Genomic DNA, 56,521 nt, shown 5'->3' with positions numbered 1-56,521 from the left:
CCGCACCATCGGCGACCAGGTTGCCGAGGCCGTCACCGCCCACCGTCGGCTCCCGCGCGCCTCGGCTCGCGCCCGTGCGGCCGAACTGCTGGAGCAGGCCGGCATCGACCGTCCACCACTGCGGCTGCGCCAGTACCCGCACGAACTCTCCGGGGGCATGCGCCAACGGGTGTTGATCGCCATCGCCCTGGCCGGCGACCCCGACCTGATCATCGCCGACGAACCCACCTCCGCCCTTGACGCCACCGTGCAGAAACGCATTCTCGATCACCTCGAGGAGCTCACCCGAGCCCAGGGCATCTCGGTGCTGCTGGTCACGCACGACCTCGGGGTGGCCGCCGAGCGCGCCGACCGGATCGTGGTGATGAACCAGGGACGCGTGGTCGAGACCGGCACCCCCGCCGAGGTGTTGGAGAACCCCACCGACGCCTACACCCGCCGCCTGGTGGCCGCCGCCCCTGGGCTGACCTGGAACGAGGACTACCGCGAGCCGGTGAGTCCGGAGTCCCCGGTGCTGCTGCGCGCCACCGACCTGACCCGGACCTTCCGGATGCCCGGCACCACCGGCAAGAACACCGAGCTGACCGCCGTGGACCGGGTGAGCTTCGAGATCCGCCGCGGCGAAACCCTCGCCCTGGTGGGAGAATCGGGCTCCGGAAAGTCGACGACGGCGAAGCTGGTGCTCGGTTTGGAGAGTCCCAGCTCCGGGCGCGTCGAGTTCGACGGTGTCGACGTCGGCTCCCTGGGGCGGGAACAGTGGCGGCAGCTGCGGCGTCGGGCCCAGCTGATCTATCAGAACCCCTACGCCTCCCTGGATCCGCGCTTCACCCTCGAACAGCTCATCACCGAACCGTTGGACGCGTTCCGAGTGGGCACTCGCGCCGAGCGCCGGGCCACCGCTGCCCGGCTCCTCGAACGCGTGGCCCTGCCTGCTGACTATGCGCAGCGCTCCCCGGCCGAGCTCTCCGGCGGCCAGCGCCAGCGAGTGGCGATTGCCCGCGCCCTGGCGCTGAACCCAGACCTGGTGGTGTGCGACGAACCGGTCTCCGCCCTCGACGTCTCCGTTCAAGCCCAGGTGCTCGAACTGCTCTCCGAGCTACAGCGCGATGAGGGGCTGACCTACCTGTTCATCACCCACGATCTCGCCGTCGTACGTCAGCTCGCCCACCGGGTGGCGGTGATGCGCTCCGGGCAGATCGTGGAGTTGGCACCCACCCGGCGCATCTTCACCGCCCCGGAGCACGACTACACCCGAGAGCTGCTGGGTTCCATCGCCGGCACTGCCGCCGGCGCCGTGACAGAAGGAGTCACCCCATGAGAATCCTGCTGCTCACCCTCATCACCCACCTGCCCGACCCGGTCACCGGCACCGTCGAGCCCAGGCACGATCGGCTGCGCCGGGTGATCGAGACCGGGGTGGCCGCCGAGGAGCTCGGCTACGACGGGTTCGCCGTCGGCGAGCGCCACGAGCGCCCCTTCATCTCCTCCGCTCCGCCGGTGGTGCTCAGTCATCTGGCGGCGCGGACCTCCCGGATCCGGCTGTTCACCGGGGTCACTACGCTGAGCCTGCTCGATCCGGTGCGCGCCTACGAGGACTACGCCACCTTGGATCAGCTTTCGTCCGGACGGTTGGAGCTGATGATCGGCAAGGGCAACGGCACCGCCCAGCGCGAGCTGTTCAGCATCACCGAGGAAGACCAGTGGGAGCGCAACCGTGAATCCTACGAGCTGTTCCGCACCCTGTGGCAACGCGCCAGTGAACCGACCGGCCAGCAGAACGTGACCTGGTCCGGGCGCTTCCGCCCTCCCCTCGACGACGCCGAAGTGTGGCCGTTGCCCTACCAGCCGCAGCTGCGTGTCTGGCACGGTTCCGCTACCAGCCGCGCCTCTGTGGATCTGGCCGTGGAGTACGGCGAGCCGCTGTTCTCTGCGAACGTCACCTATGGGATCGAGCCCTACCGCGAACTCATCGACTACTACCGCCGGTCCTGGGCCGAGGCCGGACGCAACCCCGCCGATGCCCTGGTGGGCGCCGGCACCGCCGGGTTCCTGGTGCAGCCCACCAGCCAAGCCGCACTGAACCTGTTCCGTCCGGTGTTCGACGCCCGTTCGGCAGCTGCCCGCGCCGCCGGGCTGCCCTCCCCCTGGCGCGACTACACCGATTTCCTCGAGAACAGCTCGGCACTGGTGGGTTCTCCAAGCCAGGTGATCGAGAAGGTACACCGCTACCACGAGGCCTTTGGCCACGACGTGATGCACCTGTCCGCCGACGGCGAGGGGCTCACACCCGGACAGCACCGCACCATGCTCGAGCTGTTCCAGAACGACGTCGCACCCGAACTGCGTCGGCTCTTCCCGTCGCGCCCACTCAAGCCTTGGGGAACGACCTCGACTACCCCGACTACCCCTTCGGAGGCCCACCATGTGTCCGCAGTCTGACTCCACCGCCACCACACAGATTCACGGCGGCAACCCGGCCGCAGTGTTCCACGCCGCCCCGGTCGCACCCCCGGTGCACCTCTCGGCGGCGTACTCCTTCTCGCGGCTCGCCGATGCCCGAGAGGCTTTCGCCCAGCGGGTCCCGGCGTTCACCTACGCCCGCACCGGCAGCCCGACCGTGGCCCTGCTCGAACGGCGCATGGCAGAACTTGAGGGCGGCACCGGCGCGGTGGCCACCGCTTCTGGGCAGGCTGCGCTGACGGTCTTGTTGCTGACGCTAGCCGGCCACGGTGGGCACATCGTCGCTTCCGAGCGCATCTATGGAGGCACCGCAGACCTGCTCAATGACACGCTGGCTGATGCCGGTCTCACCGTCACCTGGGTGGACCCGCACTCCCCGACGGCCTGGGAGCACGCCATCACCGCCGATACCCGGGCGCTGTTAGTGGAGGCCATCGGCAATCCGCACGCTGACCTCGCGGATCTGCCCGCCCTGGCCCGGATCGGCCGCGAGCACGACGTTCCGCTCGTCGTCGATTCCACCCTGGCCACCCCCTACCTGGTGCGCCCGGGCGCCTTGGGTGCGGACTTTGTGGTGCACTCAGCCACCAAGTACCTCACCGGAAATGGCTCCGCGCTCGCCGGAGTCGTCATCAACACCGGCAATTTCTCGCCGCTGCGCCGCCCCGAGCGCTGGCCGCAGTTCACCGAGCCCACCGCCCGCTTCGGCTACGAGTCCCTCACCGATCGGTTCGGGGCCGACGGCGCGGTGCTGCACTTGGCGCGCGCCAAGTACCTGCACGATCTCGGACCAACGCTGGCGCCCTGGAACGCCCAGCAGGTGCTGGACGGCATCCAGACCCTGGACGTGCGCATGCAGCGCCACTGCGTCACCGCCGAAGACATCGCCCGGCGGCTGAACCAGCACCCGCTGGTGTCTCGGGTCCGTCACCCCAGCGTGCCGGGTTCTCGTGATGCCGCCGTGGCTCGCCGTGATTACCCGCGCGGCACCGGAGCGGTGCTCTCCTTCGAACTCGAGGGCGATGAGGCCACCGTGGAGCGGTTCATCGACGCGCTCGAGCTGATCATCCTGGCCGCCAATATTGGCGATGCCCGCACCATGGTCTCCCACCCGATCTCCATGACCCACTGTCGCCTCTGTCCCGAATTACTGGAGCACGGAGAGATCACGCCCTCCACCGTGCGCCTGGCCGTGGGCCGCGAAGACCCGGATGATCTCTGGGCCGATCTGGAACGCGGCTTCGCCGCCGCCCTTGCCGAGGCCCCCGCCATTCCGACCGCAACCACCGCGAGGTAACCCCATGTGTCCAAAGCCGTTCCCACATTTCGCCACCGCCGCTATCCATGCCGGCCAAGAACCGGACCCACTCACCGGCGCCGTCATTCCGCCCATCTATCAGACATCCACCTTCACCCAGCACGGGGTGGAAACGCTGAAGGCCGGCTACGAGTATTCACGCGGCGCCAACCCCACCCGCACCGCGCTCGAGCAACAGCTCGCCGCGCTCGAACACGGCGACGCCGGCTTCGCCTTCGCCTCCGGCATGGCCGCTGAGGACGCGTTGCTGCGCGCCACACTGCGCCCCGGGGACACGGTCATCGCGGCCGCCGAAAGCTACGGCGGCACCCACCGGTTACTCACCCAGATCTACGCGCGCTGGGGTGTGAACACCGTGTTCGTCTCACCGCAGGACACCGCCGCTCTCGAGCAGGCTCTGGACTCCCACCGGGCCCGCGTCGTGTGGCTCGAGACCCCGACCAACCCGCTGCTGAGCATTATCGACATCAGAGCTTGGTCAGAAATTTCGCACGCCCACGGCGCCCTGGTGGTCGTCGACAACACCTTCGCCTCGCCCGCCCTGCAGACTCCGCTCGATCTCGGTGCCGACGCCGTGGTGCATTCCACCACCAAGTACATCGGCGGGCATTCGGATGTGCTGGGTGGGGCCGTCATCACTTCCACCGCCTTCTGGGAGGACCAGCCGCTCACCGAGCTGATTCGATTCCAGCAGTTTGCCGGTGGCGCGGTGGCCGGACCCCAGGACTGCTTCCTCACCTCCCGTGGGCTGAAAACCCTCGCCGTACGGATGCGCCAGCACAGCGACAACGCCGCAGTGGTCGCCGGCTGGCTCACGGAACAGCCGCAGGTGGCCGAGGTCTACTATCCGGGGTTGGAACAGCACCCTGGTCACAGCATCGCCGCGCAGCAGATGCGGGGCTACGGCGGCATGATCACCTTCCGCGTACGCGGGGGCGAACAGGCAGCCCGCACCGTCGCCGAATCCACCGCACTATTCGGACTCTCGGTGTCTCTGGGCGGGGTGGAATCGCTGATCAGTCACCCGGCCACCATGACCCACGGGTCCACCGCGGGCACCGCGCAAGCACCGGATCGTGACCTGGTGCGGTTATCGGTCGGGATCGAAGCAGTCGAGGATCTCGTGGATGATCTACAGCAGACACTGGCCGCGGTGCCACTGCACCACGCTGGCCACGTTTCGTCCCGCGCGTAGATTTGGCGCGCGTCCTCCGCTTCGAGTTTCTCATCACCCCCTGGAGTAAGCCGTGACTTTGGGGTACCCAGAGTGCCGGGAAACTTGTACTGTGTAAGGTGTTTTGTCACCCTCCGGAGGATCTCATCCATGAAGCTGACTCGCGCGTGCGCCAGTCTTGCCGGTATCGCCATCGGCGCAGCTCTTCTGGTCTCCTGCTCGAATGGTGAAAATCTCGAAGCCAGCTGCCAGCGGCTCGATACCCTGGCCGCGGAGCAGGAGGAGATCTCCTTCGACGACCCCGACACCGAACAGACCACCCAGCATGTGCAAGCCGTCGTCGACGACTGGCAGCGTATTCGCGCCGATGCCGGCGATGACGAATTGGCCGGAGCCATGGAAACGGTGGAGCCACTGTTCGACGTGTTGCTCGCTATGGCCTCCGGTGAACTGAGCCAGGCCGACGGCTTCCAGCAGCTGCGCGATGCTGCGGATGAGCCCGACATTTCTGAAGCTGCCGATGTTCTCGTCGAAAAATGCGAGTTCACCCTCTAAGTCCGTTCATTTCCAGACCAGTCCAACTCACCTAACTCACCCATCACACCGAAACGAAAAGGATCGTGCAGTGACCATCATGACCTCTGCCCCGGCCCGTATCTCCCGCGTCTCCATCGTCGGCGCGGCCAGTGTGGCCCTGCTGGCACTCACCGGCTGCGGATCCTCAGACACCACCGAAGAGACCTGCGAGCGCCTCGACGTCTACGTCGACGAGATGGAAGACCTGGTTCCCGAAGACCAGGAAAACAATGAGGACATGGCCAACTCCCTGCGCGAGATGACCGACGGGATGAAGGAGATTCGCGACGACGCCGGCGACGAGGAGCTGGTTGCCTCGCTGGACTCGTTGATCGAGTCCTACGAAACCATCTACACGGCGTTCGAGGACGCCGATGACGACCAAGCCAGCGAAGAAATTCTCTGGGGCGCGCTGGAAGGCATCGACATGGATGCTCTCGGCGAGGCCGGGGTCCAGCTAGAAGAGACCTGCCAGCTCAATTCATGACATCCGCGCGAAACATCTCTGATCTAGGCTGACGATATGCGCAAATTTCAGAAGCAGATCATCCAGGAGATGGGCGTGGCCCCCGAGATCGACCCCGCCGCCGAGGTGGAGCGCCGGGTGCAGTTCCTCGCCGAATACCTGGTCTCCACCGGGGCCCAGGGGCTGGTGCTGGGAATCTCCGGCGGCGTCGACTCCACCACGGCGGGCCGGCTCTGCCAGCTCGCCGTCGAGCAAATTCGCGCCAACGATCCAGATTCCTCAGTTGCGTTCACTGCGCTGCGGTTGCCCTACCGCACTCAGCACGATGAGGACGACGCCCAACGCTCGCTGCGCTTCATCCGCGCAGATGAGGAAGCCGCTCTGCAGATCGGCCCCGCCGTAGACGCCCTGGCTGAGGACGTTGATGCTGCGCTCGGCGCCCCGCTGAGCGACTACCACCGCGGCAACGTCAAGGCGCGGATGCGGATGATCGCCCAGTACGCGGTGGCCGGCGAGCGCGGAGCCCTGGTGGTCGGCACCGATCACGCCGCCGAATCGGTCACCGGCTTCTTCACCAAATTCGGCGACGGCGGAGCGGACGTGCTGCCGCTGTTCGGGCTGAACAAGCGCCAGGTACGGGGGGTGGCCCGGCATCTGGGCGCTGAAGAGTCGCTGTGGGCGAAGGTTCCGACTGCGGATCTGCTCACCGAGAACCCGGGCCGCGCCGATGAGGATGAGTTAGGGCTGCGCTATGACGACATCGACGACTACCTCGAGGGTCGGGACATCGACGCGGCATCGGCCGAGAGGCTGGAGACGATCTATCTGCGCACCCGGCACAAGCGCACCACCCCGACCACGATCCTCGACACCTGGTGGCGCTGAGCAGTTTCCGCGCGGTGCAGTTTCGATAGGGTGGGAACCATGAAGATCGCCACCTGGAACGTGAACTCCCTGCGCGCCCGCGCAGACCGTGTTGAAGACTGGATCGAGCGCAGCGACGCTGACGTGCTGGCCATCCAGGAGACCAAGTGCAAGGACGACAACTTCCCCTGGGAGCTGTTCGAGCGCGCCGGTTACGATGTGGCGCACTTCGGTTTCTCCCAGTGGAACGGGGTGGCCATCGCATCCCGGGTGGGTCTCGACGACGTGCAGCGCACCTTCCCGGAACAGCCGGCGTTCGGCAAAAACGGCGTGGACCCGGTGCAGGAGGCGCGCGCCATCTCCGCCGTCGTCGGCACGAAGAACTCCAGCTCAGGCGAGAAGCCGCTGCGGATCTGGTCACTGTACGTGCCCAACGGCCGGGCGCTGGATGATGAGCACATGCCCTACAAGCTGGAGTGGTTGGAGCGGCTACGCGCCCACGCCGTCGCCGAAGTGGATGCGGACCCCGCGGCACGGCTGGCACTGACCGGAGACTGGAATATCGCCCCGCAGGACGAGGACGTCTGGGACATGCAGTACTTCCTCGACGAAGGGCTCACCCACGTCTCACCGCCGGAGCGGGAGGCTTTTCACGCGTTCGAAGCGTCTGGGTTCGTTGACGTGGTGCGCCCGCGGCATCCAGGCCCTGGCGTGTACACCTACTGGGACTACCAGAAGCTGCGCTTCCCGAAGAAGGAAGGCATGCGTATCGACTTCGTGCTCGCCTCCCCCGCGCTGGCCTCCTCGGTGACCGACGCCTGGATCGACCGCGAGGAGCGCAAGGGCAAGGGCGCCTCCGACCACGCTCCCGTTGTGGTGGAGCTGGACTAGGGGCAGAACGGCGCGCATGGAGTTCCAGGCAGAGCTGCGGGTCTACGAGCCCCTGAGCCGGTTCGACGACCGGGTGGCCACGCACATCGCCCGGGCGACCCCGCGCGATCGCGACGCCGTGGAAGCGGCGTCGGCCCAGCGCGCCGAGGCCCGCAACTACGCCCGCGAGCTCAACCCATTCCCGCGGCCAGAGCTACCCGAGCTGGTGCGGGTGCTGCGGTTCAGGGTGCCGGCCAAAGACCGCCCGAATAACAGCCCCACCCAGGTGGGCGGTCCGCACGACGGCGCGGTGGCCGGGCACTCCGAATTCTTCTGCCCCGAAGAACTGGCACTGCGCTCGGAAATGGCCGCCACCCGGCTGGAGCGGGACTTACAGAACGACCATCTGTACTGGATGATGGTGCCGGAACGCACCCGCGAGAAGAACGTGGCGCGGCTGATTACCGGGGACGGCCCGGTGCGGCTGCCCCAGGACCACCATGAGCGCCCGGTGCACACTCGCGCTGCCGTCTGGGGTATTCCGTTGGCCTGGTTCACGCTCTTTGGCGACGACGCGCGTTCCCGCACCGAAACCCAGCTGAGCACCGAGTTTCCCGACCAGGTGGTGACCGGCACCCACCCGCACACCGGGGCGTTCACCGCCCGGCGCATCACCCGGCTCACCCTGGCCCAAGAGCGTGCCAGACGTGCCGCTGCCACGGTGTCCCTGCACGCACCCGACTGGGAGGTACTGGAGGACCTCACTGGGTTGGTGACCTGGCTGGAAAGTTTCCACCCGGATGCCTATCTGGAGCTCGACTACGGCGGTCTCGCCCGATTCGTCTGGCCCGATGACTCGGTGTTTGACGTCGCCACCGCTCTCGAAGCCCTCGAACAAGGTGATGCTCCCACCGCGATGATTGCCAACCAGCGCCTGGTGCGCCGGTGGATCACGGTGCGCCAGCGCGGCCGCGCCAGCTGACGTGAGCCCGATCTGACGCCGACGGGGTGGAACTATTAGGCTGGACCCCATGACTCCTGCACCGCATCATGCGCCGTCGTCCGTCCCTTCATCCGCCGCGCATACGGGGCAGCCGGCGCCGCTGAGCACCCCTCCCTCGGAGGCCCGCAACCGTCCCTCGAACCCGTGGTGGGTGGACGCGGTGATCTACCAGGTCTACCCGCGCTCCTTCGCCGATGGCAACGGCGACGGCATGGGGGATCTGCCCGGTGTGATCGCCCAGGTGCCCTACCTGCAGCGCCTCGGCGTCGACGCCCTGTGGCTCTCCCCGTTCTACGTGTCCCCGCAGCACGACGCCGGCTACGACGTGGCCGACTACCGCAACGTTGATCCGCGCTTCGGCACCCTCGCCGACGCCGATGAGCTGATCAGCACCGCCCATGATGCGGGGCTGCGCATCATTGTGGACCTGGTGCCCAACCACACCTCCTGGGACCATGAATGGTTCGTGGAGGCTCTGGCCGCCGAGCCAGGATCGCCCGCCCGCAACCGCTACGTTTTCCGCCCCGGCACGGGCGACAACGGCGAACTGCCCCCGAACGACTGGTCCTCCATTTTCGGCGGCCCCGCCTGGACTCGCACCGAAAACCCCGACGGCACACCCGGCGAGTGGTACCTGCACCTCTTCGACACCTCGCAGCCTGATCTGAACTGGGAAAACCCAGAAGTCCACGCCGAGTTTGAGTCCATTCTGCGCTTCTGGCTGGACCGCGGCGTCGATGGTTTCCGCGTCGACGTGGCTCACGGCATGATCAAGGCCGAGGGCCTGCCCCCCTACGCCGGCTTCGCCAACATGGTCAAGGACGCCGGTGACCTGCCCGAGTTCATCGACCGCGAGAACTTCGTGCCGCCCACCCCCTACTTCGATCAAGATGGCGTGCACGAGATCTACCGGGAGTGGAACCGGGTGCTGGCCGAATATGACCACGAGCCCTGCCTGGTGGCCGAGGCGTGGGTGGCACCGGTGTTCCGCCTGTTCCGCTACGTGCGCCCGGGCGAGATGCACCAGGCGTTCAACTTCGCGTTCCTGGTGTCGGGCTTCGACGCGCAGCGAGTCACCGACGCCATCCAGGAATCGCTCGACGAGGCGGCTGTGGTTGGCGCCACGAACACCTGGGTGCTCTCCAACCACGACACGGTGCGTCACGTCTCGCGCTTCGGGCTCGCCGATCCAACCTCCTATCCCGAAGGCATCGCCGCCGAGGACGAGCAGCCCGACCACGTGCTGGGCCGTCGTCGTGCCCGCGCCGCCGCCATGGTGGAGCTGGGCCTGCCCGGCTCCGCCTACCTGTACCAGGGCGATGAGCTGGGTCTGCCCGACCACACCACCCTGGCCGATGAACACCGCGAGGACCCCACCTTCCACCGCACCCGCAACACCGAGGCTCCCGAGACTGGCCGCGACGGTTGCCGGGTGCCGATGCCGTGGCGCGCCGAGGCCCCCGGCTACGGATTCGCCGTCGGCGCCGCCGAGGCGAGCGCCACCCCCGCCGACCCATGGCTACCCCAGCCGGAGGAGTACCGGGCGCTGGCCGCGGACCAGCAGGTCGATGTGGCCGGCTCCACCTTCGAGCTCTACCGCGAGCTGCTCACCATCCGCGGCGAGCTGGATCTGGGCACCGGGGCCTTCGAGTGGTCCCGCTTCCATGATCCGGCCCAGGGCATCGTTTCCTTCACCGTGACCACCGGCGGCGGCAAGCACCTGGGCTCCGGGGAGCCGATCCCCACCCAGACCGTACTGGTGCTGGCCAACATGGGCGCGTCCCCCACCGCGATCCCGGAGGAGTACACCGCGGCGGTGTTCTCCGACGACGACGCCCTGGTTAACCAGCAGCTGGCCCCCGACTCGGCCGCCTGGTTCATGAAGCAGTCAGCACCGGAGGCCTGATCCATGGGCGCCAGCGACCGACTCCGTGACCAACTGCACGAGCAGTCCCGCATTCTCATCGTGTGCACCGGCAATATTTGCCGCTCGCCGATGGCCGAAGTAGTGCTAGATCAGCGTCTGCTCCACGCGGACGCCCGAGACGACGACGACATGCTGGCCAACCTTCCCGTGGATCGGGTGTGGAGTGCCGGGGTCTCCGATGAGGAGCACGGCAACCCGATCTATCCGCCGGCCGCTCAGGTGCTCGGTGAGCAGGGTTACTCGGTGCCGGTTAATCACAGCGCACACCAGGTTACCCGCGACGAGATGGAACGCTCGGGGCTGATTCTGGCGATGACGGCCGCGCATGCCCGCGCCCTGGGTAAGCTCGCCCAGGGGTGGGACATCCCGCTGGAGCGGATCCACTTGTGGCGAGAGTTCGACGGCACCGGGCTGAGCGTCGCGCCTTCCGGGTGCCTGCGCCCCGGCGGTGCCCTGGCGCCCGGGAGTACGGTGCCCATTTCGGCCACCGACGTCCCGGACCCCTGGTACGGGCCTGATTCTGGGTTCTACGCCACCCTCGAAACCATCGAAGCCGGCGCCGATGGTCTCCTGGCGGTTCTGAGCGGAGATATTCTCGGTCAGCCCTGAATCAGCGTCGCGTCAGTTCCCGACGTAGCGCCTCAATCTCCTGGCGGGTGCCCGCGGTGTTCTGTGCGGTACGGATCATCGCGATGTAGAACTCGAGGCCCACGCGAGCCAGCACCAGCATCACCGCGCCGGGAATCCAGCCAAGCAGCAGCAAGCCAATACCGATCACCGGCTCCTGGCTCATTATGCTGATGGAGGCGATGAGCCAGCCGAAGACCAACCACAGGGCGATGAACAACAGCAACAGGATGTAGATCAGCTTGGCGAACTTCACCGTGACGTAGCTCTGGAAGCTGAAGTCGAAGAGCGCCCCGAAGAAGCCCTTGGCTTCGGCGGAGGTCGGGGTGAAGCCCTGGCTGCCGAAACCGGATGCCTTCGACTGCTGGGAGTACGGGTTGTGTTCTGAGCCTTCGCCGGAACCGCCGTTGTTGCCCGGTTCGTAGGGAGGCTGTGGAGGCTGAGTCATGACATGTCCTTCATTCGAGCGGTGAGTGACACTTCGACATTTATCACCACGCCCGGCCAGAAGCCAGGGTTGGAGCGTCTATTTCTGAGTGTTTACCTGCGCCCAGGCAGCATCGAGGTCACGATCAAACGCAGGAGTCAGCAGTCCGTCGAGGTAGTCCTCGTACCAGTCACGTACCTCGTCCGAGTGATATGCCCGCTGCAGCGCCTCGAACTTCTCCGGTTCGTTTTCGACGAAGTCGGGCTGGGCGGCCAAGGTGAGGGCGAAAGGCAACGCCTCCTCCTGTGACTCCATGATCAGCACCTCGTCGGGCATCACATCGATCTCAGCAAGCAAGCGTGCGAACCCGAACACCGCATCCACGTCGGGATAGATGCTGCCCACCGATTGCTGGTCAACTTCCACAAACTCCAGATTCCGCGGGTTGCTGGTGATGTCTTCGACGCTGAGCTTCGCCACCGGAACGGACTCGTCGATTTCGATGAGCCCACCCCGGGCCAGTAGTCGAATGCCGCGACCATTATTTGCGGTATCCACCGGCAGCGCGATCTGCGCGCCCTCGGGAAGCTCATCGAGAGAGTCGTAGCGGCTCGAATACACCCCGGAGGGCTGCTCGAACATGAACAGGATCGGTTCGATGTCGAGGTTGTTGTCCTCATTGAACTGGTGCAGGTAACTGATGTTCTGGAAGAAATTGACGTCGTATTCGCCGTTGCTCACCGCGTGATTGGGCTGAATGATGTCGGTGACGTAGGTGGCGTCGAGCTCCCATCCCTCTTCCGCCAAGAGCTTTTCGGCGATTTTCGTCGGCTCCTGGAACGGCGCGTTTTCGGTCACCACGATGCTGATGGTGTCCTCGGAGCCGATGACGTTCGCCAGCCCACAGCCGCTCAGAGACAAGGTAGCCAGTGCAGCGACCGCTACGAGTGGTCTGATCCGAGTGTGGTTGCGATCGGTGCGGTGACGATGAGGTGGCAAGGAGTTCTCCCAGGTTCACGGTGAGTAAGAACGAGCAAGCGTTGCCGCGTGCCCGGGACCACCGTAGAGGTCGGCGAATTCTGTGAGCCACCGCGGTGCGCGCTCCGCGTCACGCAGGGTCATCCCCGAGGGTTCGCCTGCCGACAAGGACAGAGTGCGCGCCCCGAGCCCGACCAGCACCTCCGACCGTCGGCGCGCAGTCGTCCTCGCCGGTGTTGTCCTCATAGCGATACTCGCCTCCAGCTCATCACGGTCATGACGAGCGCGTGTGCTCTGCCGCCAAACTTTCAGCTAGAGTTGCCCATCTTTCGTCTCTGATGCGCTATCGAGTGCAGAGAGGGGAACAGCGCCCCGGTACGACCGAAGGGAAGGCCGACCGAGACGCTGTTGAGTTCTGCAAGGGGTGGCGCTCAGTCGCCGACAGAACTAGTTGGGGTCACACTGAAATTCTCTCCCGTCTCACGGGACGGACGGAATAGGTATTCCTACCTAAAAATTGAATCAGCGTCGACGCAGTAGGGCCACGATGCCCATCCGGGAGGAGACCTGCAGCTTCCGCATGATGTTGGCGGTGTGGTTCTCCACGGTACGCGGGCTGAGGGTGAAGTGGTCGGCGATCTCGCGGCTGGTGAACCCCGCACCGATCTCTTCGACGATCTCGCGTTCGCGCCGGGTGAGCACGTTCAGCGGGTCATGTTCTTGTGATTCGGCGGCGTCGAGTCGAGCCAAACTGCCGTGCACCCGGCCGAGTTGCAGGGCCATGCCGCGTTCTTCGAAGACGGCGCGCGCCTGGTGCAGGAGTTCGCGGGCGCGCACGAACTGTTTCTGCCGGGTGAGCATTTCGGCGCGGGCGATCTGGATCATCCCGATCTGGCCCCGGGAGCCATGCTGTTCAGCCAATGCTTCACCCTCGTCCAGTAATTGGACGGCCAACTCCACATTGCCCTGCACGGCGGCGGCCAGGGCGGCGTCGGCATAGCGCAGCGGGGCCATCGCGTCGCGCGGCTCTCCCAGCAGTTCGCTGCGCAGATCCGGTTCACCCAGCAGCGCGGACACCCGGGTGAGTGCGGTGAGTACGGCGCGGCGCCACCAGCCAAAGCGCGGAATGGCCGAGCGCCGCAGCTCGTCGTAGCGCTGCCGCAGCAGCTCCGGCCGGATGGTCGCCTGCGCTTGGGCGGACGTCAGCAGTGCGGCGCGGGCCATGGCCTCGATCTCGTCGGAGGCGAAGTGCTCGGCGTCTTGAATGGCTTGCAGCGCGGTGGCGTCGACGTCGGGAATCCGGGCGAGCTGCACCTGGGAGAAGGCCTTTCCGACGCCGAGGTTCGCCAGCACATCGGCCTGACCGAAGCGTCGTGCCACGCTCAGCCCGCGCGTGGCCAGTTCCTCCCCTACCGCGTATTCCTCGAGCATGAACGCGTTCCACACCGCGCAGACCAGGGCGCGCAACAGCGGTCGCAGCTGGTCTGTGTCGGCAGCCATCAGCCAGGTCAGCGCTTCGGCGAAATCGGCGCGCGCCTGGCGGACGTCGCCGGCGGCGAGCTGGTCCATGACCCGGTAGACGATGCCGGTGATCCGGTTCTCCTCCCCCGGGGTGGCTTCGAGCCGGGCCACGAGGTCGGAGGGAGGGCTGCCGTCCATGAGCCCGATGACGTCGATCAGCTCACGCAACAGGGCCGGGGTGACGGCATCGTCGTCATTCACCGCTCGCGCCAGCACGCTGCGGGCCTCGTGGAGTTCCCCGCGGATGCGCAACACGTTGGCCAGCAGAATGCGGGCCTCGGCGGTTTCGTGCACGGCCAGCAGTGCTTGCAGACGGATGGTCGCGCGCTCGTGCTCGCCGCTGAGCATTTCGGCCCGAGCCAACAGGGTTTCAGAGGCGAGGCTGCGGTATTCGGCCGGGACGTGACTGAGCCAACGCAACACCGTGTGCGGTTCGGACACCACAGCGAGCCGGGCGGCGTCGATGAGTACGGAGGTTTCCTGCTCGCCCAGATACGCCGCGGCGTGGGCTAGGTGTTCAGCGCGGGTGAGCAGTTCGTCTTGGGCCAGTTCGGCGGCGCGGCGGTGGGCGGTGACGCGGCGGGCGGGTTCGATGCCCTGGTACACGCTGAAGCGCACCACCGGGTGCAACGCCTCACGGACGCCGGTGCTGAGCAGTCCCACTCCGGTGAGCTCCTGCACAGCGGTGCGGTAGGTGGGCTCGTCCACCCCGGCCAGTTCGCCTACGGTGTGCGCTTCATCGTCCCGGCCCAGCACGGCCATCGCCTCGATCACGGCGCGCCCGGAGGTGGTGAGAGAGGCGACGTCGTCAACGATAGCCGCGCTGAGCACTGCGGCGTGGCTGCCTTCTTCCAGGCGGAGCACCTCGTCCACCCGGCGGGCGGAGGGGTGGCGACGGAATCCGGCCAGAGCGGTGCGGGCGAAGAGCGGGTTGCCCTGGGCGACGTCGACCACGGCACGGCGTTGCTGGGGGCGCAGGTCGGAGACCAACTGGTCGATCTGCCGGTCCGGGATTCCGGTCAGGGTCATGTGGTCGTGGAAGGCGCCGCGTCGGCGGGCGGCGGAGATGAGCCGGTGGGGTTCGGCCTCGATACGGTGCACCAGCAGCAGGATCAGCGGGCTGGCAATGGGGGCCAGCAGTAGCTCGTCCAGCAGTTCTTGGGAGGCCTCGTCGAGCCAGGGGGCGTCGTCGACGGCGATCACGGTGGGTTGCTCGCCCAGGGCCTCGGCGCCGTGGCGGGCGAGCGCGGCCGGGGTGGCCCGTGCTAGCAATTCTTCCAGCGGCTGGCCGAGCAGTTCCTCTAACAGGGCGCGCACTGCAGCCAGCGGAGAGTCGGCGAAGAGTCGGTTGCCGCGCACCACGAAGGTGCGGGCGATGATCTCGGGGAGCACGTGGGCGAGCAGAGAACTTTTGCCGATGCCCAGGGCGCCGTCGAGCTGAACAAAGCGCACCGCGCCCGGGGGCAACGTGGCGGTATTCAGGAGTTCACGCAGTCTGCGTCGTTCTGGTTCGCGGCCGACCCACACGATCGTCACCCCCCTCCGCCAGGAACGGTCCTTCAACCATTAAGTGACCGTTGAGAGTAATTCTACTCAGGCTCCGGCGCTGACGAGGCGTTCTGTTGTCGCATCGAAGAACAAGACGCGGTCGGCAGCGGCGGCCAGCGTAAGCCGTTCCCCGGCTTCGGGCTGGTGTTCTTTGCCGATGCGGGCGACAATCCGGGTGGATTCATCACCGTCGGGGCTGCCGTAGACGTACACATCGGATCCCACGGATTCCACGAGGGAAACGTTGATGGTCACGTGGTCGTCGGTGTCGCTGTCGGTCCCGGTGCCGCGCAACTCCAGGTCTTCGGGGCGGATGCCGACCACGACGTCGTCGTGGTCGAAGGTGACGCCGTTCGGCACCGGCAGCAGGTTTCTGCCCACGCGCACCGCGATCCCTCCTTCGGGCGAGGCGACGACGGTGCCGGGCAGCAGGTTCATGGTGGGTGAGCCGATGAATCCGGCCACGAACAGGGTGGCGGGCCGGTCGTAGAGCTCCTTCGGGGTGCCGACCTGCTCGATGTGCCCGGCGTTCATCACCACCACCCGGTCGCCCATGGTCATCGCCTCGGTCTGGTCGTGGGTGACGTAGACGGTGGTGACGCCGAGCCGGCGCTGCAATTCGGAAATCTGGGTGCGGGTCTGCACGCGTAGCTTAGCGTCCAGGTTGGACAGCGGCTCGTCCATCAAGAACACTTCCGGGTCGCGCACGATGGCTCGGCCCATGGCCACGCGCTGGCGCTGGCCACCCGAGAGGGCGCGGGGTTTGCGGTCCAGGTAGGGGGTGATGTCGAGCAGGCGCGCCGCCTCATCAATGCGGCGACGGCGCTCCTGCTTCTCGACACCGGAGTTCTTCAGCGCGAACTCCATGTTCCCCTCCACGGACATGTGCGGGTAGAGCGCATAGTTCTGAAACACCATGGCGATGTCACGATCGGAGGCGGGGGTGGTGGTCACGTCGTCGTCGCCGAAATGGATGGTGCCCTCGGTGGGCAGCTCCAATCCGGCGAGCATGCGCAGCGTGGTTGACTTCCCGCAGCCGGAGGGGCCCACCAGCACCAGGAAATCGCCGTCGGCGATGTGCAGATTGACGTCGCTCACGGCGAGACGATCCGCGCCCGGGTACTGCAGACCCACTGCGTTTAACGTGACATCCATGGTGTTCCGTGCTTCCTGGTGCTGGTGTTTGGAAGTGTTGAGAAGTGAAGAGTGCTTCTTAGGTGAGGACCGGTCAGGGTCACTCGCTGAGCTGCGGCTCCAGATCGTTGTCGTAGAGGTCCTGCAAGGTGGATTCCAGGGTCGACATTTCGTCGGCCACCTCGACGTCGGAGGTCAAGATGCGCTGCAGGGTCTGCGACAGGTTCAGGTCACCGCCGGGCAGGAACACCCGGGCGTAGTCCTGCGGGCGGGCGTTCTCCAGCTGGTTCACGGCCGCTTCGAACTGCGGGGTCTCAGCGTACACCTCGGACATGTCGACGTCGGTGCGGACCGGCAGGTACCCGGTGCCCTCGGAGAAGGTGGCGGTGTTCTCGGTATTGGTCACGAAGTCGATGAACATGGCGGCGGCCAGCTGCTTCTCCGGGGAGGACTTGGCGGCGACGCTCAGCCCGGCGCCACCGGTAGGCACCACGGCGTTGTCACCGGAGGGGCCCAGGGGCAGGAAGCCGACGCCGACCTCGAAATCAGCAGTATCGAGGATGCCGGAGAGTGACCCGGTGGAGGCCACGACCTGGCTGGCCGCGCCTGCCGAGAAGTCGGTGGCGGGGTCGCCGGAGGACACCATGGCGAGGTCGTCGTTCACCATGTCCTGGGCGATCTGCAGCGCTTCCACGGTCTCATCCGAGGAAACAGAGGAGAAGTCCCACTCCTCGGACCAGCCCCCACCGTGGCTCCACACCAGGTTCGACATGGTCCAGGCCGGGTACTCGGCCTGCGGTGGGAAGGTGAAAGCCGTCGCGCCGGTGTCGGCGTCGGCCAATTGCTCTGAGGCCGAGATCATGTCTTCCCAGGTCTCGGGGGCGGCGTCGTCGAGTCCGGCCTCCTCGTAATGATCCTTGTTGTAGTAGAAGATCGGGGTGGAGCGGGCGTAGGGAGCGCCGTAGTGAGCCTCTTCGTAGAGGTAGTCGCCGTAGAGGGCCTCCTGGTAGGTGGAGGTATCGGCGTCAATCGCCTCGAACAGCGGGTCCACCGGCGCCAGCGAGTCGTTGAGATAGTTGGTGAACCAGGTGGCGTCGGAGAGCACGACGACGTCGCCGACCTCACCGGAGGCCTGGGCGGTCTGGAAACGCTCGGAGACCTCCTCGTAGTTCGCGCCGGCGGTGACGTGCTCGACGGTGATGCCAGTCTCTTCCTCGAAGGCGGAGATCAGTTCCTTCTCGATGTCGATGGAGCCACCCGGGTGGTTGGACCAGAAGGTGATGGAGTCGGCGGGTTCGACGTCCTCGTACTCGGCGGCGGCTTCGGCGTCGGAGGCGGCCGCGTCGTCAGAGCTGGAGGTGGAGGGGCCGCATGCTGTCAGGGCCAGTCCAGCAGTGAGGGTGACGGCCAGCGCGAGGCCGCGGCGGGTCCGCCAGATGGTCTTCTTCTCGGGGTGAGTGTTCATCATGCTTCTCCTGTGTTCGGGATGAATCGGTGTGGAACAGTGCAGTCAGGGACAGTTGGGTCGGTGAGGTCGGTTATTTGACAGCGCCCTGGGTGAGGCCGGCGACGATGTAGCGTTGCAGGGCGGCGAAGACGATGAGCACGGGCACGATCACGAGCACCGCGCCGGCCATCAGAATCCCGTAGGTGCCGGTCTGGCCTTCCACGGAGTTGAGCAGGTTCAGGCCCACCGGCAGGGTCATGGTGGAGGTGGAGTCGGTGATGATCAGCGGCCAGAGGAAGTTGTTCCACTCGTTGACGATGGTGACCAGGGCGACGGTGGCGATGGTGGGTCCGGAGACGGGCACGATCACCCGCCAGAGTCGCTTCCAGTGGCCGGCGCCGTCGAGTTCTGCCGCCTCCACCAGGGCAGAGGGCACGGTTTTGAATTGCTGTCGCAGCAGGAAGGTGCCGAACGCGGTGCCGAGCCCGGGTAGCACGATGCCCCACAGGGTGTTGCGCCCGCCGAGCCCGGAAATGGTCAGGTAGTTCGGCAGCATCGCCACTTCCGGGGGCACCATCAGGGCCACCAGGATGCCCAAGAAAATCAGGTTCTTGAACCGCACGTTGATGAACACCAGGGCGTAGGCGGTGGTGATGGCCAGCAGCACCTTGATGAGCGAGCCGACCCCGGTGGTGATCAGGCTGTTCAGGAACAAGGTACCCAACGGTACCCGGCGGGCCACCTCGGCGTAGTTGTCGGGGGTCGGGTCCTGGGGCCAGAAGGTGGGGGCGGTGGTGACGATCTCGCTGACCGGTTTGAACGACGAGATGACCATCCACAGCAGCGGCAGCACCACGATGAGCAGGGCCAGCAGCATGGGGAGGTAGCCGCCGGCCAGGGCAGACCACAGATTGCGGGGGCGCAGCGCGTTTTTCATGCGTAGTGCACCTTCTTCTCCACGAACCGGATCTGCACCGCGGTAATGATGAACAGCACCAGAAACAGCACCACGGAGATGGCGGCGGAGTAGCCGGCGCGCTGGTAAGCGCCGAACGACTGCAGGTACACCTCGAACAGGATGGTGTTGGTGCCGTGGCCGTCGGGAGTCATGATCCGCAGCACGTCGAATGCCTGCATGGAGGACAGGATCGAGGTGATGAGGATGAAGAACATGGTGGGGCTGAGCAGCGGCAGCACCACTTTGACGAAGCGGCGGATCGGGCCGGCCCGGTCAATGTTGGAGGCCTCGATCAACTCCTGTGGGATCGCTTGCAGCCCGGCCAGGAAAATCACCGCGCAGTAGCCCAGGTTCTTCCAGATGTAGACGATGATCACCATCACCAGGGCCAAATCGGCGTCGAGGAACCACTGCGGGGAGTTGCGCCCGAAGTAGCGGAACACATGCCCCAGCACGCCCAGGTTAGGGTCGAAAATGAAGCTCCACACCAGTCCCACGCCGACGCCGGAGAGCACATAGGGTGAGAAGACGGCGGTGCGCACCGCGGTGCGGCCGGGCAGTTTCTGGTTCAACACCAGCGCCAGCGCCAGCCCGAGCACCATGGAGCCAACGACGGTCGCGACGGTGAAGATCCCGGTGATGCGCCACACCTCTACCCCGGTATCCGAGGTGAAGAACCGCACGTAGTTATCGAGCCCGATGAAGGTCGCGGTGTCGGACCCCAGCCGCCAGTTCAGCAGCGAGTACCGGATATTGGCGATCAGCGGGTAGTAGATAAACAGCAGAATCAGCGCGATGTTCGGTCCAGCGAAGAGCAGGAACAGCGCCCAGTTTTTCCGACTGCGCCGACGGCGTGCGCTGCGGTGTTCGCGTTCCTGCCGCTGCCGATCACCCGAGGGAAGCGTGTCCTGCGGGGCGGCAGGGCGCACGGGGGCAACGGTCGATTCAGGCACGGATGGAACCCTACGGAGCATGTGTAGCCCCGAGGTCTCCGCCAGGCAGACTGCGGGTAAATCAGGGTTGAACGGCAGGCGCTCCGTCAACCAGACACCAGACTGTCGAATAAAACCGGTGAAAACCGCCGCACTGCATCCGGGGTCTGGACGACGATCAAGGGGTGATCCTCCCCCGACAGTGAAAGGCAGTCCCATGCTGAAACTCTCCCCCGATGCCGCAGCCACCGTGGCCGCCACGGCCGCCGTCGTCGCCGAGCATTCCGATCAGATCACCACGCAGTTCTACCAGGACATGTTTGCCGCCCACCCGGAGCTGCTCAACGTGTTCAACCGCGCGAACCAGGCGGTGGGCGAGCAGCCGAAAGCGCTGGCCGCCTCGGTGGTCGCCTTCGCCACCCAGCTCGTCGACCCGCAGGCACCAGACTTCACCCCGGTGATGCAGCGCATCGCCCACAAGCACGTCTCGCTGGGCATCAAAGCCAGCTGGTACCTGATCGTGGGGCGCTACTTGATGGGTGCGATCCCGCAGGTGCTGGGCGATGCGGTGACCCCGGAGATCGCCGCCGCCTGGGACGAGGTGTACTGGTTGTTCGCTACCGCGCTCATTGCCGAGGAGGCGAAGCTCTATGCCCAGGGCGGCGTGGATCCGGAGTCCCCGTGGACGAAGTACCGGGTGGTGGAGCGGTTCGAGGAATCCGACGAGGTGTTCTCCCTGTTGCTGGCACCGCTGGCCGGGGAGATCCCCTCCCATCGCACGGGACAGTACGTGGCGATTGCGGTGGATCTGCCCGATGGCACGCGGCAGCCCCGGCAGTACACCATCTCCTCGGGGCCGCGCGGGGATTCGCTGCGGGTCACCATCAAGCGGGTGCGCGGTGTCAAGGGCACCCCGGATGGCCAGGTCTCCGGGTGGCTCCACGAGAACGCGACGCCGGGCACGGTGTTGGACGTGTCGTTGCCAGCAGGCGACGTCGTGTTGGATGAGTCCGACACTCCCCTGGTGCTGGTCTCCGCGGGCATCGGCATCACCCCGGTGGCCGCCATCATGGAGGATCTTTCCCGCCGGCAGCCGGACCGCACAGTGCGGCTGTTCCACGCCGACAAGTCCCACACGTCACACGCGCTCTACGATGGGCTGCGTCGCCAGGTGCTGGCCATGTCGGACGCCCGCGCGCAGAACTGGTACGAACAGGACGCGGAGCGGGCCCCGACCCTGCACCCGGCGCGACCCGGATTCATGGACCTCTCCGACGTCGAGCTGCCGGCCGAGGCGCAGGTGTTCATGTGCGGGCCGCTGCCGTTCATGCAGATCGCCCGGCGCACGCTGATGCAACAGGGGGTGCCGTCCGAGCGGATCCACTACGAGGTGTTCGGCCCGGATCTCTGGGCGCAACAGCCCGCAGACTGATCCGGGCGGCTATACTCGCGCGTCGGCGGCCTCACGGGCGTAGGCGGCGTGCCGGGCTGCGAGCGCGAATTGCTCCAGCTCGGCATCGCTGTGCTCCCCGTCAATGCTGTCGATACTGTCATCATTTTCGACGCCGTCGTTGCTGTCGCTGCGATCATGAGCCTCATCGATCAGCCCGAGGATCAGCTCGCAGCGGCGCGGCCCCACAAAGGGTCGCAGCCGGCGCAGCCGCACCGGACCGTCCACCTGTTCCAGCTGCTGGCGCACCAGTTTCGCGTGCACCGAGCACACGGCCGGGCGTTCGGCGTCGATCATGTCCTCATAGAGGCACGGGATCAGGCTGACCTTGAGCGCGGAGCTGTCCATGTCCGGCTCGAGCCCGGCGTCGTCTAGGTGTTCATACAGGGTGTCAAGCTGGTGCTGGGCCCGTTCATCCAGGGCCGGACCCGCCTCCAGGTCGGGGTGTAGCCGGCGTAGCTGCTCGCCCCGGTGTCGTGCCTCCGCCACTCGACGTCGCGCCGTGGCGCTCTGCTGCGCGGTGCGCACCGGTGAGAAGCCCATGGGCGGGCGTCCACGCCGCCCGATCGGGATCGGCTCGGCGACGATCAGTCCTTCTTCTTCCAGTACGGCGAGGTGGTCTCGGGTGGTGCTCAACCGCAGGCCCACCGCTTCGGCGAGCTCTTTCAGCTGGCGTCCGGGGCCCCGCTGCACCGCATGCAACAGCCGCACACGAGAGTGCTGCGTGAGTCCGCGAAAATCATCCACCCGGCGAGGCATGCCTCCAGTGTAGGGGTGCCTGCCCGCCATGATCCGCTCGATTTTCGTCTGCTGAGAACGGCCCTGTCAGTCCCCCGTGGTCAAGTGCAACTGGGCGTAATGATGCACCGCATCGCGGACCAGCTGCGGTCCGGACGCGGACACTCGGTTGTAGTTCTGGGCGAACCGCTCGTCGCCCACATACATTTGCACGATCCCCTGCACCAGCTCGCGGCTCAGCGGCTGGGGCATCGCCCGGCCCAGCCATTCCACGTGCCGGCGGGCCTGTTCTTGCGCGGTCTCGCTCAGCGGGTCGACACCGGCGGCGATCGCCCGGTCCCAGGCGGCGTTGAGATCCTCGAGCTCATCACGAAAATCGCGCTGGCCATCCTCGCCGAGCCCGTTCCACCACGCGTTGGATCGATCCGCGGCCTCGTCGCCCCAACGCTGGCGCACCTCGGCGTCATACTGCTCGTGATTAAACCCGTCAAAGAGGGTTTCCGGTGTCATCTCATGTCCTTTCTGAAGTGCTTCCACGGTGCGATCCACCGTGGCAATCTGTACGTCGAGCCGCTCACGATCGGCCAGCAGTCGCTCCCGCTGGGCTCGCAGCGCCGAGATCTGGCGGTGGTGCTCCGCCGGGGCGGCGGCCACCACGTCATGCACGACGACGGCGATCTCCGCCAGTGGCATGCCCGTCTCGCGCAGCAGCAGAATCCGCTGCAGCCGCAGCAGAGCATCCTGGTCGTAGAGGCGCAGCCCGCCGACGCCGACCTCGGTGGGCGCCAGCAGCCCGATCCGGTCATAGTGGCGCAGTGTCCGTGACGTCAGCCCGGTCGCGGCCACCACCTCATGGGTGGACCACAACCGACCCGGTTCGGGTGATTTCTCCGCAGGTGAACGTCTCATGCTTCAGTTTTACCGGTTGACGCCACGTCAGCCGCAAGCACGCACAGAAATGATCAGCTCTCCTCCTGCGTGAGGTCCACGTCCTGACAGGTTCGACGCGTTGTGACTATGCTTCGCCCATGAGCAATCCCTACTCCGATGACCACCAGAACCAACCGCAGCAGATGCCGCAGTACCCGCAGTACCCGTATCAGGGCGCCTCGGGCGGACCGGGAATCTACCCCGATCCCCCGAGCATGCCGCAGCAGCACCCGCAGTACGGAGCCCCGGGCGGGATGTACCGTCCGGCCACCGGCGCCCTGCCCTGGGGCCTGGGCCTGCTCATACTGATCCCGATCCCGGTGCTCTCCGCACTGGTGGCCTCCATCGCCATGCTCATCGCCGGCCGCTCTGCCCGACACAAGGGTCCGCTGGCCGAGGCGAACGGCCGCCACGCCGCCAACTGGGGGCTCACCTACCTGCTGCTCACCGTCGTGCTGATAGGCGCCCACGTGGCCATCCTGTTCGCGCTCGACGGTGAAGGATCCACCACCTTCTTCCCCATCGGCATCCCCATCACCCTCTGGCTCATCGCTGGCGTCGTCCACCTGGTCGTCACCATCATCGGCCTGGTCAAAGCGTCGAAGAACCTGGAGTACCGCGGCCTCGGCCTGCCCCTGCTGCGCTGACCAGCAGCTAGGCTCGCAGTATGAGAATCGCCGCTTTCGATTTCGACGGAACCATCCTTTTCGGCGACGACATTCCCGCCGACACCATCACCGCTATCCGCGCCTGGCAGGACGCTGGGCACCTGGCCGTGGCGGCCACCGGAAAGTCACGGTCCGCCGCCCAGTTCGCATTGCGCGGGTTCGACGTCGCCTTCGACTATTCGGTGCTGTTCACCGGCGCCGTCGTCACCGACCGCAACGATACCGTGCTGCACTCCACCGCCCTGGACGTGGAGTTGGTGCGCAGCATTGTTGCCGAACTGAGCGACACCCCCGGGCTCGCCGTCTACGGCACCACCTTGGAGAGCAACGACGCGCGCTTCCTCTCCACCCTGCCGCCGACGATGTCGACGTCGATTCTGCGTGATTTTCGCGAGGTCGCGGTGCACGAGGTCACCGGCGAGCAGTTCATTGGCGTGCCCATCTGGGTGCCGGAAGATCGGGAGTTGCGGCTGCGCATCCATGACTGGGTGCAGCAGAATTTCGACGTCGACGTGTTCCTCAACCAGACCTTTATCGACATTCTCCCGCGCGGGGCCTCGAAGGGAACCGGTCTCCAGTGGCTCATCGAGCACCTCGGTGTGTCACGCGACGACGTCGAACTCATCACCTTTGGCGACTCCTGGAACGACCTGTCCATGCACGCCATCGCCGATCGGTCCTACTCCTTCTCCTGGTCTCCCGACGACGTGAAAGCTGACACCCACGCCACGATCGACACCGTCGCCGAGGGCCTGCTCACGCACCTCAACCATTGAGGCGCCCCGTCACGCACCCCTAGCCTGGCACCATGAATATCGCCGAACTCTTCGTTACCGAACTCGAACGTGCCGGCGTCGGCCGGGTCTGGGGCCTGGCCGGAGACTAGCTGAACGCGTTCACCGAAGCGCTACGTGATAACGATTCGGTGGAGTGGATGCATGTCCGCCATGAGGAATCCGCCGCCTTCGCCGCGGCCGGCGAGGCCGGACTCACCGGGGAACTGGCGGTGGTGGCCGGTAGCTGTGGCCCCGGCAACCTGCACTTCATCAACGGGCTCTATGACGCCCACCGGTCCCGGGTCCCAGTGCTGGCCATCGCCTCGCACATTCCCAGCGAAGAGATCGGCTCCGGATACTTCCAGGAAACCCATCCGCAGGAGCTGTTCCAGGAGTGCAGCGTCTACACCGAGATGATCAGCTCGGCCGCCCAGCTACCTTGGGTCCTGGAGAACGCGATGCGTGCCGCCGTCGAGCGCCGTGGTGTGGCTGTGGTGGTGGTTCCCGGCGACGTGTTCTTCGAGGAGGCGCCCTCACGCCGTCCCACCGCGCCGATCCGCCGCAGCAATCCGCAGGTGGTCCCCTCCGTCGAGGAGCTCAGCGAGGCCGCCCGACTGCTCGACGACGCCGAACGGGTCACCATCTTGGCCGGCGCCGGGGTGGCTGGTGCCCGCGATGAGGTGCTCGCTCTGGCGGAGCGGTTGCAGGCCCCCATCGTGCATGCCCTGCGCGGCAAGGAGTACATCGAGCACGACAACCCCTACGACGTCGGCATGACCGGCCTGTTGGGCTTCAGCTCCGGTTACCGGGCCATGGAACGCTGCGACACCCTGTTAATGCTGGGCACCGACTTGCCCTACCGTCAGTTCTACCCGGACGACGCCCGCGTCATCCAGGTGGACTTGCGCGGCGAACAGCTGGGACGGCGCACCCCCTTAGACCTGGGACTGGTCGGCGATGTCCGCCTCACCGCCGCCGCCCTCACCCCGCTGCTACGCGAGAAGCGCTCCGGCAAGCACCTGCGCGACAGCCGCAAGCACTACGAGAAGGCGCGCAAGGGACTGGACCGGCTGGCGGCGGCAGACGACCGCGGCCCGGTGCACCCGCAGTACCTCACCCGCCTGATCGGTGAGCTCGCCGACGACGACGCCGTCTTCACCGCGGATGTCGGCACCCCGGTGATCTGGGCGTCGCGGTACCTGAACCTGGGCGGAGACCGCCGCCTGCTCGGTTCATTCATCCACGGCTCCATGGCCAACGCCCTGCCGCACGCCCTCGGCGCCCAGGCCGTGGACCGCTCACGCCAGGTGATCGCGCTGGCCGGTGACGGCGGACTGGCCATGCTGATGGGGGATCTCATCACGATCAAGCAGAACAACCTGCCGGTCACCATCGTCGTCTACGACAACTCCTCGCTGGGGTTCGTCGAGCTCGAGATGAAAGCCGCCGGCCAGGTGAATTTCGGCACCGAACTGGCCAACCCCGATTTCGCCGCGGTGGCCGAAGCGGTGGGCATCCCGGGTCATCAGGTGGAGACCGGCGCCGAACTGGAAGCCACGCTACGCGAGGCACTCGCGGCCGACGGTCCCCGTCTGGTGAACGTGCGCACCACCCGCCAGGAGCTCTCCATTCCGCCGAGCATCACCGCGGCCCAAGCCAAGGGTTTCACCCTGTGGGCGCTGCGCACGGTGATCGCCGGCCAGGGGGACGAGCTGCTGGATCTGGCCGACACGAACCTCTGGCGCCGACTGACGAACTGAGCCTCACCGCTCAGCCTCGCGCCTCAGATGGTCGCGTGCTGGCGCGCGTAGTGTTGTTGCGCCAAGAGCACCAAGGCGTCGAGCATCGGTCGGCGCATCACACTGCCCAGCACCACCCCGCGGATCGTCTCCTCCAGACTCGCCGCACCGGTGACAGCCTCCAGATCGGTGCGTCCAACCGCATCGGCTGCCTGAGCGTAGTCATCGAGCCGACCCACCAGCGCGGTCAGCCCTTCCTCGTGCAACTGCGCCACCGCACGCACGGCCGCACGGTGTGCCGGTGATCCGGGTTCGCACTCCCAACCACGCGCCCGGATCGTCTCGTCGAGCACCCGCTCCGCCTCGGTCAGCGCCTCTAACCGCCCCTCGTCGCTGACAGGCTCTTCCTCCTCGACATCACCGACCAACGCATCCTGGGTCACCGCCATCGCGTGGAGCACCGAGCTTTGCCCATCGACAGAATCGATGACGGCGCGAATGGTCTGCAGGGGAAGCCCGGCGATTTTCGCCAGAGCGCGGATCAGCCGCAGCCGCTCCAGATGCGCATCGTCATAGACCGCCTGGTTCACGCTGGTGCGCCGTCCGGGAGCCAGCAGACCCTCTCTCAGGTAGTACTTGATCGTGGCCACGCTGAGCCCGGAGCGCTGCGCCAGCTCCGCCATCTTCATGTCCATGCCGCCCGCCTTTCACACGCTCGACTTTCCACTTCACAACAGATAGTACTACTATCCACCTATAGATAGTTCAACTACCCATTGCGCGAGGAGTCGGCACCATGACCTGGCTGGAGATCGCCACCATTCTCATCGTCGGATTCGTCGGCTCGGCCGAATTCGGTTCCGTAGCGCTGGTCCATCCGGTGATCCGAAAATTGGACCCCGACGCGCAGCTCGTCGTCGAGCAGGGATTGCTCAAGACCTTCGGGCGAGTGATGCCCGTCGGCATGACGGCGGCCACCGTACTGGCGATCATCGTCGCAGTTGACCGCCCCTCAGGCTGACTCATCGCCGCCGCAGCGAGCCTGGCTGTGGCCTTGGGAGTGACCATCGTCGGGAACGTGCCCATCAATCTGCGCACCGGGCGCATACGTGAAGCATCCGCACCGGAGGGCTTCATGGCCATGCGACGGAGATGGGACGTCCTTCAGCTCGTACGCGGCTCACTGCAGCTCATCGGCTTCATTCTCGTCACCATCAGCCTCGGCAGCAATTAGTGCAATCCGGACCCTGTCTCGGCGCGACACAGAATGTGAGACTAGTTCTCTCTTCACACGCTTGGAAACAAGGAACACTTCGGGCATTGCAGAATTTAGTCAACCCGCGCCAGCTTACTCGAGCAAGTCAACAATATGAATTGGATTGTCACTACTCAAGAGATCGATCCCCAAACGAGCTTTCGTCGCTAGATGCAGGGCACCCACATCATCTGTGAGACGCGCATGGGCTATTCGATCCAGACTGGCACCAACCAACGGCGCACACGTCCGCAACGTAGACTCAAGAGTTAAGGTCTCGGTGGACCCTCCGTGCATCACAATGTTGCGCTGCCGATACAGCCGCCGCATTGCGCTCGCCACATGGGCCTCGACATCGCTGAGCGTCTTACGAGGCTCACTCATGAGTTGTGCCATGCGTGCCGCGGCGGCCTGATCCGAAGCATCCCTTAGATTAAGACCCCGGCCCGCCAGCAAAGCTTCACCAACAATCCGACTTCGTTCTCGATTACTTGATGCCAACGCCAAGGCGCGTGAAGTTAAGTCCGGGACCTCTGGCCGATGTTGGTGAGAAAGTGTCGTGAGATCTGACCGAGGCCAGGACGCAGCGACAAGAACGGCAACTCGGTCTGCAGCAACCGCACCTCGACCTTCTTCACTGTCATCCGGGTCCGTCGGTGCTACGAACAAGGATTCAATAGCCGCCCACCCGCTGGCAATCGCCGGCCCCGGAGAGCCAGTATTCATAGTCGCCAAGAGCTCTAGCGCATCGTCAAGATCCGTCGAATGCGTTAGCTCGTACAAATGTGACTCCGACACCAGGGACTTCAAGAACGCATTTCTTGTCTCTCGAGGAGATCTAATCGCGCGATCAACACCCTTCACCCAAATCCGGCCTTCAGGCTCTGGCTTGGACGAGTGTTGACTCACCAACGTACTTCGCGCAAGTATTCGGTCAATATTCTGGGCACCAAGGTATGCAGCAGCGACATGATCGCGGGCCTCGAACGTATACAGAAAACCTCCAGCTTGCCGCACCCCCTTAGGGTCGCCCGCATGATCCTTCAGCCATGTTCGAACTTCGGAGGCTGACCGCCAGGCTGGATTTTTTTCAGTAAGTGAAGTTTTCGCCCCAGGCACTGAGACAAATGGAAGCATGACTTCAAAGGACTCGAAATCCCGGCTGGATAGCTCAATCGACCTTTCCATGAGCTCTGCCAACGACACTTTTTCCTTGAAAAGTTGCCGCGACCACCGATGGAGAAACGGCATACTATATCCGCGGTCAAGGAGATGTGCGGCCATCGCTCTCGCAAAGCGTTCCGGCGACGGCCTCCCATTAAGGAGATTTCGCCAGCGCTCAAGATAGCCGCCCTGAATCAACGCCGACAGTGCCTGCAACAGGCGGACGTGCCTCGTTCCTGGGCTGAGCCTCGCTTGGAGCGCCTTACGCAATTGCATCTTCACCACACGATCACCGGCCGCGGGGTCTCGTCCGATAATTCGCTCGGCATCACGCGCTAGCCACGAAAGCGCCGAGGCACTCAGCACTCCTTTAGCGCGCCATTCCACTGCTTCGACAACCTCGTCGAGCAACATGCAAGTGCCAACGTCCCAGAGTCTTCGTTGCCAGGGTGCATGTCCATTGAAAAAATCGATGAGACGCGCGCCGATTAGATTGGCATATTGATCATTTCCAAGACGCAAGCTCAACACATCGACATTGCTCATGATCTCATTCTGCCCTAGACTTAGGGGAGGCGCCGCGAGACGCCGGGAGACTAACAAGTAGGGATCCGCCATTTATGGCCGATCCCTACTTTTTTACCCCAAGTAGCGTCACGGAAAGTGGCCCTGCAACCTGGCGACCCGCACGTTACTTCAATAGACCCTCAGTACTCAGACACCTCTTACCGCTCGACTTTAGAGTCGCTAGATCGAGAACGCACTCGCCCCAACGTCAAAGACGCCTTGGCCGCCGAATAGGGCCACACTGAACGATCGATTGAGTAAGCCGCCGTATCGCTCCCCAGCATAACGAAGAACCCCCGCGATGTAGAAGCTACGCGGGGGTTCAGTGGCTCCGACCGGCGTCGATCCGGTGACCTTTCGATTTTCAGTCGAACGCTCTACCAACTGAGCTACAGAGCCAAGATGCTCGGAAGCATCTCGTGGACAAAGAGCCCGTCCATCTGGACAGGCTCTCGCATCCGCGACCCTGACGGGACTTGAACCCGCGACCTCCGCCGTGACAGGGCGGCGCGCTAACCAACTGCGCTACAGGGCCTTGTTGCGGGAACTAACTCTACCAGAGTTTTTTCCCTCTCTTGACCACACTCGTTTCCGAGGATGACCGTCGCATTTCCAGCGCAAGGCTAGTGCCGCAAATGCAGTACCCCCAACGGGATTCGAACCCGTGCCGCCGCCGTGAAAGGGCGGTGTCCTAGGCCGCTAGACGATGGGGGCCTATCTTCCACGCGCCACCTTCCGTGAGGATTCACGGTTCAACAGTGCGAGGTTGACCTAGAAAATTGTAGAGGGAAGACTCGCCAATGTGCAAACCGCCGATGACCACTGGCTTTCCGAGGAAGAATTCGACGCCGCCGTTCAGGACGCTCTGACCCGTCTGCCGCGGCGATTGCAGCGTCATATCGACAATGTTGTGGTGTTCGTGGCCGACGAATATGAGCCAGAACCATGGGAGGCCCCCGACACGGAACTGCTCGGTCTCTACGAAGGGATCCCACTCACCGAACGGGGCAATGAGCCCTGGGCCATGCCCGATCAAATCACGATATTCCGGAATCCGCTGGAACGGATGTGCTCGACGCGCGAGGAACTCGTTGAGCAGATCACGGTGACCGTGGTGCACGAGGTGGCTCATTTCTTCGGCATCGACGACGACGAGTTGCATCGCCTCGGGTGGGGCTAGCCCCGGGCCAGCCCACGCAAACTCACACCTCTCATCGGACGCGACACGCCACGTTTGCAACGGGTGTAACAAAATTACATCGTTGTTTTTTATGATACGGGGCTGACTTGTGTTGCTTTTGTGACAATTGTGCATCTATTCTCGTGTCTTGTGGAGCTCAACACAGCCTGAGCGTGATCTTCTCTTCACCTAAACGTGACGATCATGTGACGGCCCACCACCGCTGGTGATCCGGCCAGCACATCACTCACCCTCGAGCTCCGCAGTGAGAGGAACAACCGCTGTGAAAACTCGCCGCGTTGCAGGTGTTACCGCCGCCGTCGCCATCGTGACCGTGGGCGCCGTCACCGCTGCCGCCATGCCGAACCTGTTCCAGTCCGTGAGCTCCAGCCAGCAGGCCGAAGACAAGACGGTGACCGAGCGCGCAACGATCCCGGCGAAGAACAAGGTCGCCGAGGCCAAAGCGGATGACGCCTCCCGCGACGAGATGGCGGGCAAACTCTACGCCGCCATCCAGCAGACCACCCGCCGTGCGCTGGAGATCGAGGCCAACGCCCAGCAGGCCAATGAGGACGCCCGCGTGGCCGCCGAAGCCGTGGCCCAGGCACGCACCACCGCCGAATCCGCACGCGATCACGCAACCGCCGCATCCGAATCCGCAGCGAGCGCCGATGAGGCCGCCGGCAACACCGCCGCCGATATGTACCGCAACGGCGGGGCCACCGTCACCGACGTGATGTTCGGCGACGAGGACACGCTCTCCCGCGCCGCGACCGCCGATCAGATCGCCAACACCCAGGCCCAGACCGCGGAGGACACCGCCCGCCAGGCAGCCGAAGCCGAAGCATTGGCCGCCGAAGCCGAGCGCGCTGAGGCTGCCGAAGCAGAAGCGGCCCGCATCGAGGCCGAGCGTCAGGCGGAACTGCGCCGTCAGGCCGAGGCCGCCGAGCAGGCCCGCTTGGAGGCAGAGGCCGACCGAGCACAGCTGGTTGGCCTGTATGCAGAGCTGCACGATATTTCCGACGCCGAGGCCGAAGAGCGCGTTTCCGCCATCGAGGCATCGGACCTGGAGCAGGCACTGCAGGCAGCCATTGCCGACTCTGATGCTCGCGCCGCCGAAGAAGCCGTCAGCCCCTCACCGTCAAGCACCGAAGCCGCAGAGGCCCAGGAGCCGACCCCCACACCGACCCAGACTCCTACGCCTTCCGAGACGCCGAGCGCAACGGCCTCCGAGACCGCCACGGCCTCCCCCAGCTCATCGGCATCGCCGTCCGCATCTGCTAGCGCTTCGGCTTCGGCTTCCCCGAGCGCTTCTGCCACTCCGAGCGCCACGGCCACCCCGACCCCGTCAGCCAGCGCTTCGGCGTCGCCGTCAGCCACGCGCACCGCCACCCCCACGCCAACGCGCACTGCAACTCCGACGCCAACTCGGACCGCCACCCCTACGCCGACGCGCACTGCAACCCCTACGCCGACCCCGACGAAGACCCAGCAGGTCCAGACGGCGTCGAACTCCGGATGGGCAGGCACCGCCATCAACTGGGCCGTCAACAAGGCCAACCAGCCGGGCACTTACTACACCTGGGGCGGCAACGGCCCGTCCGGCTATGACTGCTCCGGGTTCACCCTGGGAGCCTTCCAGGCCGCCGGCAAGTCCCTGCCGCGCACCTCGACCACCCAGTTCCAGGCCGCCAAGCAGTATGTGCCGCTGAGCCAGCTGCAGCCCGGCGACCTGGTGTTCTGGAGCTCCAACGGCGGCTCCTCCATGTACCACGTCGCGCTGTACATCGGGAACGGCCAGATCGCGCACGCACGTAACCCCCAGATGGGCGTTTCCGTGACAGCGCTGAACTACGGCGGCATGGTGAACGTCCATCCCTACGCAGGTCGCTACTGACCGCGCCATCATCTACCCTCGGGAATCCGGGGTCCGGGGAAGTTCTCCGGATTCCCGAGGGGCTATACCGAACAGAGGCGGCACCCTAACGAAGGGATACCGCCTCTGTTTCTTTAACTTCTCTCGCCCCTCTCCCCCGATGTCCCCCATGACCGTTTTCTCGTTTCCCGTTCCCCATCGCCCCTCTTCTCCAGACGCCGGATCTCGCTCAGAGGTCCGGCGCTATTTTTGTCTCCACCTGCGCTCTACCTTCGCTGCAGCACGTCGGGGTCGCGAGCCGCACCCTTGTGGAGGAGCCGTCTCCCGCACCAGTCCGCGAAGCAAGAAAACACGACCCCAACTTATCCCCAACCTCGATCACCACTTCCCTTTAACCGACACCGCAACTAGAATAGGAACTAGAACACACGCCCCAGAAGCCTGAGGGACTCAGACCGCAGGAAGGGGGAGCCAGGCCATGACCACCACCGCATCGCCTTCCCTTTCTGCCTTGCCTGAACTCCTTGAATCCCTCGACGACCTTTCCACCGCCGACCTGACCACCCTGCTTGAACAGGGCCTCACCACCCTGAGCCGGCGCGTCTCTGCGGCCCATGCCCATGACGAGTTCAGCCTCTACCACCGGGAAGAACCCGACACCCGCCACGACTGGGGCACCTCGTTCCTGCCCAACGAGAAAGGCCACTACACCACCGGCGGCAAGAACAATGAGGACGCCATCGTCTGCGATGACCCGGCCGGGTCGTTGCCCAGCATCATTGCCCAGGCCGCTACTCTGGGCCGACTGTGTGAGAACGTGGAAACCGCGTTGGCCGGGATTGTCGGGCGGATCTTCCCCCTGCACGAACAACGCCTCGAACTCCTCGGGTTACCCACCGGGCGGGTCGTACACAAAAACGCCGCCGACTACCTGCGGTCCCTCACCATGGTCGGATTCGGGGTCGCCCGACGTCGGATCCACACCGCAAACGCCATCCACCCCGATACCACCCTGGCCAGCCTCACCGACGCCGCTGGCACCACCGCCGAACCCCCGCTACCCGAAGTCCACGACGCCGCCGTCGACGGAGACATCACCCCACGAGCCACCCAGGCCATCATCGACGCCCTGAACGCGGTGGATGAAGAAGCCCGTTCCGTGAGCACTGACCCCCACGACGTCGAGCAACTGATCACTGAGGGGGAGAAAACCCTGGTCGACCAGGCCCGTACCTTTGATGACAACGCCTTCACTGCCTATGCGGCCGGGTGGAAAGAACGCACCAGCACTCGGATCAATCCCGACGGCCAAGCACCCGACGACAAAATCGCCGAAAAGAAGCGGGGACTACGTCGCATCGGCACTCGGGGCAAGCTCAGCATCTGGCAATGCGCCACCGACCAAGCCGGCGACGAACTCCTCTCCACCCTCGTCCACGCCATGAACAACCCCCGAGCGAAAACCGGATCCCACAGCGAAACCACGACCAGCACCTCAGAGGCTGGCACTGAAACTCATGCGGTCGATGCTGAAGGGCACCCGGTCGAGAGCCTGGATGAGCGCACCCGGGACCAGAAAGCCCACGACGCCCTCATCGGAGTCCTCACCGCCGGACTGAAAGTCCCACACAACAAACTCCCCGACCAAGGCGGCACCCGGCCTCAGATGCTGGTCACCATCGACCTGCCCTTACTGCTACGCATGATGCACCAGGGCGGTATCGCGCCGAAAAACTTCAACCCAGCCTGGCTTACTGATGGGACCCTGCCAGGGTTCCAACTCAGCCAGGGCTCCTACACCGGCCCGATCAACCCGACCACGATCAGACACCTCCTCTGCGAAGCCGAAATCCTGCCCATCGTCCTCGGCGGGGCAGGACAAGTGTTAGATGTCGGCACCAGCGAACGGTTCTTCGATAAACACCTACGCAAAGCACTCGTCGCCCGCGACGGCGGCTGCGCCGCCCCAGGATGTACCGCGCCAGCACCGTGGTGCGAGGCCCACCACATCGACCCAGCCCGCAACCACGGCCCCACCTCCACCGCCAACGGGGTACTCCTGTGTCACCATGATCACCGGTTAGCCGACCGAGGCGACTGGGACATCCACATCATCGATGACGTGCCCTGGTTCACCGCACCCCCGTATATCGACCCCGACCAAGTACCGAGGCGGAACACCTACTGGCGACCCCAACGGGAGTAGGCCAGCGCGCAAAGAACGGGGAAGTCAACACTCAAGTAGAACGAGGCAACCGTCCTACTTAGCCGTCGAACATCGGGCCGTACTCCGGCCGGGATTCCAGGCGCTTGTCCTTCGTGAACGGCACCACCATCACCGGGCCCTTGGCGTGGGCGATGATGCCCTGCGACGTCGAACCCAGCAGGGCGCCAGCGAAACCGCCGCGGCCCCGAGTGCCTACCACGGTGAGGCGGGCGTATTCGGATTCGGCCACCATCACGTCCACCGGCACGCCGTCGATCACCTCGCCGGTGACGTTCAGGTCCGGCACCTGAGCCTTTAGCCAGGCCACCCCGGCGTCCATCTTCTCCTGCAGTTCATCCACCAGCGCGCGCTCGTCCACGGTGGACGGGAGCCACTCGACGGCCGACGACACGGGCGCCATGGCACACACCAACCGCAGGTCGGCCCCGCGGCACCGGGCCTCCTCAGCGGCGCGCAGGATGGCCAGTCGACCGCGCTCACCGCCGTCGGAACCCACCACCACAGGGGCGTTATCCCCGGCGCGAGACTCTTCGGCCCCCAGGGGCACGAGCACCACCGGGCAGGAGGCATTCGACGGCAGGCTGCGCGACACCGAACCCACCAGCAACCCCATGAAACCGCCGCGCCCACGGGACCCGGCCACCAGCAGGTGCGCCTGGGAGGAGTAGTCGGTGAGCACGGTAGCGGGGTCGCCGAGTTCGACACGGGTGCGGATTTCGACGTCGGTGGGACCGAGCTGCTCCACGGTGGCCGCCAGAATCTGCTGGGCACCTTCGGCCAGGGCGGAATCCTCCATGGAACCGTAGCCGGCGTCGAGCGCCACCGACGGGAAGATCGGCAGGGTGTAGGCCGAGACGAGCGTCAGCGGCAGATCGCGCCGCGTCGCTTCGCGCAGCGCCCAGACGGCGGCGGCCAGCGAGCGCTTGGACCCGTCCACCCCGACGACGACGCCGTGGGTTTGAGCGTGGCGGCGGGTGCGTTCCGCCTCGTTCTCGACGCGACGGGCGGGATCATGGAACATGCCGGTCATCTCAACCTCCCTGTACGGTGGGAACGAGGTGGCCCGCCCTGTGGCGGTGGGGCTGCCCCGTCCTGGTGGTCACAGTCTAGTGCGCCCCGGGCTCGGCGGGGAGACGTGGCGAAGTTGGGCCGGAACCGGGTCCGAGAGTAGCGCCCGGGTAAGCGCCGGTTCCCCGCCCAGGGCGGTGGAGGTGAGCGGCGCCTGGCTGCAGGCGAAGATGACGTTGCCGCGGCGGCGCCCCTTGAACATGGCGGGGTCGGCGATCGCCATGACGTGGGCAAACACCTCCGCCAGCGCGGCCTGCTCCACCAGGGCGTCGGCCATGCCGGGCCCGCCACCGTAGTTCACCAGGTACACCCCGTGGGCGCCGAGCTGCCGGGCCGCGTGCTCTGCGGGTTCGACCCCGGTGAGATGAGCGGGGGTGGTGGGGCGGCCGGCGTCGTCGTCGGCAAACACGTCGCGGATGATGACGTCGCGGGTGTCGGGGTAGCCGGCGGCGAGCACCTCACCGGCCTCGGCCACACGGATTTTCAGGGCCGGGGCGCGGGGGAGGCCGAAACGGTCGCGGGCCAGGGCGGCCAGACCGGCGTCATACTCGACGGCGACTTGGTGGGCTTTCGGGTACAGGGCGGTGACCCAGCGGGCCAGGGTGCAGCCGGCCGCCCCCAGGTGCAGGACCTTCAGGGCGGTGTCCGTGGTGAAGCGGTGCTCGATGACAGCGGCGATCCACCGCATGTACTCGAATCCGAGCACGGTGGGCTGATCGGGGTTCAGCTGCGAGGATTCAGCGCCGTTGAGGGTGAGCAACCAGCACCCCGGGGTGAAGGGATCCTCGCTGATCTCGGCGGTGCCGGCGTCGATCGGGTACAGCCCGGGGACGATGTTGACCGGGGAATGCTTCACCATGAGCGGTCCCCGCGGCGCACCATGCGGATTTCGCGCAATCCAGCCCAGGGCCCGGTCATCTCGGTGGGTTCACCGACCTGTTCGAATCCGTGCCGGGTGTAGAACGCGATGGCGCGCGGGTTGTTTTCCAGCACGGTGAGCACGACGTCGGGTAAGGGTGAGTCGGGTAGGGCTGGGTCGGGAGTGAGGCTCGGCGCCGCGTGGTTCAGGGCGGCGCGCAGCAGAGCGTCGGCCACCCCGGTGCCCTGGGCCTCCGCCAACACGTACAGGGTGGTCAGCTGGGCTGGTCCCGGCGCGCCTGATTCGCCCAGCTCGCCAGTCTCGCCCGGATCGAGCGAGGCCATTCCGACCACGCGATCGGTGAGGTCTTCGGCCAGCCACATCCCGGTGCCGCGGTGCTGCAGCCCGGCCCAATGCTCGACCTGCTGTTCGAGGGTGGCCTCGGCGCGGTCGAAAAATTCGGCGTCGCGCAGCTCACCGTAGGCCTCGCGCCAACTGGCCAGCTTCATCGCCAGCACGGCGGGTAGATCCGCGGGGTCGGCCGCACGCACGTAGTACCGGGACTCCCCCGGGGTGCGCGGCTCACCGCGGCGTCGGCGTCCGAACCTCACAGACCGGAACGTCACGGCCGCTCGGCCAGGGCTTGTTCCACCCGGGCAATCTTGTGCTCGATCTCACCGGTGCGACCGGGGCGAATGTCGGCCTTCAGCACCAGGGAAATCCGGGCGCCATAGGGGGCGACGGCGTCGACAGCGTTCTTCACCACCGCCATCACCTCGTCCCACTCCCCCTCGATCTCGGTGAACATCGAGGACGTGCGGTGGTCCAGCCCGGAGCCGCGCACCACCTCGACGGCCGCGGCCACCGCGTGGCTCACCGACCCCTCGGCGGTGCCGTCGGCAGAACCGGAGGCAGCATCGGGGCCCGCGGAGCCCTGGCCGGACACAGAAACAGAGAATGCAACGATCATTCCCCCAGTGTGCCTGATCGGGTGTCCCCAGTAACACCGTCGAGCCCCGGGTGACACCTATAGTGGAACGCATGGGTCAGGGAATCTTCGTTGCCACCACCACCGCCGGGGCCGGAAAGTCGCTGGTCAGCCTCGGATTGGCGGACTCGCTGTACAAACGCTCCGGATCGATCGGCTACTTCCGGCCCGTGGTGCCCGGAGACGACGTCGACAGTGACCCGATGGTGCTGCTGATGCGCGAGCAGTTTCGGCTCAGCGCGGAGCTGGCCCGCGGTGGGATGACCGCCGCCGGGGCGCGTTCCCTGATGACGGCGGGGCGGCACGAGGAGATCCAGGAACGCAGCGTCGCCCTGTACGAACAGATCAGTGCCGCATGCGACGTCGTCGTGGTGGAGGGAACCGACCTGGTGACCGCCGAATCTGCGGCTGAAGTGGAGCTGAATGCGGAGCTGGCACGGAATCTGAACGCCGCGGTGGTGGCGGTGGTGCCCGCGGTTGGACTCGACCCGGCTGAGACTGCTGACGCGGTAGACCTGACCCGGCACACCCTCGACGACGCCGGGGTGGACCTGCTCTCCGTGATCGTCAACCGCGCCGATCCGGCCCGGATCGAGGAGATCTCGCAGGCGATCCGCCCGGGCAAGCACCGCCGCACCGTCTACGTGCTCCCCGAGCTGGCCGAGCTGAGCCTGCCCTCGGTGGCGGAAATTGCGGACGCACTGAAACTGCAGCAGGTGGCCGGTTCCGAGCACCTGGACCGCGATGTCTCCGAGGTGAAAGCCGTGTCGATGGAGGGCGGAAACTTCCTGCAGATCCTGCAGGAGGGGGCGCTGGTGATCGTGTCCGGTGACCGCTCGGATGCGGTGCTGGCCACGGTAGCGTCGTCGCTGACGCCGGAGTTCCCGGTGCCGGCGGGCATGATTCTCACCAACGGGATCGAGCCGAACCTGCACATTCAGCGGCTGTACGCCCACGCCCCATTCCCGGTGTTCATCTCGTTTGCGGACACGTTTGGCACCGCCCAGCAGGTGGCATCGGTGCGCTCGGAGCTCTCCTCCGCACAGCCCCGTAAAACCGCCGCCGCACTGGGGGCCTGGCATCAGCGGGTGAACGCCGATGAGCTGCTCAGCCGGATCGAGCTGAGCCGACCCACCCGGGTGACCCCGTTGCGGTTCCTGCACCAGCTGATCTCCCGAGCAGGGGCGGATCGGAAACGGATTGTGCTGCCCGAGGGCGAGGACCCTCGGATTCTGCGCGCCGCGGAGATCTTGCGCCGTCGTGACGTGTGTGAGCTGGTGGTGCTCGGTGACCTGGCGCGGGTGCGGGAGATCGCCGCTCAGGAGGGTGTGGACCTGACCGGGCTCGAGCTGGTGGATCCGGCCGACGCCGTGGACCGCGAGCGCTACGCCGAGGAGTATGCCCGGTTGCGCGCCCACCGCGGGGTGGACCTGGAACGGGCACGCGAGGTGATGGTCGAGGGTGCGTATTTCGGCACGATGATGGTGCAGCTCGGCGACGTCGACGGCATGGTGTCGGGGGCGGCGCACACGACGGCGAACACGATCCGCCCGGCGCTGGAGTTCGTCAAGACCCGCCCCGGGGTATCGATCGTCTCCTCCGTCTTCTTCATGCTGTTGCCGGACCGGGCGCTGGTGTACGGCGACTGCGCGGTGAACCCGGATCCGAATGCGGAACAACTGGCGGATATTGCGTACGCGTCGTCACTGACGGCCGCCCAGTTCGGCGTCGACCCGCGGGTGGCGATGCTGTCGTACTCGACGGGCGCCTCCGGATCGGGCGAGGCGGTAGACAAGGTGCGCGAGGCCACCGAGCTGGTGCGCACTCAGCACCCGGAGCTGAAGGTGGACGGGCCGCTGCAGTACGACGCCGCGGTGTCTGCTTCGGTGGCCGCGTCGAAGATGCCGGGGTCGGAGGTGGCCGGGCAGGCCACGGTGTTCATTTTCCCGGACCTCAACACCGGCAACAACACCTATAAGGCGGTGCAGCAGTCCTCAGGCGCGGTGGCGGTGGGCCCGGTGTTGCAGGGGTTGAACAAGCCCGTCAACGACCTGTCCCGAGGCTGCACGGTGGACGACATCGTGAACACGGTCGCGATCACCGCCATTCAGGCACAGGGCTGAACAGGGCTGAACAAGGGTGAACTAGCTGGGCTGGGCTGACCCGGCTCAGTTCTCCCGGGTGTGCGGGACCACCAGCACCGGTGCATCGGTGCGGTTGAGTAGCGACTGACTCACGGAACCCAGCAGCAGTCCGGCGAATCCGCCGCGGCCGCGGGTGCCCACCACGACGAGCGGCGCGGTGGCCGAGGCGGCTCCCAGGGCGGTGGCGGGGGCGGCGTCGAAGAACCGCCAACGCACCGGAACCGAGGTTTTCTCGGCCACCTTGCCCGCGATCAGGGCGAGCCGGTCGGCGAAATCGCGGCGCATCTGGGGCACCTGCGCCCCGTAGATGGGTGACACCGGACCCCACGCCGTGGCGGAGAACCGATGCGCGGCCACCAGGGTGAGAGTGTGGCCCAGCTGCTGGGCGTACTCCGCGGCCACCAGGGCCAGGGTGATCGGTTCGGCCTGCAGGTCAGTCCCGACCACTACGCTGCCGGAGAAGTCCAGCATCTTCTCGACGTCGTCGCCGGCATCCGCGGAGGCGTGGGCGCCGCGGGCCAGTCCGTCTCCGCGCTCGGCCGCGGCTGCATCGAGTGCGGCTTTCAGATCTTCGCTGAGCGGGTCTGCCGCCGAACTGGGCTCTGCGTCGTCGTGGGGTCCAGTGTGTCCCGGGATCACCAGGGTGGGGCACTGCCCGTGGGCGGCCACCGAGGAGGACACGCTTCCCATGAACCGGCCCGAAATCCGGCCGCGACCGCGCTGACCCACCACGGTGAGATCGGCGGTGGCGGAGGCTTCGATCAGGGCCTTGGCAGCATCGCCCTCCACCACGGTGGTGGTGACCCGGCGTTCTTCGTCCTCGCTGAGCCCGGCCGAGGCGACCGTCTCATCGAGGGCGGCCCGGGCCAGGGTACGGGCGTCTCCGGCCCGGGAGGCCGAGGCGGCCGCGGGGGTGTACCCGTAGCCGGGCTCAGTGTAGGCGGCGACCGCTTCCAGGGCGGCGTTGCGGCCCCGGGCCAGGGTCAGGGCATGGTCGAAGGCGTGCAGACTGTTCTCGGATCCGTCAATTCCCACCACAATGTGTCCCATGTCACCAGTCTACTCGCCGGGGCGGTTTCGGCCAGGGGTGGTCAGGGCTCGCCGGGGCTGGGCTGATCAGGGTGTTGCTGGGGCTTAGCTGGACTGCGTCTCGACGGCGAGGATCGGATCGGTGGTGGGCTGCTCCGAACCGCCTGCGGGCTCCACCGTCAGCGCCACGACCGCACCGGCCGGCACGCCGTCCAGCGGCATGAGCACGCGCCCGTCGTGAATCTCCACCAGACCGTGCGAGGCCGGGGCGTCGTCGCCGTCGATGGTCCACAATTGGTAGGCGCGCTCCTCGCCGGGGCTGGGGACGCTGCGCCCGGTGAGCACCCCGGTGCCGTCGGGACCCAGGGCGATCTCGAGGGTGCCCTGCTCGGGCAGCTCGGCGGTCAAATGCTGGGCGGCCGGGTCCTGCAGCACCTGCTCGACGGCGGTGTATTGGTCCTGGTCGGTGATGGCATCCTGGTTCAGCGCGGTGATCCCCCACCAGCCGCCGATCGCTAGGCACACCGCAGCGGCGGCGGCCAGCGCCCAGGCCCAGCGGCGCGACGGCTGTTCTGGCTGTTCTGGCTCAGCGCTGATCGCCCCCAGCACCGATTCGCGCAGGGATGCCGGTGGCTCCACGGCCGCGGAGACGGCGAGCCGATCGGTGACCCGGTGCAGCTCATCGGCCTCGGCCCGCAGTTGCGGGTCCCGGGCCAGCACCCGTTCCACCAGGGCGCGCTCCTCGGGGTCGACGGCGTCCACCGCCCAGACGCCCAGCAGCTCGGCGGCGCGGTCGCGTTCGTCGCGGTCGAGCTGTTCGTCGCGTGCGTCGTCGCGGTCGGTCATCGTCTCACCCCCAAACAGGCAGCCAATCGTTTCAATGCGGTGCGGATGCGGGACTTCACGGTGCCCTCGGGAGTACCGGACTCCTGGGCCACCTCACGGTAGCTGCGCCCCTGATAGTAGGCCAGCTGCACGGCCTCGCGCTCGGGTGTGCTGAGCCCCTCGAGGCAGCGGCGCACCGCGGCGGCGTCGTCGCCCATCACCACCATCTCCTCCACCTCCGCAGCCACGGGTACCGCACTGCGGACACCCTCGGCATGATCCCGACGCCGTTGAGACTGCACGGATCTCACGACGTCGACGGCGCGCCGGTGGCTCATCGTCGACGCCCAGCCCAGCACGGAGCCGCGCGCTGGGTCGAACCGATCGGCGGTGCGCCACACGGTGAGCAACACCTCCTGTGCGGTCTCTTCGGCCAGGCTGCGATCGCGCAACACGCGCAGCGCCACACCGAACACCACGGGGGCAAGATGATCGTAGAGCGCCCGAAAAGCGTCCTGGTTGCCCTCGGCGCACTGCGCCAACAGCTCCCGGAGTCGCTCGTTCACGGGTTCGCTCATCCTCTCAGCCTAGTGCAGGCCACCACCGGTGCTGTCACCAGGGGTTCGGAGCCGCGGCGGAATCGGATGAGTTCTGGCCCTACGCGAACACGGTCGGCTCGATGCCGGTGGTCACCCGCCCGGACCGTAGACTGCCAGGGACGTCGCCGCACCGCACCGCCGCCGCACCCGATGAGGAGTCCCGTGTTTCGCACGCCGCACACCCTGTTCCGCACCCTAGCCATCGCCGAGGCCGGCTCCTGGACCTTGCTGATCGCGGGGCTGATTCTGCGCGCGAGCCTGGGCTGGGACCTCGCGGTCACCCTCGGCGGCGGCATTCACGGATTCGTGTTCCTCTCCTACGCGACCACCGCCGTGCTGGTGTCGAAAAACCAGCGGTGGAGCCCGAAAGCAGCGGCCCTGGCGATCGGCAGCGCCGTCGTCCCCTACGCCACGGTGCCCGTGGAACGGTGGTTGACCCGACGCGGACTGCTCGACGGCGCCTGGCGGCGCACCGCCACCGATGACCCGCGTGACCGCAGCTGGCACGACCGGCTGATGCGCGTCGTCCTCACCCACCCGGTGCTCAGCGGTGTGGTGGCCCTGGCCGCGGTGGTGGTGGTCTACGTGGTGCTGCTGATGCTGGGCTCACCCCTGGACGCCATCCGCGGCGAAGGCTGAGCAGCCGGTCCAGCCAGTCCAGCACTGCGATAGGCGACGGCATCGAGATCGTCGTCCAGCTCGCCCGGTCCCAGCCGCGGCCCGAGTGCGGCACCGATCATCAGCAACACCCCGCCCAGACTCAACAGCGCCATCACCGATCCGTGGCGGCCCAGCAGCGGCTCCAGCCAGGGCAGATAAAACGGGTACAGCGCCGGCAGCACCAGCGAGAGACTGTAGCCGGCACCGTACCCGGTGGAGCGCACCGCAGTGGGGAACCGCTCGGACAAATACGCAGCCACCGGCCCATACGCCGACACGGTGACCACCTGCAGCACGGCCGCCCCGGCCGCCGCCATTTCCCACGATGCAGCGTGCACGGTGAGCCACCACAGTCCCGGCCCGACCACGGCTGCCACCGCGCCCCAGCACAGGAACAGGGTGCGCCGACCCACCCCAGTGGAGAGGTGCCCGGCCACCGCCATCACGATCGCCTGCGCCACCGAGGCCAGCCCCATCACCACGGGCACCGCCGTCGGGTTCAGCCCCGAATCGGTAGACAATCGCTCCGTGAGCAACAGCACCGTGGTGTTGGTGAGCAGCCAGAGCCCGGTCATCATCGCGAACACCTGCCAAAAAGCACCCGCCCACCGGCCCATCAGCAGCGCCCGCATCCCGGTTCTCCCGGCGTTCGGCGCCGCGCCCTGGTTCCCCGTCTCCGTAGCGCGCACCTGATGAGCGTGGCGGTGGAACACCGGGGCATCCACCACATGACGGCGGTAGTAGATCAGCATCCCGATGGACAGTCCGGCACCGATGCCGAACAGCAGCCGCCACCCCCACGCGGCGTACTGGTCCGGGCCGAGCACCGCGAGCAGCCCCGCCACCGAAAACGCAATCGTGGCCTGCGCCCAGGGCGCCATCGACAGAATCAGACCGCTCATCAGTCCGCGACGCCGCCCCGACGACCACTCCATGGCCAGCGGAATCGCGGCAGAATATTCACCCGCCACGAAAATGCCGCCGATAAACCGCAGTGCCAGAATCAGCGCCACCGTGCCCGGGCCGAGTAGCTCGTGGGTGGGCATCACCGCGATGGCGAGCGCGCAGGCTGCGGTACCGGCGATGGCGATCCGGGTGGTGCGGGTGCGGCCGAGCCGGTCGGAAATCCGACCGAAAATGATCCCGCCGAGGGGCCGGCCCAGCAGCATGGCCACCATGATCAGCGCGCCGGTGGAGGCTGCGGCCCCGGGGCCGGCGAGCACCAGCATGGCCGGGGCCAGCGCCGTCACGGGGAGAAAGACGTGGATATTGTCGATCCCATTACCCACCACCCCTGCGCGCAGGGCCGGGTGCGATAGCCCCGGGTCAGAAACGGGGTCAGAAACGGAAGTCATGCGGACATCCCTTCGCTAGTTCGAGCTAGATCAGGTTCCACGGGTGTGATCTCAGCGCCCTTCGCGCACCCCGTGTCCGCGGCCCAGTGTAGCGCAGCGCTTCCCGCCCTACACTGGTGCCAGACACCCACCCGGCCCGGCCGGTCCCGCCCGACCCCCCTCAAGGAGCGCCATGCTGATTCTCGTCATCAATTCCGGTTCGTCGTCGTTGAAATACCAGCTGCGTGAGCTCACCGACGACGGCGTCGATACGGCAGAACCGGTGGTGGCGAAGGGACTCATCGAGCGCATCGGCCAGCCCGGATCCGCTATCACCGACCACGCCCAGGCCCTCGAGCACGTCGCCGCCGAACTGGAGGACGTGCTGGACGGACGCAGCATCGACGCCGCGGGCCACCGGGTGGTGCACGGCGGCGAACGCTTCTCGGCCCCGGCCCTGGTGACGCCCGAAGTGATTCGCGCTATCGACCGGCTGGCCCCGTTGGCCCCGCTGCACAACCCTCCGGCGGCGCAGGGACTGCGCGCCCTGAGCGCCCAGTGGCCGGACCTGCCGCAGGTGGTGGTGTTCGATACCTCGTTCCACCAGACCATGCCGAGGCAGGCCTGGCAGTACGCCGTGCCCACCACGTGGTACACCGACTACGGGATCCGCCGCTACGGGTTCCACGGCACCAGCCACGACCTGGTGACCGGGCTGACCGCCGAGCACCTGAACATTTCCCGCGAGGAGTTCCGCGGGATCATCCTGCACCTGGGCAACGGTGCCTCGGCGACGGCGATCCGCGACGGGCGCTCCGTGGACACCTCCATGGGATACACGCCGCTGGCCGGGCTGGTGATGGGCACCCGATCGGGTGACCTGGACCCCTCGATCGTCGCGCACCTGTGCAGCGCGCACGGCTACACGGTGGAGGAGATCGATCGGGTGCTGAACCAGGAATCCGGGCTGCTGGGCATGACCGGGCACACGGATATGCGGCAGGTGCTGGAGGCAGCGGAGTCCGGCGACCGGGAGGCCGAGGCCGGGTTGCAGGTGGCGTCTTATCGGCTGGCGAAGTACATCGGTGGTTACCATGTGGCGGTCGACGGCGCGCAGGCGATCGTGTTTACCGCCGGCATTGGGGAGAACGCCGCACCGTTCCGCGCCCGGGTGCTGGATCGTCTCGGCGCCCTGGGCGTGGAGTACAGTGCGGAGGCGAATACGCAGCGCTCGGATGCGGTGCGTACCATTTCCACGCCGGAGTCCCGGATCCCCGTCGTCGTCGCGCCCACCGATGAGGAGCAAGCCATTGCCGCCGCCACCGTGGAGCTCGCTCTGCGCCGGTAAAAGTGAGGTAAACGTGAGGTAAAAGTGCCCTGCATCACAACATAGGGCGGAATGTCTCCATAACCGAGCCTCCGCCCGGACCCGGGGCCGTACCTACGCCCACACCCGCCCGGCCACTATCCTGGACGCATGACCCTCACCCCCGCGTCACCCGCCACGGGTTCTCCCGCGCCTGCCCTTGCCTCCGGCGCCGCCGTCACCGATGAGCAGCGCGCCGCCGCCCTGAAGCGGATGAAACTCGTCGCCACCTCGGTCCTCGTCGTCCTCGCCGTGATTTTCGTGATCGCCTTCATCTACGAGGACCGTTACCCGTGGCTGGGGTACGTGCGCGCGGGCGCGGAGGGCGGCATGGTGGGCGCCCTGGCCGACTGGTTCGCCGTCACCGCTCTGTTCCGCCACCCGATGGGCCTGCCCATCCCGCACACCGCCATCATTCCGCGGAAGAAAGACCAGCTCGGCGAGTCTTTAGGTTCGTTCTTCCAGCAGAATTTCCTGGAATCCGAGGTGATGGATGAGCGCCTCTCCAGCCTGCGCCTCGCCGAGAAGGTGGGCGGCTGGTTGTCTACCGAGGAGAACTCGACGCGGGTGGGTGCCGAGGCCGCACAGGCCGCCTCCGGGGTGCTGCGTGCGACCGACGACGACGTCGTCCAGGATGTGATCTCCACCCTGGTCCGCGATCACGTGGTGGCCCCCGAATGGTCGCCCACCCTGTCTGCGTTGCTGCAGAATGTGATCGACGCCGGCCACCACCGCCCCGCTTTCGAGCTGGCCCTGGACCGCGCCACCGACTGGGTGCGGGCCAATCAGGATCTGTTCATTTCCGCGGTGCGTTCCCGGTCCCCGCAGTGGATTCCCGACGTCGTGGACCGCAAACTCGGCGAGCGTATCCACACCGAGGCACTGAATTACCTGCGCGCGGTGAAGCGTGATGAGCACCATGAGCTACGCCGCTCCGTAGACACCTGGTTGCACGGTTTCGCCGCGGATCTGACCGACGACACCGACCTGCGCGCCAAGGTGGAGAAGCTGAAGGTCTCTCTCTTTAACGATCCGCGCCTGGCCGAGCTGGCCTCGCAGGCCTGGGCGACGGCGAAGGCTGGACTGTTGGAGCAGTTGGCCAGCCCGACCTCGGACCTGCACCACGCCCTGGTCAGCGCGATCCGCGATCTGGGCGTGCGCCTGCAGACCGACGCCCAACTGGCCGAGCGCGTCGACACCATGGTGCAACAGGCAGCACACTGGGCGGCCAACAACTACGGCCCCGTGCTGGTCGACATCATCGGCGAGACCATCCACCGCTGGGACGGCAAACAGGCCGCTCGCACCATCGAGCTCTTCGCCGGGCGCGACCTGCAGTTCATCCGCATCAATGGCTCCATCGTCGGCGCCCTGGCCGGGGTGACCATCTACACGCTGGCCCACCTACTCCTGGGGTAGCCCCGCTTATCGTGTCCATCCTCGCGGCTAGGTTGTGAGTGATCGCCGAAGCGATCACTCACTCTCTACCTCTCGCTTCCCGAGACTCGCACGAAGGATGGCATCATGTCAGGCCCCGATCTTCCCTCAACTTCTCCCCTTCCCTACCACGACGCCGAGCCCCGCCCCGCTCGCCGCTGGTTCACCAAAAAGCGGTTCCTCATTCCCGGCGGCGTGCTCGCGCTGCTGATCATCGGCGGAGTGGCCGGCGGCGGAGGCGACACGTCAGATCCGGTCGCCGCCCCGTCTGCCTCCCCTTCCCCCACTATGGAAGAAGCGGAGTTGGTCGATGAGACCCTCGCCGCCGAAGAGGCCGAAGCTTCAGCCTCCGCGGAAGCCGAGGCGTCCGCAGAAGCGGAAGCATCGCGCCAAGCCGAAGCAGAGGCCGAAGCCGAAGCATCAGCGTCTGCGGAGGCCGAGGCAGAAGTCTCCCGTCAAGCCGAAGCAGAGGTGGAAGCGGCAGCGGAGGCTGAAGCCGACGCCGGCACCGTGAGCCAGCAGAACGCACTGCGCTCCGCCGAGAACTACCTGAACGTCTTGCCCTTCTCCCGCAGCGGACTGATCGAACAGCTGGAGTTCGAAAGCTACTCCACCGCGGATGCCACCTGGGCCGTCGATCAGGTCACCGTGGATTGGAACGAGCAGGCTGCGAAATCTGCCGAAAACTACCTGGATGTCATGGGCTTTTCTCGTCAGGGACTGATCGACCAGCTCGTTTTCGAGGGGTACACCCAGGAGCAGGCGGTCTATGGGGTCAACCAGACTGGGCTCTGAGGCTTTGTCCGCTGAACTCCGGTATTATAGGAACACCCTCCTGGAACTAGGTTCCAGGAGGGTGTTTTCCCGGTAGCCGCCAACCCTAGGAGCACACCGTGAACCTTGCCCTCTCCCGATCGATGGCTGTGATCGAGCGCCTGGCTGGCGAAGCCGATGGAGTTCCACTCATGGTGCTGGCCACGGAACTGGAGCTACCGAAATCCGCGGCCCACCGCATCCTCGCGGACCTCATCGGCCTGGGCTATGTTCACCAGGACAGCGTGACGGAGCGCTACCGTCTGTCCATGAAACTGGTCTCCATCACCCAGCGCCACCTCTCTCGAGTGCCTCTGGTCGATCTGGCGCAACCATTCCTGACCCGCTTGGCCGAGCGGGCCGGTGAGTTGGCGCGCATGAGCATCCTCGACGAAGACGAACTGATCTGGATTGCTAAGGCCCAGGGCTCCAAGCACGCCCTCCGCTACGATCCCGACTCCGGCCTGACCGTACCGCTCTACTGCACGGCCAGTGGCCTGGCCCTCCTCTCCGCCCTCGACGACGAGTCCGCCCTAGCCCGTCTACGCGAGCAAGGATTGGGTGACTCCGAACAGCGCGGCCCCCAAGCGCCCACCACGGAGGCCGAGTTCATGGCATTATTGGCGCAGGCCCGCGAAAACAACTTTGCCTACACCGCAGACACCTATGAGAACGGCATCTCGGCCTTGGCGGTGCCCATCGTGGATTCCCGCGGCAGCGCCCTCGGCGTCGTCAACCTAGTGGGGCCATCCCTACGCTTCGACCGTGAGACCGCCCTCACCCACGTGGCCGATGTGCAGCGCGCCGCCCAGGAAATTTCGGCCGCCCTCAACACCACCTTGTGATGGAGCGGGCGGCGACTCCGGCTCGCGAAAATTTACGAGCCTGAGTACCGGCCGCCGGATAGATCCAGCACCTGACCGGTGGTGTAACTGCATTCCTCGGAGAGCAACCACGCAGCGAGTGCGGCAAACTCGGCGGGTTGACCGATCCGCCCAGCCGGCACCCGCGAGAGAAGCTCGGCGTTCCGTTCGGCAGAGAGATGCTGCAACAGTGGCGTCTGGAACATTGAAGGAGCCACCGCGTTAATGCACACCCCCTGTGACGCCGATTCCTTCGCGGCGGCTTTCACCAGGGCGATCACGCCGGCCTTCGAAGTGGAATACGCGGTCATGGAGGCATTCCCCTCGCGCCCCGAAATCGACGAGAGCGCCACAACTCGCCCGTAGCCAGCGCGCTTCATACTCGGCAGAACAGCGCGCAATCCGAGGAAGCACGAATCCAGGTTGATACTGAGAGTACGCCGCCAGTCCGCCGGGTCGACCTCTTCCACCGGAACTTCGGGGCCCTGCGCACCATGAGCCAGCAACAGCCCGTCGATCCGGCCGTGCTCGGCCAACACCTGCGCACAGACCCGCTCCCACTGCTCCTCGGAGGTGACGTCGAGTTCCTGGTCCGCACCCACCCGATCAGTGGCAACGACGACGGCGTTTTCCGCACGCAATCGTTCCACAGCAGCGCCGCCGAGTCCTCCTGCGGCTCCGGTCACGAGCACCACCCGGCCGCGATAACGACCCGGCCAATAAGAAGACACATCCAGACCCTGCGACGGCACCGCGGTCACGGGCGCACCTCAATCACACGCTTTTCGGACTGGGCGGTATCCACCGCAACGGTGGTGACCAGCGAACGGTAGGCATCATCTGCGGAGACGACAGGCTGGACTTCCCCGCGGGCGACCGCGATGAAGTGGTCCAGCTGGCGCACGTAGGCGTTATGATCGTCGCGCTCCACCACCTCACGGGTCAGCGGCACCTGCCAGTGGCCTTCGGCAGGGTTGCCGTTCTCGTCCACCTGGTCATAGCGGTATAGAGTCAGCGAGGGTAGCGCCAGGGCTGCCTTGGTGCCGGACAGGAAGTAGGCGTCCTCGTCCGGGGGTGTCGGGAAATAAGCACCATAACCGGAGGTCAGGTCCCAGTTCCAGGGCGATACGGCGGCATCCGAGAGGGACACCGAACCCAGCGCCCCCTGTTCGAATCGCAGCACCGCACCGGCCGTATCGGCCACCGGGTGACCTCGCTGCGCACTGCTGCCCAGCGCCACTACCTCGGTCACGTCGCCCACCAGGTAACGCAGCGCGTCCAGGTCATGGATGAGGTTGATGAGGATCGGCCCAGCGCCGGGCTGAACCCGCCAGGTGGCCTCGTAGTAGGCGTCGTTCTTCCGCCAGGTAGAGAGCAACCCGACCGAAACAATGTCACCCAGTCCCCCGTCGTCGATCAGTTTCTTTGCCGCCACGATGTCGGGAGCGTGACGACGCTGATGACCCACCAGCAGCGGCACCCCGGTGCGCTGCTGAGCCGCCACAATCTCGCGCGCAGCCTCGACGGTATCGGCAATCGGCTTTTCCAGCAGCACGGCGTGACCGTGCTCCATCACGGCGATCGCGGCCGGCGCGTGCAGCACGTTGGGCAGAGCGATGATCACCGCATCGATCTCTTCCCGCTCTAGCAGATCGTGGTAGTCGGCGTACCAGGCCAGGCCGTTCTCGCGCGCCAGCTGCTCGGCGGCGTCCGTGGGGTCGGCTAGTGCCACCATTTCGACGCGACTCTCGGCGCGTGCGTATTTCAGATGCTCGCGCCCGATCATTCCGGCCCCGAATAGAGCCAGTCGCAGCGGTCGTGTCGGTTCAGCGGTCATCGTTTCTCCTGATCTCCATGGTGATGCACCTCTCAATGGCGCGCGCACCAGCTAGTCTACAGATTATTGGAACGGAGTTCCGACTTTCTAGACTTTGGGCATCGAATTCACCTGCCGTGCGGCGAACGACGAGAGCACAGGAGCACGGCATGCACCCTGGCGGAAATCACGGACGAGGTGGGGCCACCGCGGCCCACTATCCGATGTAGCCGGCCTCGCGGGAGGTGATCAGCTCAGCCGCTGCAGCGCCCACTCTGGATCGTTGACGGTGACCTGCTGGACACCCAGGGTGCGGGCTTGGTTCAGCTCGTCGTCGGTGAGCACCGTCCACATCCGCACGATGCGCCCGGCCTGGGTCCAGGAGCGCAGCACGGAACCGTGGTGGAACAGCCACTGCACGGAGGGGCCGAGCAGCCCCGCCGCTCCCCCGCGGGTGGAGGCGCCGATCTGGACGGCGTCGCGGTCGTCCGCCTCGAACAGCGGGCACAGCATCGAGGCGGGCACCAGCGAAGCCACCCGGCGCAGCGAGTCGCGGGAGAAGCTCATCACGGACACACTCACCCGGGAGCGCTTCCCCTCCGGTGCCAGCAGGCAGGTGCGAGCGTCCCACCCCCAGCGGCGCAGCCATTCCAGCACGGCGTCTTCCAGGGCGCCGCTCATCGAGGTGGCGTGCTTCATTTCGACGGCGAGCTCGACGGCGCGGCCAGAGTCGATCATCATGGCAGTAAGTTCATCCAGGGTGACGAGCTGTTCTTGGGGCCGGCCGTAGCCGGCGGGCAGACTCGGATTCTTCCAGGTGTGCACGTCAAGGGCGCGTAGTTCGGAAAGGCGGTGGGCCCGCACGGGACCGCGGCCGGAGGAGGTGCGATCCAGGGTGGCGTCGTGCCAGCACACCAGGTGACCGTCGGCGGAGAGGTGCACGTCCGTTTCGACGCCGTCGACTCCCACGGAGAGCGCGTGCGAGAACGCCGCACGGGTGTGCTCGGCGTAGGCGGCGCTGGCCCCTCGATGGGCGAAAACTCTCACAAGTCGACACCCTAGCCAGGCCCGATGGCCTCACGACGACGTCGACATGAACGGCAGTTGACCTACTCCTGCGTAGCTTCTGTGGACTCCGGGGCGGCGGGCTGTTCTTCCGCCGCGGCGTCCAGGGCGCGCTTTTCGGCGCGGCTGAGCTTTTTCTGTGCCTCGGGCCAATCCGGGAACTCTTGGGGCAGCGCTCCGAAGAGGTTCTGCGCAGAGGTCACCACAGAGCGCCCCAGGGCCCGGTTGCCGAAGCCGCCGATGGCCGCACCAATACCGAAGGGCACGAGCCGCCCCATCAGGTGGGCGCCTTGCTTTACCACCAGGCGCTTCATGAACATCTGGGAGATCCGATTGAAGAGTCGCTCGGACATCCCCGACATGCCGGTGACTAGCCAGGAGGAACCACCGAGTGTGCCGGAGCCGGAGGTGGCCTCTTTGAGAATCTTGCGCCCGTCCTTGCCGAGCATCACCATCATCACCAGTGCCTGGCCACGCTCGTCGTTGCGGGTGGGAATCCCGTGCAGTTCGGCGATGGACTGGGCGTAGAGGGCGGTGACTTCCAGGAATCCGACGGCCGCGCCCAGGGAGAGCCCGACGGCGGCCACAGTGCCCACACCGGGCACGACGGCGGTGCCACCGGCGGCCGCGCCCACCCCGGACACCAGGTTCAGGTACTGCTTGGTGAGCCGGTCGGCGATCTCCGCGGGGCTGTCCTCGGGGTGGCGACGGCGCATGCGCTGCAGGTTGGCTAACACGGTGCCGCGTTGGACGGACAGCGCCGAGAGGACCGCCTTCTGGAAGGTCGGGGTGGGGTTACCGTCGTCGTCGACCGCGCGTTTCACCGCTTGGTCCAGTCCCGCTTTCATTGCGGTCGATCCGGCCAGGCGTCGGGCGTCTAGTGACTTCATGATTCCAGTGTAAGCAGATGGTGGCGCAGGAAAATACTCACGTCCAGCCCCATCTCTTCACCGATGGTGTGACCCATTCCCGGGTAGGTGCGGGCGGTGAGCTGGGTCCATTGGTCCAGCCAGCCGGTGGTGAAGGTGATGGCGTCGGGGTTGATCACCAGGTCGTCGACGTCGCGACCCCAGAAGTAGGGGTGGCGGATATCTTCGGTGCCGTCGAGGCTGGCCAGCAGGGGGTTCGAGAGCACGAATCCGGAGAGGCCAACCACGCAACGGAACGCTTCGGGGCGCAGCCTGGCCAGGGTGGTGGCCATGGCCATACCCTGGGAGTGGCCCAGCAAGGAGACGCTGCGGTAGCGGTGGGCGGTGACCTCCTCGGAGTCCAACACATCGAAGACGCGGTGGGCGGCGGCGATCACTTCGGCGAAGTCGTCGGCGAGGAAGTAGTCGAGCAGGAACCAGCCCCATTCGTCGTCACCGATCGGGAAGCCGCCACGGATGGCGAGTCCGGTGGTGCCCTCAGGCAACATGGAGAAGCACTGGTCGGCGATGCGGCGTTCGTTCGAGCCGTAGCCGTGCAGGACAAGAACGAGGTGGGTGTCATCACGCTGATCGGGGTCAGCGGAGAACAACAGCTGCGTCATAGGTGCGTTACGGGGCCGGGACAATATCGGCCCACACCAGGCGGTGATCGGTGGGGGCGGAGCGCTGGGTCATTTTCGCGATCAACCCGTCGGAAACCTGGGGTGAGCCGGTGAGGTGGGAGCCGTCTTCGCCGACGCCGGGCCAGAAGACGCCGGAGCCGCGGACGTCCAGGGTGTCTGAGGGCAGGACGTAATCGGCGCGGGCCATGCGGTCGTCGGATTCGGTGGTGCGGGTGGAGCCGGTACCGGGTTCGACCTCGGGGGCCAGGTCGGTGATCCGCTCGGTGTCGAGCAGCTCGTTGATCCCGGCCGGGTCGGCCGCGGTGCAGCCATCCGGGTCGGCGCCGAGGGTACCGGCCACCACGAAGTGGTCATCGGTGGACAGGCCACCGGTGGCACCGGCGTCGTCGACGATGTAGTCGTCCTGGCCCTCGGTGACGTAGTCGGACCAGAAGCCAATTTCATCCGCGTTGCGGGCCTGATCGACCGTCCCGCGCGAGGCGTCGGCCGGCGCCGAGGCGAGCACGTGCACGGTGCGGTTGCCCACGGTGATCGGCACATCCCAGTGACCCACCGACGACAGCGGCAGGATGGACTGTTCGAGGCTGGTGAACTTGTCGGCGGGCAGGTGAGATTCGGTGACCTGCTCCCAGCGCAGATCCTGGAACGTGCGGATGTTGTCGGTGTCGATCGGCTCGGTGGAGAAGATCACCATGCCGGATTGGCCCGGGAAATCGCCGTAACCCAGAGCGTCACCGGGGCCTCCGATGACGCCGTCGTCGTCCAGATCGGCGCCAGATTCAATGCCAGCGTTCACGGGGCCGGAATAGATGTAGGGGTAGTCGATACCCTGCTGGCCCTGCTGGCCGACCGCCAGATAGTTGGTGGCGAAGAGCGTGGCCGCTTCGTCATGGTCGTCGACGTCGAACCCGGAGAGCACGAGGACCTCGGGGGCGGCGCGTTGCACGGTCTCGGCAATGGCGGCGCCCTGAGCGTCACCGGGGGCGGAGAGATCGCGAATCAGATCCCCGGCGGCATCCCGGCTGAGACCGGAATGGAAGGTGGCCACCCGCAGGGATCCGGGGGCCGGGGCGCTCACACTACCTGCGCCGGTGCTGGCTTCCGGGGCGCACACATCGTTGATGGCGGCCGCGCGGCTCTCGCCGTCAAGCACGTGCACGGGGCCCCCGTCAAGCACATGCACGGGGCCCGTAGCAGCTGCTGCGGGGACAGCGAGTACACCAAGGAGGCCGACGCTAGCAGCGCCGGCCACAGCAAGGCTCGCGGCGCGACGAACGCGCACTTCATCCCGGGTCATGAACTCCAGCGTAAGAGGTTCCTCGAGTCTTGAAAAGCGCCGTGCAAACGATTGCACCTTCAGGTAACTGGGGAGTAGCCGCGCCCACATGCCGATGGAGGGCGATTCCTGACCTGGACTTCCTCCAAAATGAAACCGAAACGTGATGCAATCGTGACCTTGGATGTGATGGGCTGAACCCATGGCTGAACAAAGCGTCATCTCGGCGCGCACCTGGATGATTTCCGGCACCGCGGGCACCATCGCGGAGTTCGACGCACTGGCCGCAGCATGGCCAGAGGCTGCGCACCGCTGGGCGCTGCCGGAGGTCGAGAGCGTGGCGGAAGCTGCCCGGCTGCTGGTGATAGACATCGACGACGCCGACGGCGAATCGGCGCCGGAACTGCTGATCGGGCATAGCGCCGGGGGCATCGTGGCGGCCCACGCCGCGCTGACTCTGGCCGGTCGCGACGCACTCCGCACCGACTCCACCGCAACCGAGGTGAAGCTGGTGCTGTTGGACTCGAACATGCCGGCGGAACCGGATCTGGTGCGGGCGAAACAGCGGCGCTTCCACACCGCTTCCGGGCCGCGCACCCCGAGCAGCCAGGAATTTCTGGACTCGATGTCCGCCTCCATTGGCGCAGCCCCCGATGGGGTGCGCCAACAGATCATGGAGCGAATGCGGGCCGCTGCCGACACCGAGGCGCGCACCCACTTTTGGCCGGATGTGCTCGCCCAGGACACCGCGGCCCTCTGGGACCAGCTGGCAGCCGCCGGCATTCCGGTGCTCTATCTTCAGGCCACCCGCCCCGTGGATGCCGCTGCGGCGACCGTGCGCCACCCCAGCGCCGTCGTGCGCAGCGTGTCCGAGGCCGGCCACTGGGTGCATGTGACCCACCCTCAGGAGGTGACCCGGCTGATTACCGGCTGGCGAGGCTGACGTCGCCGCCGGCACCACTCTCTACGGAGCTGCTTTGCCCCGGCTGCGGCGCGGGGTCGGTGATGATCTCGTTCTTCACGGTGGCCGCTGTACGGGTGGTCCCCACACTGGCGGCGATCACGAGCAGTAACACCACCACGCGCAGCCAGCCGAAGGTTTGGTCCAGCAGAATCCAGCCGGCCACCGCGGCCACCGCCGGTTCCAGCGAGAGCAACACGGAGAACACCGGTGCGGGCAGCCGTCGCAGCGCCGAGAGCTCCAGGGAGTAGGGCACCACCGAGGAGAACAGCACGACGGTGAGCACGAACCACACCAGCTGCGGGTGCGCGCCCAACTGCATGGCCCCAGGTGCACCCACCGGCAACAGCATCAGTCCGCCGATCAGCATGGCCACCCCCAGCCCGCCGACGCCGGGCACCGTGGAGCCCACCTTCGCGTTAGCCAGAATGTACAGCGCCCAGAACACTCCGGCCACAGCCGCGAAGATCACCCCGGTCACATCCAGCGAGTCGGCCGCCAGCCACGATTCCACGCCGAGCAGCACCATGCCGAGTGCCGCACAGCCCACCCACACCAGGTCGCGAGCCCGGCGCGAGAGCACCGCGGCCAAGACCAAAGGTCCGGTGAACTCCACGGCCACCGCCACCGAGAGCGGAATCCGTTCGATCGCCGCAAAGAAGAACCCGTTCATTCCGGCCAGGGACGCGCCGAGCACTGTCACCGCCAGCCAGGTGCGCCCGCTCCAGGTCCACGGCGTGGCCCGGGTGGCCAAGGACAGGATGATCACGACCAGCCCGGCCACACCGAGCCGCAGGGTAGTCACGCCCCAGGAGCCCAGGCTGGGGAAAAGTTGCACGGCGACGGCCGCACCCATCTGAAGGGAGATACAGGAGCCCACCACGAGGGCCACGCCGGAACTGATGCGCTGCGATGTCATGGTTCCATCGTCACCAGCCGAGAAAGTTAAGTCTAGTGACATGTTTTCACCCATGTAGTTAAGCTGAGCTCATGTTAAACGTGCACCGACTGCGGATTCTTTACGAGCTGCATCAGCGCGGCACCCTGGCCGCCGTTGCCCAGGCGC

The 56,521-nt window shown here is 66.3% G+C and carries 54 protein-coding genes, 3 tRNA genes and 1 riboswitch (2 of these 58 only partly in view); of the genes, 28 read left to right on the top strand and 29 right to left on the bottom strand.

Annotation, left to right across the window (positions count from 1 at the left end; all coding sequences use genetic code 11):
* The 11 genes from P8192_RS01805 to P8192_RS01755 form a co-directional block, all read left to right on the top strand.
* Positions 1-1,318, top strand: the 3' portion of a protein-coding gene (locus P8192_RS01805) for a dipeptide ABC transporter ATP-binding protein (protein ID WP_278158012.1). It extends 371 nt beyond the left edge of the window; the window shows 1,318 of its 1,689 coding nt (coding positions 372-1,689); its start codon lies off the left edge, out of view; it ends in the stop codon at positions 1,316-1,318.
* Complete coding sequence (locus P8192_RS01800; protein WP_278158010.1) at positions 1,315-2,439, top strand: LLM class flavin-dependent oxidoreductase; 1,125 nt, start codon at positions 1,315-1,317, stop codon at positions 2,437-2,439. The genes P8192_RS01805 and P8192_RS01800 overlap by 4 nt, the downstream gene beginning before the upstream one ends.
* On the top strand, positions 2,423-3,757 hold the full coding sequence (locus P8192_RS01795; protein WP_278158008.1) for an O-acetylhomoserine aminocarboxypropyltransferase/cysteine synthase family protein: 1,335 nt from the start codon (positions 2,423-2,425) through the stop codon (positions 3,755-3,757). Before P8192_RS01800 ends, P8192_RS01795 begins: the two co-directional genes overlap by 17 nt.
* A 4-nt stretch (positions 3,758-3,761) precedes the next feature.
* A complete protein-coding gene (locus P8192_RS01790) occupies positions 3,762-4,973 on the top strand; it encodes a cystathionine gamma-synthase (RefSeq protein WP_278158007.1) in 1,212 nt (403 codons plus the stop codon).
* Positions 4,974-5,102: 129 nt separating this feature from the next.
* A complete protein-coding gene (locus tag P8192_RS01785; protein ID WP_278158006.1) occupies positions 5,103-5,507 on the top strand; it encodes a hypothetical protein in 405 nt (134 codons plus the stop codon).
* A 70-nt stretch (positions 5,508-5,577) separates the two neighbouring features.
* On the top strand, positions 5,578-6,015 hold the full coding sequence (locus P8192_RS01780) for a hypothetical protein (protein ID WP_278158005.1): 438 nt from the start codon (positions 5,578-5,580) through the stop codon (positions 6,013-6,015).
* A gap of 36 nt (positions 6,016-6,051) precedes the next feature.
* A complete protein-coding gene (gene nadE / locus P8192_RS01775; protein ID WP_278158004.1) occupies positions 6,052-6,879 on the top strand; it encodes an ammonia-dependent NAD(+) synthetase in 828 nt (275 codons plus the stop codon).
* 39 nt (positions 6,880-6,918) lie between these two features.
* Positions 6,919-7,749 (top strand): exodeoxyribonuclease III, encoded by an 831-nt coding sequence (locus tag P8192_RS01770; protein WP_278158003.1) that lies wholly within the window; start codon positions 6,919-6,921, stop codon positions 7,747-7,749.
* A gap of 16 nt (positions 7,750-7,765) precedes the next feature.
* Positions 7,766-8,710 (top strand): hypothetical protein, encoded by a 945-nt coding sequence (locus tag P8192_RS01765; RefSeq protein WP_278158001.1) that lies wholly within the window; start codon positions 7,766-7,768, stop codon positions 8,708-8,710.
* A 49-nt stretch (positions 8,711-8,759) separates the two neighbouring features.
* Positions 8,760-10,637 (top strand): glycoside hydrolase family 13 protein, encoded by a 1,878-nt coding sequence (locus P8192_RS01760; RefSeq protein WP_278157999.1) that lies wholly within the window; start codon positions 8,760-8,762, stop codon positions 10,635-10,637.
* A gap of 3 nt (positions 10,638-10,640) precedes the next feature.
* Positions 10,641-11,267: a low molecular weight protein-tyrosine-phosphatase gene (locus P8192_RS01755; RefSeq protein ID WP_270106472.1), complete on the top strand. Its 627-nt coding sequence runs from the start codon at positions 10,641-10,643 to the stop codon at positions 11,265-11,267.
* Position 11,268: 1 nt separating this feature from the next.
* Here the strand turns inward: P8192_RS01755 and P8192_RS01750 are convergent, their stop codons facing one another.
* From P8192_RS01750 to P8192_RS01720, 7 genes are all read right to left on the bottom strand, one after another.
* The gene (locus P8192_RS01750) at positions 11,269-11,733 is read right to left on the bottom strand and encodes a DUF4282 domain-containing protein (RefSeq protein ID WP_278157995.1); all 465 of its coding nucleotides are present in this window, start codon (positions 11,731-11,733) and stop codon (positions 11,269-11,271) included.
* Positions 11,734-11,811: 78 nt separating this feature from the next.
* Positions 11,812-12,633, bottom strand: a complete 822-nt coding sequence (locus tag P8192_RS01745) for a MetQ/NlpA family ABC transporter substrate-binding protein (RefSeq protein ID WP_278157993.1) — start codon at positions 12,631-12,633, stop codon at positions 11,812-11,814.
* A 579-nt stretch (positions 12,634-13,212) separates the two neighbouring features.
* Positions 13,213-15,747: a LuxR C-terminal-related transcriptional regulator gene (locus P8192_RS01740; protein WP_278157991.1), complete on the bottom strand. Its 2,535-nt coding sequence runs from the start codon at positions 15,745-15,747 to the stop codon at positions 13,213-13,215.
* Between the two features lie 57 nt (positions 15,748-15,804).
* Positions 15,805-16,914 (bottom strand): ABC transporter ATP-binding protein, encoded by a 1,110-nt coding sequence (locus tag P8192_RS01735; protein WP_278157989.1) that lies wholly within the window; start codon positions 16,912-16,914, stop codon positions 15,805-15,807.
* A 79-nt stretch (positions 16,915-16,993) separates the two neighbouring features.
* Entirely contained in the window at positions 16,994-18,361 is a 1,368-nt protein-coding gene (locus tag P8192_RS01730; protein WP_278157987.1) for an ABC transporter substrate-binding protein, read from the bottom strand.
* Positions 18,362-18,431: 70 nt separating this feature from the next.
* A complete protein-coding gene (locus P8192_RS01725) occupies positions 18,432-19,277 on the bottom strand; it encodes a carbohydrate ABC transporter permease (RefSeq protein ID WP_278157985.1) in 846 nt (281 codons plus the stop codon).
* Positions 19,274-20,272 (bottom strand): carbohydrate ABC transporter permease, encoded by a 999-nt coding sequence (locus tag P8192_RS01720; RefSeq protein WP_431521155.1) that lies wholly within the window; start codon positions 20,270-20,272, stop codon positions 19,274-19,276. The genes P8192_RS01725 and P8192_RS01720 overlap by 4 nt, the downstream gene beginning before the upstream one ends.
* A gap of 175 nt (positions 20,273-20,447) precedes the next feature.
* On the opposite strand from P8192_RS01720, the gene P8192_RS01715 reads away from it, so the two are divergent.
* Positions 20,448-21,662, top strand: a complete 1,215-nt coding sequence (locus P8192_RS01715) for a globin domain-containing protein (RefSeq protein WP_347403420.1) — start codon at positions 20,448-20,450, stop codon at positions 21,660-21,662.
* Between the two features lie 9 nt (positions 21,663-21,671).
* On the opposite strand, the gene P8192_RS01710 is transcribed toward P8192_RS01715, so the two are convergent.
* Together P8192_RS01710 and P8192_RS01705 are read right to left on the bottom strand one after the other, a co-directional pair.
* Positions 21,672-22,439, bottom strand: coding sequence for an ArsR family transcriptional regulator (locus P8192_RS01710; protein ID WP_278157984.1), 768 nt, complete (start codon positions 22,437-22,439; stop codon positions 21,672-21,674).
* A gap of 66 nt (positions 22,440-22,505) precedes the next feature.
* Complete coding sequence (locus P8192_RS01705; RefSeq protein ID WP_278157982.1) at positions 22,506-23,327, bottom strand: MerR family transcriptional regulator; 822 nt, start codon at positions 23,325-23,327, stop codon at positions 22,506-22,508.
* A 119-nt stretch (positions 23,328-23,446) separates the two neighbouring features.
* On the opposite strand from P8192_RS01705, the gene P8192_RS01700 reads away from it, so the two are divergent.
* The 3 genes from P8192_RS01700 (at position 23,447) to poxB (ending at position 26,552) form a co-directional block, all read left to right on the top strand.
* A complete protein-coding gene (locus P8192_RS01700; protein ID WP_278157980.1) occupies positions 23,447-23,995 on the top strand; it encodes a DUF4870 domain-containing protein in 549 nt (182 codons plus the stop codon).
* A gap of 20 nt (positions 23,996-24,015) precedes the next feature.
* On the top strand, positions 24,016-24,792 hold the full coding sequence (locus tag P8192_RS01695; RefSeq protein WP_278157977.1) for an HAD family hydrolase: 777 nt from the start codon (positions 24,016-24,018) through the stop codon (positions 24,790-24,792).
* A gap of 110 nt (positions 24,793-24,902) precedes the next feature.
* Positions 24,903-26,552 (top strand): ubiquinone-dependent pyruvate dehydrogenase, encoded by a 1,650-nt coding sequence (gene poxB, locus P8192_RS01690; protein ID WP_278159691.1) that lies wholly within the window; start codon positions 24,903-24,905, stop codon positions 26,550-26,552.
* Positions 26,553-26,575: 23 nt separating this feature from the next.
* Here the strand turns inward: poxB and P8192_RS01685 are convergent, their stop codons facing one another.
* On the bottom strand, positions 26,576-27,226 hold the full coding sequence (locus P8192_RS01685) for a MerR family transcriptional regulator (protein WP_278157976.1): 651 nt from the start codon (positions 27,224-27,226) through the stop codon (positions 26,576-26,578).
* A 101-nt stretch (positions 27,227-27,327) separates the two neighbouring features.
* Between P8192_RS01685 and P8192_RS01680 the strand changes: the two genes are divergently transcribed.
* Both P8192_RS01680 and P8192_RS01675 read left to right on the top strand, forming a co-directional pair.
* The gene (locus P8192_RS01680; protein ID WP_278157974.1) at positions 27,328-27,552 is read left to right on the top strand and encodes a hypothetical protein; all 225 of its coding nucleotides are present in this window, start codon (positions 27,328-27,330) and stop codon (positions 27,550-27,552) included.
* A 3-nt stretch (positions 27,553-27,555) separates the two neighbouring features.
* On the top strand, positions 27,556-27,765 hold the full coding sequence (locus tag P8192_RS01675; protein ID WP_278159689.1) for a DUF1772 domain-containing protein: 210 nt from the start codon (positions 27,556-27,558) through the stop codon (positions 27,763-27,765).
* A gap of 114 nt (positions 27,766-27,879) precedes the next feature.
* On the opposite strand, the gene P8192_RS01670 is transcribed toward P8192_RS01675, so the two are convergent.
* The 4 genes from P8192_RS01670 to P8192_RS01655 form a co-directional block, all read right to left on the bottom strand.
* Entirely contained in the window at positions 27,880-29,496 is a 1,617-nt protein-coding gene (locus tag P8192_RS01670; protein WP_278157973.1) for a hypothetical protein, read from the bottom strand.
* A 347-nt stretch (positions 29,497-29,843) separates the two neighbouring features.
* Positions 29,844-29,916: transfer RNA gene (locus P8192_RS01665), tRNA-Phe, on the bottom strand.
* 62 nt (positions 29,917-29,978) lie between these two features.
* A tRNA-Asp gene (locus tag P8192_RS01660) sits at positions 29,979-30,052 on the bottom strand.
* A gap of 106 nt (positions 30,053-30,158) precedes the next feature.
* Positions 30,159-30,231 (bottom strand) — tRNA-Glu (locus P8192_RS01655).
* An 88-nt stretch (positions 30,232-30,319) separates the two neighbouring features.
* On the opposite strand from P8192_RS01655, the gene P8192_RS01650 reads away from it, so the two are divergent.
* The 3 genes from P8192_RS01650 (at position 30,320) to P8192_RS01640 (ending at position 34,779) form a co-directional block, all read left to right on the top strand.
* Complete coding sequence (locus tag P8192_RS01650) at positions 30,320-30,697, top strand: metallopeptidase family protein (protein WP_278157972.1); 378 nt, start codon at positions 30,320-30,322, stop codon at positions 30,695-30,697.
* Positions 30,698-30,980: 283 nt separating this feature from the next.
* Positions 30,981-32,594, top strand: a complete 1,614-nt coding sequence (locus P8192_RS01645) for an NlpC/P60 family protein (RefSeq protein ID WP_278157971.1) — start codon at positions 30,981-30,983, stop codon at positions 32,592-32,594.
* A 457-nt stretch (positions 32,595-33,051) separates the two neighbouring features.
* Positions 33,052-34,779: an HNH endonuclease signature motif containing protein gene (locus P8192_RS01640; RefSeq protein ID WP_278157969.1), complete on the top strand. Its 1,728-nt coding sequence runs from the start codon at positions 33,052-33,054 to the stop codon at positions 34,777-34,779.
* 58 nt (positions 34,780-34,837) lie between these two features.
* On the opposite strand, the gene P8192_RS01635 is transcribed toward P8192_RS01640, so the two are convergent.
* From P8192_RS01635 to P8192_RS01620, 4 genes are all read right to left on the bottom strand, one after another.
* Positions 34,838-35,830 (bottom strand): universal stress protein, encoded by a 993-nt coding sequence (locus P8192_RS01635; protein ID WP_347403419.1) that lies wholly within the window; start codon positions 35,828-35,830, stop codon positions 34,838-34,840.
* A gap of 69 nt (positions 35,831-35,899) precedes the next feature.
* Complete coding sequence (locus P8192_RS01630) at positions 35,900-36,727, bottom strand: spermidine synthase (RefSeq protein ID WP_278157967.1); 828 nt, start codon at positions 36,725-36,727, stop codon at positions 35,900-35,902.
* Positions 36,721-37,338 carry a GNAT family N-acetyltransferase gene (locus P8192_RS01625; protein ID WP_278157966.1) on the bottom strand — a complete coding sequence of 206 codons (618 nt, stop codon included), beginning with the start codon at positions 37,336-37,338 and terminating at the stop codon, positions 36,721-36,723. The genes P8192_RS01630 and P8192_RS01625 overlap by 7 nt, the downstream gene beginning before the upstream one ends.
* Positions 37,339-37,349: 11 nt before the next feature.
* A complete protein-coding gene (locus P8192_RS01620; protein ID WP_278157964.1) occupies positions 37,350-37,697 on the bottom strand; it encodes a thiamine-binding protein in 348 nt (115 codons plus the stop codon).
* 71 nt (positions 37,698-37,768) lie between these two features.
* Between P8192_RS01620 and pta the strand changes: the two genes are divergently transcribed.
* On the top strand, positions 37,769-39,838 hold the full coding sequence (gene pta, locus P8192_RS01615) for a phosphate acetyltransferase (RefSeq protein ID WP_278157962.1): 2,070 nt from the start codon (positions 37,769-37,771) through the stop codon (positions 39,836-39,838).
* A 45-nt stretch (positions 39,839-39,883) separates the two neighbouring features.
* On the opposite strand, the gene P8192_RS01610 is transcribed toward pta, so the two are convergent.
* The 3 genes from P8192_RS01610 to P8192_RS01600 form a co-directional block, all read right to left on the bottom strand.
* On the bottom strand, positions 39,884-40,909 hold the full coding sequence (locus tag P8192_RS01610; RefSeq protein WP_278157961.1) for a universal stress protein: 1,026 nt from the start codon (positions 40,907-40,909) through the stop codon (positions 39,884-39,886).
* 84 nt (positions 40,910-40,993) lie between these two features.
* A complete protein-coding gene (locus P8192_RS01605) occupies positions 40,994-41,734 on the bottom strand; it encodes an anti-sigma factor domain-containing protein (RefSeq protein ID WP_278157959.1) in 741 nt (246 codons plus the stop codon).
* Complete coding sequence (locus tag P8192_RS01600; RefSeq protein ID WP_278157956.1) at positions 41,731-42,291, bottom strand: sigma-70 family RNA polymerase sigma factor; 561 nt, start codon at positions 42,289-42,291, stop codon at positions 41,731-41,733. Before P8192_RS01600 ends, P8192_RS01605 begins: the two co-directional genes overlap by 4 nt.
* A 183-nt stretch (positions 42,292-42,474) precedes the next feature.
* Between P8192_RS01600 and P8192_RS01595 the strand changes: the two genes are divergently transcribed.
* Entirely contained in the window at positions 42,475-42,951 is a 477-nt protein-coding gene (locus tag P8192_RS01595; protein ID WP_278157955.1) for a DUF3817 domain-containing protein, read from the top strand.
* Here the strand turns inward: P8192_RS01595 and P8192_RS01590 are convergent.
* On the bottom strand, positions 42,894-44,327 hold the full coding sequence (locus P8192_RS01590) for an MFS transporter (RefSeq protein ID WP_278157954.1): 1,434 nt from the start codon (positions 44,325-44,327) through the stop codon (positions 42,894-42,896). The genes P8192_RS01595 and P8192_RS01590 overlap by 58 nt on opposite strands.
* Positions 44,318-44,410, bottom strand: a riboswitch (TPP riboswitch). (Overlaps the previous gene by 10 nt.)
* 89 nt (positions 44,411-44,499) lie before the next feature.
* Here P8192_RS01590 and P8192_RS01585 point away from each other — a divergent pair.
* The 4 genes from P8192_RS01585 to P8192_RS01570 all read left to right on the top strand — a co-directional run bounded on the left by P8192_RS01585 (position 44,500) and on the right by P8192_RS01570 (position 48,767).
* The gene (locus P8192_RS01585; RefSeq protein ID WP_278157953.1) at positions 44,500-45,654 is read left to right on the top strand and encodes an acetate/propionate family kinase; all 1,155 of its coding nucleotides are present in this window, start codon (positions 44,500-44,502) and stop codon (positions 45,652-45,654) included.
* A 129-nt stretch (positions 45,655-45,783) separates the two neighbouring features.
* Positions 45,784-47,091, top strand: coding sequence for a DUF445 domain-containing protein (locus P8192_RS01580; RefSeq protein ID WP_278157952.1), 1,308 nt, complete (start codon positions 45,784-45,786; stop codon positions 47,089-47,091).
* Positions 47,092-47,196: 105 nt separating this feature from the next.
* Entirely contained in the window at positions 47,197-47,904 is a 708-nt protein-coding gene (locus tag P8192_RS01575; RefSeq protein WP_278157951.1) for an Ltp family lipoprotein, read from the top strand.
* Positions 47,905-48,002: 98 nt separating this feature from the next.
* A complete protein-coding gene (locus P8192_RS01570) occupies positions 48,003-48,767 on the top strand; it encodes an IclR family transcriptional regulator (protein WP_278157950.1) in 765 nt (254 codons plus the stop codon).
* Positions 48,768-48,799: 32 nt separating this feature from the next.
* On the opposite strand, the gene P8192_RS01565 is transcribed toward P8192_RS01570, so the two are convergent.
* The 6 genes from P8192_RS01565 to P8192_RS01540 form a co-directional block, all read right to left on the bottom strand.
* Entirely contained in the window at positions 48,800-49,546 is a 747-nt protein-coding gene (locus tag P8192_RS01565) for an SDR family NAD(P)-dependent oxidoreductase (protein ID WP_278157948.1), read from the bottom strand.
* Positions 49,543-50,622 carry a Gfo/Idh/MocA family oxidoreductase gene (locus P8192_RS01560; protein ID WP_278157946.1) on the bottom strand — a complete coding sequence of 360 codons (1,080 nt, stop codon included), beginning with the start codon at positions 50,620-50,622 and terminating at the stop codon, positions 49,543-49,545. Before P8192_RS01560 ends, P8192_RS01565 begins: the two co-directional genes overlap by 4 nt.
* A gap of 228 nt (positions 50,623-50,850) precedes the next feature.
* Positions 50,851-51,648: a glycerophosphodiester phosphodiesterase gene (locus tag P8192_RS01555; protein ID WP_278157944.1), complete on the bottom strand. Its 798-nt coding sequence runs from the start codon at positions 51,646-51,648 to the stop codon at positions 50,851-50,853.
* Positions 51,649-51,710: 62 nt separating this feature from the next.
* The gene (locus tag P8192_RS01550) at positions 51,711-52,556 is read right to left on the bottom strand and encodes a hypothetical protein (protein WP_278157943.1); all 846 of its coding nucleotides are present in this window, start codon (positions 52,554-52,556) and stop codon (positions 51,711-51,713) included.
* Positions 52,553-53,197, bottom strand: coding sequence for an alpha/beta hydrolase (locus tag P8192_RS01545; RefSeq protein ID WP_278157942.1), 645 nt, complete (start codon positions 53,195-53,197; stop codon positions 52,553-52,555). The genes P8192_RS01550 and P8192_RS01545 overlap by 4 nt, the downstream gene beginning before the upstream one ends.
* A gap of 7 nt (positions 53,198-53,204) precedes the next feature.
* The gene (locus tag P8192_RS01540) at positions 53,205-54,515 is read right to left on the bottom strand and encodes an endonuclease/exonuclease/phosphatase family protein (RefSeq protein WP_278157940.1); all 1,311 of its coding nucleotides are present in this window, start codon (positions 54,513-54,515) and stop codon (positions 53,205-53,207) included.
* A gap of 181 nt (positions 54,516-54,696) precedes the next feature.
* Between P8192_RS01540 and P8192_RS01535 the strand changes: the two genes are divergently transcribed.
* Positions 54,697-55,437 (top strand): alpha/beta fold hydrolase, encoded by a 741-nt coding sequence (locus P8192_RS01535; RefSeq protein WP_278157938.1) that lies wholly within the window; start codon positions 54,697-54,699, stop codon positions 55,435-55,437.
* Here P8192_RS01535 and P8192_RS01530 read toward each other — a convergent pair.
* On the bottom strand, positions 55,418-56,374 hold the full coding sequence (locus tag P8192_RS01530) for an EamA family transporter (RefSeq protein ID WP_278157937.1): 957 nt from the start codon (positions 56,372-56,374) through the stop codon (positions 55,418-55,420). The two genes, P8192_RS01535 and P8192_RS01530, sit on opposite strands and share 20 nt — an antisense overlap.
* Before the next feature lie 71 nt (positions 56,375-56,445).
* On the opposite strand from P8192_RS01530, the gene P8192_RS01525 reads away from it, so the two are divergent.
* On the top strand, positions 56,446-56,521 hold the 5' portion of the coding sequence (locus tag P8192_RS01525) for a LysR family transcriptional regulator (RefSeq protein ID WP_278157936.1). It continues 863 nt past the right edge of the window; only the first 76 of its 939 coding nucleotides appear in the window; it begins with the start codon at positions 56,446-56,448; its stop codon lies off the right edge, out of view.

The organism is Citricoccus muralis (assembly GCF_029637705.1).
Lineage (GTDB): Bacteria > Actinomycetota > Actinomycetes > Actinomycetales > Micrococcaceae > CmP2.
Note: the sequence above shows the minus strand (reverse complement) of the source record. Positions and strands in the feature narration are given on the sequence as shown.

What these genes read in the sequence shown, in the direction of transcription:
- P8192_RS01770 (WP_278158003.1), top strand. Translation starts at nt 6,919, where the DNA reads ATGAAGATCGCCACCTGGAACGTGAACTCCCTGCGCGCCCGCGCAGAC.
- P8192_RS01735 (WP_278157989.1), bottom strand. Translation starts at nt 16,914, where the DNA reads ATGGATGTCACGTTAAACGCAGTGGGTCTGCAGTACCCGGGCGCGGAT.
- P8192_RS01725 (WP_278157985.1), bottom strand. Translation starts at nt 19,277, where the DNA reads ATGAAAAACGCGCTGCGCCCCCGCAATCTGTGGTCTGCCCTGGCCGGC.
- P8192_RS01590 (WP_278157954.1), bottom strand. Translation starts at nt 44,327, where the DNA reads ATGACTTCCGTTTCTGACCCCGTTTCTGACCCGGGGCTATCGCACCCG.
- P8192_RS01630 (WP_278157967.1), bottom strand. Translation starts at nt 36,727, where the DNA reads ATGGTGAAGCATTCCCCGGTCAACATCGTCCCCGGGCTGTACCCGATC.
- P8192_RS01800 (WP_278158010.1), top strand. Translation starts at nt 1,315, where the DNA reads ATGAGAATCCTGCTGCTCACCCTCATCACCCACCTGCCCGACCCGGTC.
- P8192_RS01600 (WP_278157956.1), bottom strand. Translation starts at nt 42,291, where the DNA reads ATGAGCGAACCCGTGAACGAGCGACTCCGGGAGCTGTTGGCGCAGTGC.
- P8192_RS01795 (WP_278158008.1), top strand. Translation starts at nt 2,423, where the DNA reads ATGTGTCCGCAGTCTGACTCCACCGCCACCACACAGATTCACGGCGGC.
- P8192_RS01680 (WP_278157974.1), top strand. Translation starts at nt 27,328, where the DNA reads ATGACCTGGCTGGAGATCGCCACCATTCTCATCGTCGGATTCGTCGGC.
- P8192_RS01545 (WP_278157942.1), bottom strand. Translation starts at nt 53,197, where the DNA reads ATGACGCAGCTGTTGTTCTCCGCTGACCCCGATCAGCGTGATGACACC.
- P8192_RS01765 (WP_278158001.1), top strand. Translation starts at nt 7,766, where the DNA reads ATGGAGTTCCAGGCAGAGCTGCGGGTCTACGAGCCCCTGAGCCGGTTC.
- nadE (WP_278158004.1), top strand. Translation starts at nt 6,052, where the DNA reads ATGCGCAAATTTCAGAAGCAGATCATCCAGGAGATGGGCGTGGCCCCC.
- P8192_RS01710 (WP_278157984.1), bottom strand. Translation starts at nt 22,439, where the DNA reads ATGCCTCGCCGGGTGGATGATTTTCGCGGACTCACGCAGCACTCTCGT.
- P8192_RS01550 (WP_278157943.1), bottom strand. Translation starts at nt 52,556, where the DNA reads ATGAAGTCACTAGACGCCCGACGCCTGGCCGGATCGACCGCAATGAAA.
- P8192_RS01610 (WP_278157961.1), bottom strand. Translation starts at nt 40,909, where the DNA reads ATGGGACACATTGTGGTGGGAATTGACGGATCCGAGAACAGTCTGCAC.
- P8192_RS01670 (WP_278157973.1), bottom strand. Translation starts at nt 29,496, where the DNA reads ATGAGCAATGTCGATGTGTTGAGCTTGCGTCTTGGAAATGATCAATAT.
- P8192_RS01785 (WP_278158006.1), top strand. Translation starts at nt 5,103, where the DNA reads ATGAAGCTGACTCGCGCGTGCGCCAGTCTTGCCGGTATCGCCATCGGC.
- P8192_RS01585 (WP_278157953.1), top strand. Translation starts at nt 44,500, where the DNA reads ATGCTGATTCTCGTCATCAATTCCGGTTCGTCGTCGTTGAAATACCAG.
- P8192_RS01535 (WP_278157938.1), top strand. Translation starts at nt 54,697, where the DNA reads ATGGCTGAACAAAGCGTCATCTCGGCGCGCACCTGGATGATTTCCGGC.
- P8192_RS01695 (WP_278157977.1), top strand. Translation starts at nt 24,016, where the DNA reads ATGAGAATCGCCGCTTTCGATTTCGACGGAACCATCCTTTTCGGCGAC.
- P8192_RS01685 (WP_278157976.1), bottom strand. Translation starts at nt 27,226, where the DNA reads ATGGACATGAAGATGGCGGAGCTGGCGCAGCGCTCCGGGCTCAGCGTG.
- P8192_RS01540 (WP_278157940.1), bottom strand. Translation starts at nt 54,515, where the DNA reads ATGACCCGGGATGAAGTGCGCGTTCGTCGCGCCGCGAGCCTTGCTGTG.
- P8192_RS01755 (WP_270106472.1), top strand. Translation starts at nt 10,641, where the DNA reads ATGGGCGCCAGCGACCGACTCCGTGACCAACTGCACGAGCAGTCCCGC.
- P8192_RS01715 (WP_347403420.1), top strand. Translation starts at nt 20,448, where the DNA reads ATGCTGAAACTCTCCCCCGATGCCGCAGCCACCGTGGCCGCCACGGCC.
- P8192_RS01760 (WP_278157999.1), top strand. Translation starts at nt 8,760, where the DNA reads ATGACTCCTGCACCGCATCATGCGCCGTCGTCCGTCCCTTCATCCGCC.
- P8192_RS01580 (WP_278157952.1), top strand. Translation starts at nt 45,784, where the DNA reads ATGACCCTCACCCCCGCGTCACCCGCCACGGGTTCTCCCGCGCCTGCC.
- P8192_RS01790 (WP_278158007.1), top strand. Translation starts at nt 3,762, where the DNA reads ATGTGTCCAAAGCCGTTCCCACATTTCGCCACCGCCGCTATCCATGCC.
- P8192_RS01560 (WP_278157946.1), bottom strand. Translation starts at nt 50,622, where the DNA reads ATGACCGCTGAACCGACACGACCGCTGCGACTGGCTCTATTCGGGGCC.
- pta (WP_278157962.1), top strand. Translation starts at nt 37,769, where the DNA reads ATGGGTCAGGGAATCTTCGTTGCCACCACCACCGCCGGGGCCGGAAAG.
- P8192_RS01605 (WP_278157959.1), bottom strand. Translation starts at nt 41,734, where the DNA reads ATGACCGACCGCGACGACGCACGCGACGAACAGCTCGACCGCGACGAA.
- P8192_RS01750 (WP_278157995.1), bottom strand. Translation starts at nt 11,733, where the DNA reads ATGACTCAGCCTCCACAGCCTCCCTACGAACCGGGCAACAACGGCGGT.
- P8192_RS01620 (WP_278157964.1), bottom strand. Translation starts at nt 37,697, where the DNA reads ATGATCGTTGCATTCTCTGTTTCTGTGTCCGGCCAGGGCTCCGCGGGC.
- P8192_RS01720 (WP_431521155.1), bottom strand. Translation starts at nt 20,272, where the DNA reads ATGCTCCGTAGGGTTCCATCCGTGCCTGAATCGACCGTTGCCCCCGTG.
- P8192_RS01530 (WP_278157937.1), bottom strand. Translation starts at nt 56,374, where the DNA reads ATGACATCGCAGCGCATCAGTTCCGGCGTGGCCCTCGTGGTGGGCTCC.
- P8192_RS01730 (WP_278157987.1), bottom strand. Translation starts at nt 18,361, where the DNA reads ATGATGAACACTCACCCCGAGAAGAAGACCATCTGGCGGACCCGCCGC.
- P8192_RS01640 (WP_278157969.1), top strand. Translation starts at nt 33,052, where the DNA reads ATGACCACCACCGCATCGCCTTCCCTTTCTGCCTTGCCTGAACTCCTT.
- P8192_RS01575 (WP_278157951.1), top strand. Translation starts at nt 47,197, where the DNA reads ATGTCAGGCCCCGATCTTCCCTCAACTTCTCCCCTTCCCTACCACGAC.
- P8192_RS01705 (WP_278157982.1), bottom strand. Translation starts at nt 23,327, where the DNA reads ATGAGACGTTCACCTGCGGAGAAATCACCCGAACCGGGTCGGTTGTGG.
- P8192_RS01700 (WP_278157980.1), top strand. Translation starts at nt 23,447, where the DNA reads ATGAGCAATCCCTACTCCGATGACCACCAGAACCAACCGCAGCAGATG.
- P8192_RS01635 (WP_347403419.1), bottom strand. Translation starts at nt 35,830, where the DNA reads ATGACCGGCATGTTCCATGATCCCGCCCGTCGCGTCGAGAACGAGGCG.